We start from the raw sequence: 53,941 nt of genomic DNA, 5'->3' as shown, positions 1-53,941 counted from the left end.
GCAGCGTTATGATCGAACTTTTCGGCCCAGAGCGACGTCATCAGCCCGACCAGCGCCAGCATGATCGAACCCATCAGGCCAAACCACGCCACCGCCCAAGGGTGCGCCATCGTCAGGTGCACATCCGGCCACAGCAGCATTGCACCATACAGCGCGAGGCCCACCAGCACCGCGCGCGTGACCGCTGCGCCGGTCATTGCCAGCATCAGTTCGCCCTCGGACAGCGGCGGCATCAGGTAATCGATGATCGTGCCCTGGATCTTGCCCGCCAGAAAACTGAAGCTGGCATTGGCAAAGGCATTCTGCATCATCCCCATCACGATCAGCCCCGGCGCGACGAACGTGGCGAAGTTCACACCCAGCACCATCCGCCCTTCACGTCCCAGCGCGACCGTGAAGATCACCAGAAACAGCAGGGTGGTAACGGCCGGTGCCCAGATCGTCTGGGTCTGCACCTTGAAAAATCGGCGCACTTCCTTCATATAGAGGGTCCAGAGCCCCAACCGGTTGATCCGGTGGATCACGGGCACTCCCTGCGCCGGAAAGTTGCGTTGTCCCACACCCGGTTCGGGAAGATGGGCAGACGAAGCTGCGGGTGCAGGAACAGGTTGATCGGCCATGCTGTGGCGACTATCGCCTTGCCTTCAATGTGGCAAGCGGGACACACGGTATCGGCCCCGCAAGGAAGTGGACAGGGAATGAGCTGGACCGACGAACGGATCGAAAAGCTGACCAAGATGTGGGAAGGCGGCTCCACCGCCAGCCAGATCGCGGAGGAGCTTGGCGGCGTCAGCCGCAATGCCGTGATCGGCAAGGCGCATCGTCTGGGGCTGAAAGCGCGCCCCTCGCCCGTAAAGGCGAATGAAAAGCCCGGCGACAAGTCGGCCGCCACCCCGGCCCCGGCCAAAGCCGTAAAACCTGCGGCGGAACCGGTTGCGCCGCGCGTTGCAGCCGCGCCGCCGCGCGCTGCTGCACCATCTCCGGCAGTGTTCCCGGCGGCGGCAGCCCCGCGTGCGGCCGCAGCCCCCGCTGCTGCTGCCGCTGCGGCCCCCGCAGCGGGCGACGCCCCGCCCGCCGCGCCGCAGCCGCGCATCGTTTCGGTCGGCCCCGGCGGCTTTCTGCGCCAGGGCCCTGGCGATCAGCAGGCCCCGATCCCGCCCGCCCCGCCGCGCCGCCTGGTCCCGGCCAAGCCCAGCCCGGAAATCGCCGACAAGACCGGCCTGCTCGACCTGAACGACCGGATCTGCCGCTGGCCGATGGGCCATCCGGGTGAAGCGGACTTTCACTTTTGCGGCGAAAAGGTGAACCCCGGCTTCCCCTATTGCGTCGAACACTGCGGCCGCGCGTTCCAGGCCCAGTTGCCGCGCGGACATCGCCGCCCGCCGCCGCCGCTGCCGTTTGGCGGTCCGCGCGTCCGCTAAGCCGGCCCGATCAGCGGTCTTTCGGCCTTGCCGGGCTTAAAAATCCCGGCAAGCCGCCGTTAACCAAGGCATGACCGCCCATGATCCATCACTCCACCGCCCCGTCAGCGATCTTCTCAGCTGGCTGGGCCTTGGCCATCGCCCCGAACCCGCGACCCCGCTGGTCGATGTCCCCGCCGGGCAAGACCGCCGGGAGCGCCGCGATGCCCAGCGCCAGCGCATGCTGGATGAGATTGGCTCGTTCCTGTCCTATCACCACCTCGAAGTCACCGCGCAGACGCTGACCATCGCCTTCAACTATCTGTCCGGTGCCGATCCGCAGCTGGCCCGATCGATCGACCGGCAGATGCAGGCGCGCCAGCCGGTAACGCTCGACTGGATCGAGGATGTCCTCTCGCGCAGCGAACGCAGCGATGAACTGGCCGTTCTGACCCAGCTGATGCGGCGGCTGGAAGTCAGCATCGAGGATTTCAGCAAGACCAGCCACGACGCCCAGCAGACCACCAACGATTACAACACCGCGCTGGAAGAGCACGTGACCGAGCTGGAACAGGTTACCGCTGCCGGAGCGGTGATTTCAGAGCTGGCGACAATCGCCAAGGTCATGCTGAAACGCACCCGCGACATTGAACGGCAGATGGTCCGCAGCAAAGCGCAGACTCGCGTTCTCAAGCGGCGGCTGGCCGAAACCCGCCGCAAGTGCGAGGAAGACCACCTGACCGGCTTGCCCAACCGCCGCGCGTTCGAAACACGATTTGACGAAGAATACCGTCAGGCCCTCGCTGCCGCCGAACCGCTCTGCGTAGCCTTTTTCGACATCGACAATTTCAAGCGGATCAACGATTCGCACGGTCACGATGCGGGCGACTTCGTGCTGCAACTGGTGGCCGAAAGCCTCAGCCGGATTTCCGATGAACGCTGCCATGTGGCCCGTCACGGGGGCGAGGAATTCGTCGTGCTGTTCCGCGATACTCCGCTGGCCGATGCCTTTGCCAAGCTGGATGCCCTGCGCGTACAACTGGCCGAACGGCGGCTGGTCAACCGGGCAACGGACGTGCCGTTCGGCCAGATCACCTTTTCAGCCGGGATTGCGGACGTGTTCGCCTTTCCCGATCGCCGCGCGGCGCTCAAAGCGGCCGATGCCGCGCTCTACCGGGCCAAGCAGTCCGGCCGCAACCGGATCGAGGTCGCGCAGCCCGATGACGTCAATCCGCCGGGTTGACCAGAAACACGACATAGCCCCGAAAGCCCGGATCGCTGCGCAGCGCCGCCGGTTCCTGCCATTCCCCGCCCTGCACCAGCGCGACCTTGTGCGGGATTGGCACGCGCGCCAGCCGGTTCAGGTAAGCCGCATAGCCGGGGATCGTGCTGCGCCCCTGATAGGATTGCACCACCACTTCATCGACGATCCCCGCCAGCCGGGCGAGCGCGGCGGGATCGCCATGCGCGCTCCAGTCCATCAGCCCGGTGACCGACAGCTTGTAGCGTGCGGGCAGGCGCTGGCGCAGCGCCGTCAGGAAATCGGCATAGCCATCCAGTCCGCGCGTCGCCGCATCGAAATCAACCTGTAGTCCTGCCACCGCATTGCCCGCGCCGTCCCAGCGCGCCAGATCGGTCAGCAGCGCGCGGTGCACCCCCTCGCCCCAGTCGAGCCGCGCCGCGCGGACCACCAGCCAGACCTGCTTGCCGGGCAGCCGCGGCACCCCGGCGCGCATCGGCACGAAGCGATCAGGATCATCCGCCTTCACCTCGCCGTTCAGGATATAGATTTCCGCCGCGCGGGCCAGCTCCGGCGGCGGCTTTACCCCGGCCCACAGGAAGAACGACGTGTAGTCCGCCGGATCGACCCGGCGCTCTGCCCCCGGCGCACCGGACCGGTCCCCGCACCCCGCCAGCAGCGCCAGCGCCGCCAGCAAGGCGATGTTCCAGCGCCCGCTTACCAATAGACGCGCAGCTTCTTGGCCCACGGACTGGACGGGTATTCCCGCTTCAGCTGGGTGAACCACGCCTTGCGCTGGCTGACTTCCGCGTCCGTGCCGCCACAGCCGTTATAGCCCGACGGGGCATAGCAATTGACCATCCGGTAGAGCGCATAGGCGCGGTCGTTCGCGGGCGCGGCGCGGTTGGCGATGATGCCCGAATAGATCGCCTCACGCGTCAGCGGCTTACCCGCAAAATCGCGCGCCGCCCCGCCCAGTTCATCCTTGTCCGGGCTGTCGTCGAGCTCGTTCCAGCCGTCGAACGCGTTAAGCCGCAGGAAATCACCCAGGCACAGCTGCGCGGCGGTGTCCTGCGAGTTCTCCGCCAGCTTCTGCGCGGTGACGGTGATCGACTGGCAGGGATAGCCGTCAGACCAGCGGCCCTTGGCAAACAGGCCGACGGGGATCGTTTCCTGCTCGGTAAAGTTCCACAGTCCGGCGTCCTTGCTGGCGCTTACCGGAACCAGCGGGCGATTGGCGACAAACCCGGCGTAATCGCCGCGCGTCAGCTGCTTATACAGCAGCGTGAACAGCGCCGCATCGCGTTCCGCCTGCGGGTGCGCGCCATCTTGCGCAGCGCTGCGCAGCACGGCGGGACCGGCGGAATGGGTCAGCAGGATCTTGCGGATCGTGGTGTCCTGCACCGGCGAATCCTTGGCAAAGACCTGCGCGATCTGTCCGCCGCGTTCCATGTGCAGCGCCAGCCCCAGTTCCACCGTCGGCCGCTGCCACAACGCATTCGCGCCGCCCAGCAACTCGCGCCAGAACCCGCCGGTGTTGCGATCACCCAGCGCCGAAAGCGCCATCCCGCGCAGCACCTGGCGGCTGAACGCAACCGGCGCATAGTCGCTGCGCCGCGCATCGTCCGGGATCAGGGTCAGCACCTTGCGATAGTCCTTCTGGACATAAAACGCGTGGCTGGCCTGGACGAAGCCGTACAGTTCCGGCTCTCCGGCAAAGGCGGGGGCCTGCGCGGCGAGGTCCGCCTCGGTCAACCCGCCGGGTGCCGCCGCACCCTCTTCCGTCACCGGATCACGCATCTGCACCAGATCGAGCGCGGCCAGCAGCAACGGCCCGCTGGCCGCAGCCGGGCGGTCCCCCGCAAACAGCAGCTTGTTGTCAATTTCCTCGACCAACCGGGCCGCTTCCGCGCTCCCCGCCGGAACGCTGCCCAACAGGCGGGCATATTCCGCCGCCAGCCCCGTGGTGTTCCCTTCCAGCCACAGCGCACGGCGCTGCAAGCCGGTGGCCGAGACGGCATAGCGGCCGTTCGGCCACGCCTTGAGATAGGCCGCCAGCTGCGCCTTGGCGCGCGTCACAGCGGTCTGTTCGATGGTTTTGAGGCCTTCATACCAGCCGTATTCGTCAAACGACTTGGCCTGCGCGGCGTTCAGGTTGACCCGACCGAGCATATAGGCAGCGGTTTCTCGCACCCACGGATCGGGTGCCTGCGCCAGCGCGGCAAAGCCCTGCTCCGCCTCAGCCCACCGCTCCGCATAGAACGCGTCGGAGGCCTGAAGGTACCCAAGGAACGCCTTGGCGGCGGGGCTGGACAGGTCGGCGGGCCAGGTGGCCCCGGCCGTGTCATCGCTGCGGCAGGTCTGCTCCAGCCGTTGACGGGCCGTGCCCAGCGCGCTGCGTTCTCTGGCCGCCAGCGCCGGGTTGGCGTTCAGCGCGGAAAGGAACGCGGGCGTCCCGGTGTTCAGACTGATGCAGCGCGAACCGGCGAAGTCGGAGCCCTCATCATCCTCGGCGCGGGGCGGTTTGGGATAGAGGCTTTCGTTCAGCAGCTGCCAGTCGACAAAGTTGCGGCCATACCCGCCGGATTCGTATTCCAGCGCCGGATATTTGGCCGCATCGACGCCCAGACCAGCCTTGCCGCGCAGCAGGAACAGCAGGTTGACGCGGCTGTCGTTGCCGGGGGACAGCACCGCATTGCTGGCGCAATCATGGCTGGTCGAACCCAGTTTCCAGCTGGGCGAGCAGCTGAAATCCGCGCAGGCCCATGCCACGCCCGAAGCTGCCAGCAACCCTGCCCCGGCTGCCGACCACATGACTTTCCGCTTCATTCGAATACTCCGGAACCAGACGCGCGCGAACTGCGGCCAGTTTCCAGAGCGCGGCGGCAAAGCGCAAGCAAAAAGGGGGCCGCAGCGCGACCCCCTTCCTGTTTTTCAACCGGTTAGACTGAAGCTCAGTCGTCCGACTTGAGGAACGCCGGAATGTGATCCGGGTTGCCGCCCTCTTCACGACGCGGGCCACCGTCACGGCGCGGACCACGGTCCCCACCGCGACCGCCACGGTCGCCGTCACGGCGCGGACGGCGATCACCGCCCCGATCGCCGCGATCACCACGATCACCGCGCGGTTCACGCGGTTCGCGGGCCGGACGGGTGTCTTCCAGTTCAGCGCCGGTTTCCTGATCGACAACGCGCATCGACAGGCGAACCTTGCCGCGCGGATCGATTTCGAGAACCTTGACCTTCACGGCCTGGCCTTCGGACACGACGTCGGTCGGCTTTTCAACACGTTCGTTGCGCATTTCAGAGACGTGGACGAGGCCGTCCTTGCCGCCCATGAAGTTCACGAACGCACCGAAATCGACGATGGTCACGACCTTGCCGTCATAGACCTTGCCCACTTCGGCTTCCTCGACAATGCCGAGGATCCACTGACGCGCCGCTTCGATCTGGGTCAGGTCGGACGAGCTGATCTTGATCAGACCTTCATCGTCGATATCGACCTTCGCGCCGGTGGTGGCCACGATTTCGCGGATCACCTTGCCGCCGGTGCCGATGATGTCACGGATCTTCGACTTGTCGATCTGCAACGTCTCGATGCGCGGAGCATGAGCCGACAGTTCGGTGCGGGCCGAACCCAGCGCCTTGGTCATTTCACCCAGGATGTGCGCGCGGCCTTCCTTGGCCTGATTGAGCGCGGCCGAGAAGATTTCCTTGGTGATCCCGGCAACCTTAATGTCCATCTGCATCGTGGTGATGCCTTCGGACGTGCCGGCGACCTTGAAGTCCATGTCGCCCAGGTGGTCTTCGTCACCCAGAATGTCGGACAGCACGGTGAACTTGTCACCTTCCAGGATCAGGCCCATCGCGATGCCCGAAACCGGACGCGCCAGCGGCACACCGGCGTCCATCATCGACAGCGCGCCGCCGCAGACGGTCGCCATCGAGGACGAACCGTTGGACTCGGTAATGTCAGAAACAACGCGGATCGTATAAGGGAACTCTTCCTTGCTGGGCAGCACCGCCTGCAGCGCGCGCCATGCCAGCTTGCCGTGACCGGTGTCGCGGCGGCTGGGAGCGCCGAACCGGCCAACTTCACCAACCGAGTACGGCGGGAAGTTATAGTGCAGCATGAAGTTCGAATACGACAGACCTTCCAACCCGTCGATCATCTGTTCACTGTCCTTGGTGCCCAGCGTGGTGGTGCAGATCGCCTGCGTTTCACCGCGGGTGAACAGCGACGAACCGTGGGTCCGCGGCAGCAGACCGACCATCGCTTCGATCGGGCGGACCTGGTTGACCTTGCGCCCGTCGATGCGGGTGCCGTCCTTCAGGATCGCGCCGCGCACGATGTCGCCTTCGACCTTCTTGACCGACTTCATCGCGACCATCTGGGTCTGGGCGTCTTCGCTGGCGAAGGCTTCCTTGGCCTTGGCGCGGGCAGCGTTGAGCGCGTTCGAACGTTCGGACTTGTCGGTCAGCTTGTAAGCGGCGGCAATATCCTTGCCGATCAGCTTCTTGAGCTTGTCCTTGATCGCGGTGTTGTCCGAAATGGCAACGTCCCACGGTTCCTTCGCAGCCTTTTCGGCCAGGTCGATGATCAGGTTCACGACCTTGCGGCATTCGTCATGCGCGAACATCACGGCGCCGAGCATGATTTCTTCCGACAGTTCGCGGGCCTGCGATTCCACCATCATCACGGCATTACCGGTGGCGGCAACGACCAGATCGAGCGCGCCGGCGGCGGCGACGTCCTGACGCGGGTTGAGGGTGTATTCGCCATCGACATAGCCGACGCGGCAACCGCCGATCGGGCCCATGAACGGAACGCCCGAAATGGTCAGCGCAGCCGATGCGGCGATCATCGCCAGCACGTCGGGCTCGATTTCACCGTCATAGCTCAGAACCTGGGCGATAACGTTGATTTCGTTGTAGAAACCTTCGGGGAACAGCGGGCGGACCGGACGGTCGATCAGGCGGGAAACCAGCGTTTCCTTTTCCGTCGCGCCGCGTTCACGCTTGAAGAAGCCGCCCGGGATACGCCCGGCGGCGAAGAACTTTTCCTGGTAGTGAACGGTGAGCGGGAAGAAATCCTGCCCTTCCTTCACCGACTTGGCGGCTGTGACAGCGCACAGCACGACAGTTTCGCCATACGTGGCGAGGACCGCGCCGTCAGCCTGACGGGCAATGCGGCCGGTTTCCAGCGTGAGGGTCTTTCCGCCCCACTCCATGGATACGGTTTTGACGTCGAACATTTCGTTTCCTTCAGCCCATGCGCCCTATTGCGCGCGGGTTTTGCTGCCGGGGTAAATCCGTCCCGGTCCGGTATGAGGCACTTTTGGCCCCGCTTGGGCCCCCGCCGAATTGCGAGGTACCCAAATGCAAGAAGCGGCCCACTTGGGGCCGCTTCCGCTTTACCTTACTTGCGCAGGCCGAGCTTTGCGATGAGCGCATTATAGCGATCGACATCCTTGCGCTTCAGGTAATCGAGCAGCGAACGGCGCTTGTTGACCATCATCAACAGGCCGCGGCGCGAATGGTTGTCCTTGTGGTGAGCCTTGAAGTGCTCCGTCAGCGTCAGGATGCGGCTGGTCAGGATGGCTACCTGAACTTCCGGCGACCCCGTATCACCCGATGCACGGGCGTTGCTGCTGATGACTTCCTGCTTCTTTTCTGCCGAGATCGACATATCACTTACTCCGCGACATCCAAAAGATTGAACCCCCGCAGCACCCGGACGTTTCCGCCGGAAAGCTCAACCAGTGCGAGCGGAGCAATCTCCGTTCGCGCCCAGTAGACGCCGTCGCCTTGGGGCAACCCGGTCAGAACACGGCCCTGTCGGACCGCCCTTGCCTGTTCCGGGTCGAGGTCAAGAGCCGGGATGTCGACCAGCCCTGCCTCCAGCGGCAAGAGTACGTTCTCAAGCCCTGCGCCCTTACCCACTTCGTTCAACTTGTCCAGCGAAATCGCCCGGTCCAGCGCGAACGGCCCGGCCTTCAGCCGCCGCAACATGGTGACATGGCCGACTGTCCCCAGCGCCCGCGCGATGTCACGCGCCATGCTGCGGATATAGGTGCCCTTGGACACGTGGGCGATCAGGGTAACTTCTGCCTCCCCGGCACGGGGAGGATTTCCAGCGCATAGACCGTAACGCTGCGGCTTTTCAGTTCCACCGCCTCGCCCTTGCGCGCGAGGTCATAGGCGCGCTGGCCGTCGATCATCAGCGCGGAATAGGCCGGCGGGACTTGCTCGATCGGGCCGGTGAAGCGCGGCAGCACCGCCTCCAGCTGCGCGCGCGTGGGCCGCACGGCGCTTTCCGCAATGACCTTGCCTTCCAGATCGAGCGTATCCGTCTCGCGCCCGAACGCGACGGTGAAGGCATATTCCTTGCTTGCATCCAGCATTCGCCCGCACAGCTTGGTCGCCTCGCCCACAGCGATCGGCAGCACCCCGGTCGCCAGCGGATCAAGCGTGCCGCCGTGCCCGACCTTGACCTTGCCAAAGCCGCCTGCCCGCAAGTTGCGCTTCACCGCTGCCACCGCCTGGGTCGAACCCAGCTCCAGCGGCTTGTCGAGCACGATCCACCCGTTCACCCGCGCCGGATCAGGCACCCGCCACCGCCTTCACCACGGCCAGATACTGATCCATCGCCCAATCCACCGGCGGCAGCAGGAACCGGCGCACCAGATCGAGCTCCGGCGCAATCGTCGGCAGCACCACCAACAGGCCGATCATCAGGAAAAACGCATAAGGCCGCGTCGCCGCATAAGCCGCCGCCGCGCCGCGCGGGAGCAGGCCCTCGACCACGTGCGAGCCATCGAACGGCGGGATCGGCAGCAGATTGAACAGCGCCAGGAACACGTTGATCGCCAGGAAGTTGAACAGGTTCAGGATCAGGAACGCCGTCACCCCGGTCGGCTCGGCATCGCGGTAGGGCGCGACCAGCAGGCCCAGCACCACCGCGCCCGCCAGTGCCATCAGCAGGTTCATTCCCGGCCCCGCGACGGCAACCAGCATCATGCCGACGCGCGGATTACGCAGCCGTTCCGCCACCACCGGCACCGGTTTGGCCCAGCCGAACACCGGCAGGCCCGCCAGCTTGAGCATCCCCGGCACCAGGATCGTGCCCACCGGATCGACATGGCGCAACGGGTTGAGGCTGAGCCGGTTGAGTTCCGCCGCCGTCGGATCGCCCAGCGCCCGCGCGGTCCAGCCGTGCGCGACTTCGTGGAACACGATCGCCAGCACCAGCGGGATGATCAGCGCGGCGGCCTGATAAATGGTATCAATCATCGGCCCAGCGCCTCGGTAAAATGCCTGCGGCACAAGGCCACGTATCGGTCGTTCCCGCCAATTTCGGTCTGCGCGCCCTGCTTGACGGCGGCGCCGCTGGCATCGACCCGCAGGTTCATCGTCGACTTGCGGCCGCAGTGGCATACCGCCTTCAGTTCGACCAGCGAATCCGCGATCCCCAGCAGCACTTTCGCGCCGGGGAACAGTTCCCCCTGAAAATCGGTGCGCAGGCCATAACACAGCACCGGAATGCCGCCTTCATCGGCGACCCGCGCCAGTTGCCAGACCTGCTGTTCGGTGAGGAACTGCGCTTCGTCCACCAGCACGCAGGCCAGCGGTTCCACCCGGTGCGCGCCGGTCACCCGCGCCCACATATCGGTGTCGGCCCTGAACCGGTGCGCTTCGGCGTGCAGCCCGATCCGGCTGTCGATTCCCCGGCCTCCGCCGCGATCGTCGAGATTGGCGGTCCACAGCATCGTCTGCATCCCCCGCTCGCGATAGTTGAAATCAGCCTGCAACAGCGTGGTCGATTTGCCTGCGTTCATGCTGGCGTAGTAGAAATAGAGCTTGGCCATGGTGGACAGCATCTACCTGTGATGGCAGGCTTAGGACAACTCGCCATACAGCGGGATTTGGGGAAAGAACGGGCGATGAGCGAATTGACCGCATCGAAGCAGACCGGCGTGCTGGCGTGGATCGAGCGGACGGGCAATCGCCTGCCTGATCCGGTGTTTCTGTTCCTGGGGCTGATTGCCGGATTGATCGTGATCTCGCTGATCGCGGCGGCAGCTGGCTGGTCCGCCCTGCACCCGACCGAGATCGACGAGGCGACCGGGCAGGCCAAGGTGATCGCGGCGACCAGTCTGCTGTCGGCCGACAATATCCGCACGCTGTGGGTCGATATGCCCAAGACGTTCACGCACTTTCATCCGCTTGGCTATGTGCTGGTGGTGATGCTGGGTGCGGGCGTGGCCGAACGGTCCGGCCTGTTCGGAACCGCGATGCGCGCAAGCGTCAGCAATGCACCGACTTTCCTGCTGACCCCGATTGTCGCGTTCGTGGCGATGATGGGCAACCTGGCAGCGGACGCGGCCTATGTCGTGCTGATCCCGCTGGCGGGCATCATCTTCCACGCCGCCGGACGCCACCCCATCGCCGGCATCGCAGCGGCTTTTGCCGGGGTTTCGGGGGGGTTCTCCGCCAACCTGCTGCCGGGCCAGCTCGACGCGCTGCTGTTCGGGATTACCGAGGCAGCGGTCGAAACCGTGTTCAGTGACTTTACCGCCAATATCGCGGGCAACTGGTATTTCATCGCAATCATGCTGGTCATCTTCATGCCGGTGATCTGGTATGTCACCGATCGTGTGATCGAACCGCGGCTGGGCCAGTGGGATCCGGCGCGGGCCGGATCGGTCGGTGCAACCGAGCAGGAATCGCGCAATCTGAACGCTGCCGAGCGCAAGGGCCTGCGCCATGCCGGGCTGGCCACGCTGTTCGTCGTCGGCCTTTGGCTGCTGTTCACATTCGGCCCCGGCACCCCGCTGATCAACGAAGAAGCCAGCGCCGAAGCGCGCCTGACCCCGCTGTATCAAAGCCTGGTGGGCGGGTTCTTCCTGTTGTTCCTGCTGGCGGGCTGGGCCTATGGCAAGGCCGCCGGAACCGTCAGCGACCATCGCAGTCTGGTCAAGATGATGAGCGATTCGATGGCCGACATGGCCTACTATCTGGTGCTGGCGTTCGTGGCCGCCCACTTCGTGGCGATGTTCGCATGGTCCAACCTGGGGTTGATTCTGGCGGTTGAAGGGGCGGAACTGCTCAAGGCGTCGGGCCTGCCGGCCTGGGCGCTGCTGATGCTGATCGTGGCATTTACAGCCCTGCTCAACCTGTTCATCGGCTCGGCCAGCGCCAAGTGGGCATTGCTGGCCCCGGTGCTGGTGCCGATGCTGATGCTGCTGGGGATCACCCCGGAAATGACCACCGCCGCTTACCGCGTTGGCGATGGCGCGACCAACATCATCACCCCGCTGATGGTCTATTTCCCGCTGATCCTGATCTTCTGCCAGCGCTGGCAAAAGGATTTCGGGCTGGGCAGCCTGGCCGCAACGATGCTGCCGTTCTCGATCGGGCTGCTGCTGTCGGGCATGGTGCTGGTCGGTGCGTGGGTGATGCTGGATCTGCCGCTGGGACCGGGCGCCAGCGTATTCGCCCCGCCGCCTGCCGCCAGCGTGGCGGGAGCGACCGCCCCGTGAAGGCAAGCCTCAGTCCGTTTGAGGCCGTCCGTGTGAGGCCAGTCCGTTTCGCAATGGCGGCCGCAGTGTTGCTGCTGCTGACCGCCGCCGCGACGCCGACTTATCGCTATCAGATCGACGCACCGCGCAGTTCGGTGGATGCCAAAGTCGCGTTTATGGGGCTGGCCAGCAAATCCGCCCGGTTTCCGCAGATGAGCGGCGGCATCCACCTGACGCCCGACCGGCTGGATACGATTGACCTCGACGTCACGCTGAATGCCCGCGCGCTGACCGCGGGAGACAAAACCACGCTGGAACGACTGCGGGGCAAGGACTTCTTCGATGTGGAGCGCTATCCCGCAATCCGTTTCAGCGGCAATCGCATGATGATGACCGGGCAGTCCACGGCCCGCGTCGATGGCCAGATCACAGCGCGCGGAATTACCCGACCGGCCACGCTGGCAGTCACTTTCGCCCAGCCCCCGGTGGGCGCCACCGGCAAGGAACCGATCCAGCTGAGCGCCCGGACGACCATCAACCGCCATGATTTCGGGATGACCGCCTATAGCGTGGTGGTGGGCCGGAAAGTGACGATCACGATCAACGCCCGGATGGTGCCGGGCTGAGGCACCATCTGCACTGGAATCGTGCCGGGTCAGGCGGCGGGCTTACGCCTCGTCCGGTTCGCTTTCCAGGTCGCGGCGGACTTGCGGGCTGGATAGCAGCGCCTCGATCCGGCTCGCCTCGTCAAAGCTTTCATCCGCCAGGAACTTGATTTTTGCGGCATATTTCCGGCGCAGCTTGCCGGCCACTTCCTTCTGGAAATAGGCGGTGTGGGTGCGCAGCGCTTTCAGCACGACGTCCTCATCCGCGCCCAGCAGCGGCTTTACGAACACGGTCGCGTGGCGCAGGTCGGGTGACATCCGCACTTCGGTGATGCTGATCGTGCGCGCGGTGAGCACTTCATCATGCACCATCTGCCGGGTCAGCAGTTCACTGATCAGGTGGCGCACCTGTTCACCCACCTTGAGCAGGCGGACCGAGCGGGTTTCCGGGGTTGCATTGGGCTTAACCATGCCGCTATCTACTCTCAATCCTGCTGGGTTGCATCAAGCTTGGCGACGATCCGGGCCAGCGACCGCATGTTTCGGGCGGTGCCCCGGCATTGCAGCCGCCGCTCGATAAACGGCATCGTCAACCGGCTGTTTCCGGCTCCGCCTGCGTAATCGACATACAGCGCGCGCGGCCCGATGGCGAGCCGTTCCGGCCCCCGTCCCGCGTGATCGGCCACCAGCACCGCGAACTGATCCGGATCGGGATCGCCATCCAGAAACAGCGTGTGGACCAGATTGGCCGCGCCATCGGCGGCAAACGGGTTGTCCGCAATCGCGGCGGCCAGCTCGTCACGGCTGCGCACGGCAGCGATGCTGCGCATGCCAAAACGCTGGCGCATCATCCGTTCCAGCTTTTCTTCAAGGCCCACGGTCGGGCGGTCATCATGATCGAACAGCACGTTGCCGCTGGCGACCACGGTTTCGACATTGGTCAGCCCCTCCACCTCGAACGCGGCGCGCAGTTCCGCCATCGTCAGGCGATTGCCGCCCACGTTGATGCTGCCGAACAGGGCGACATAGCGGGCCATGTCAGCGCCGCGTTCCCATGCTCATGCCGAGGGCTTGGGCGTGGGAATCGCGGTGGAGGTAGCGCGCGCCAGGGATTTTCCATCCATGCTGAACAGTTCCGCTTCCAGGAAAATCACGCGCCGCCCGCGCCGCACGACCCGGCCCGTGCCCATCAGCGGACCGGGCGGGATCAGGTTGAGCAGCGTCATGCTGATTTCCAGATTCAGCGGGGCTTCCGCGCCGTTGGTGGCGTGCACATGCGCCCAGCCCATCGCCTCGTCCAGGAAACCCGCCACCAGCCCGCCCTGCACCCCGCCGCGCGGCGTAATGAAACTGTCCGGCGCGTGGAAGTGCATGGTGATCGTCTCGGTGACCGGGTCGAAGTCCACGAACTTCGCCCCCATCAACTCCACATGCGCGCCCTGGGTGGTCGTGATCCCGCTCACAGGGTGCGTTCGCGTTCCTCGACCTCAAACACTTCGAGCATGTCGCCCGGTTTGATGTCGTTGGTGTCCTGCAACACCACGCCGCATTCCAGGCCGGTGCGGACTTCGGCCACATCGTCCTTGAAGCGCCGCAGCGACGCGATGACCGTCTTCGAAACGATGACATCGTTGCGGGTAAGGCGCGCGAAGATACCCTTCTTGATATAGCCTTCCAGCACCAGCAGACCGGCTGCCTTGTCCTTCTTGCCGGCCGGGAACACTTCCTTGACCTCGGCGCGGCCGACGACGTGCTCGATGATTTCCGGACCCCACTGACCGGCCATCTCCTTGGCGACATCCTCGGTCAGGTGATAGATCACATCGAAGTACTTCAGGCGGACCTTCTGGCGCTCGATCAGCTCGCGCGCCTTGGCGTTGGGGCGCACATTGAAGCCGATGATCGGCGCACCCGATGCCTGCGCCAGGCTGACGTCGCTTTCGGTAATCGCACCGACGCCCGATTGCAGGATGCGGACCTTGATCTCGTCGTTCGAAATGCGGTTGAGCGCATTGACGATGGCCTCGGTCGAACCCTGCACGTCGGCCTTGATGACCACCGGGTATTCGATGACCGACTGCTTGGCCGACAGCGCCGAGAACATGTTTTCCAGGCTGGTCGGGGCAGTCGTGGTGCGCTTCGCCGTCGCCCGCTCGGCGCGGAATGCGGCCACTTCGCGGGCGCGGGCTTCGCTTTCGACCACGGTCAGCGTATCGCCGGCCATCGGAACGCCGCCGATCCCCAGCACTTCGACCGGCAGCGACGGCGGGGCGGCCTTGATCTGACGGCCCTTGTCATCGAGCATCGCGCGGACGCGGCCCGAATGGGTGCCGACCACCAGAATATCGCCCACTTTCAGCGTTCCGCGCGTAATCAGCACAGTCGCCAGCGGCCCCTTGCCCTTGTCGAGCTTGGCCTCGATCACGGTCGCTTCCGCGGCGCGATCGGGGTTGGCCGTCAGTTCCAGCAGTTCGGCCTGGAGCAGGATCTTCTCGATCAGCTGATCAAGGCCCGCCCCGGTATGGGCTGAAACTTCGACGTCCTGGACATCGCCCGACATCGCTTCGACCACGACTTCGTGTTCCAGCAGGCGTTCGCGGATTTTCTTGGGATTGGCTTCATGCTTGTCCGACTTGGTGATCGCCACGATCATCGGCACGCCAGCCGCCTTGGTGTGATTGATCGCCTCGATCGTCTGCGGCATGATCCCGTCATCGGCGGCAACCACCAGAATGACGATATCCGTCACGTTTGCGCCGCGCATCCGCATTTCGGTGAACGCTTCGTGGCCCGGCGTATCAAGGAAGGTGACCAGATCGCCGCCCTTGGTCTTGATCTGATACGCGCCGATATGCTGCGTGATCCCGCCCGCTTCGCCGCGCACCACATCGGTGCCGCGCAGCGCGTCCAGCAGGCTGGTCTTGCCGTGATCGACGTGGCCCATGATCGTCACGACCGGCGGGCGCGCCTTCAGCGTTTCGTCCGAATCGACGTCGGCGGCGGTGTCGATATCGACATCATCTTCCGACACGCGCTGGATGTTGTGGCCAAACTCGGTGACCAGCAATTCGGCAGTATCCTGGTCGATCGTCTGGTTGACGGTCACCATCATGCCCATCTTGAACAGCGCCTTGACCAGGTCCGCGCCCTTTTCGGCCATGCGGTTGCCCAGTTCCTGCACCGTGATCGCTTCGGGCACGATCACATCGCGGACCTGCTTTTCACGCTGCTGATGCTGGCCGCCGAAATGCGCGCGGCGTTCCTTTTCGCGGGCGCGCTTCAGCGCGGCCAGGCTGCGGGCACGGGCGCCTTCGTCCTCGTTCAGCGCCTTGGTCACGGTCAGCTTGCCGGCCTGACGACGGTTGTCGCCAGCCTTGTCGCGCGGGTTGTTGGTCGGCTTCTTGGCAGCCGGTTCGGGGCGCTTGACCGAGGCAACCGGGGTAAACCGGCGCGGCGCGGGCGCGGCGGCGGGCTTGGCTTCCGGTTCGGCAGGCGCAGCGGGTGCGGCCTCGACGACCGGTTCCGGCGCGGCTGGCGCGGGCGCGGCGGCCACGGGGGCTTCGGGTTCCGGCGGCGGCGCGGCGACTTCGGGCGCAGCGGCCGCTTCAACCTTGCGGCTTTCCTCGGCCCGGCGGCGTTCTTCCTCGATCGCGCGCTGGCGGGATTCGGTCTCGCGGCGGGCCTGCTCCTGCAGCACTGCCTGGCGCGCTTCCTCGGCCTCACGCTGGAGGCGGGCGACACGCTCCTGCGGGGTCTCGTTCGAGGCAGCCGGGCGCGGCGCGGGCGGCGGCGCGGCCACGACCGGTGCAGGCGCGGGCGCGGGGGCCGGTTCGGGCGCGGCCGGAGCGGCAACCGGGGCTTCGCCGGGCTTGCCGATCAGCTTGCGGCGCTTCACCTCGACCACCACCTTGTTGGTGCGGCCGTGGCTGAAGGTCTGCTTGACCTCGCCCGCTTCGACCGAGCGCTTAAGCCCAAGCGGCTTGCGGCCCAGAGTCGGTTTATCGTTGCTGTCGGTCATGCTCAAATAGGCCCTTCACGTCTCAATTCGTCGTCACGATGCGCGGTGCGGCAGGATCTGCCACATGCACACCTTCATTCTGTTCGGTCTCACCAAGCGGTGCCGGTGCCTGTCCCATGAAGCGCAGCAAGCGCTGCAACGGGACGGCCAGCCGTTTGGCCGCTGCCGGATCGGTCAGCGCCAGATGGACAACGTTATCGCGGCCCAATGCCACAGACAGCGTTGCCCGGTCCAGTGGCAAGGTGATCCCCTGCCGGCCCGAACCTTCTTCGTCTTGCCCCACGCGCCACGCCTGGTCGAGCTTGCGCGAGCCATCGGTACCAGCATCGGCGGCATGGGCCAGCCAGCGGACTTTGCCCATCCGCGCGTTTTCCGCGATCCGGTCGGACCCGACCAGCAGCTTGCCGCTTTTCATTTCGAGCCCCAGCCGGTCGGTAAAGGCGCGCGTCAGCGCGGCTGCGATCCGTTCGGGCAGGTCAGCAGGAATGGTCAGCGCAGCGCCCTTGTAGGCCCGCGCCAGAGCGCCTTTCAGCCTGCCCTTGGTGAGTGCTGTTTCCAGTTCGCCGCGCGACACGCCGATCCACGCCCCGCGCCCCGGCGCACGCGCCAGCGCATCGGGCAGCACATCGCCATCAGGCGAAATGGCAAGACGGATCAGCTCATCCCGGGAACCATGGTTCCCGGTGAGGATGCAGCGCCGCTCGGGCGCTTCCAGGCTGTCGAAACCTAGCGCGTCATTGTGAGGAATCCGCATCGGCGGCCTCCTCAGTAGCCGGTTCGTCATCGAACCAGTGGGCGCGCGCGGCCATGATGATCTCGTTGCCCTGCTCTTCGTTCAGGCCATATTCGCCCAGCACGCCGCCCTTGTCCTCAGCGCGTTCGCTGCGGCGTGGCGCGGCAGTCGGTGCCTTGGGCGAATTGTCGCGGCGGCGCTGTTCGATGCGCTTCTTGGCAATCAGTTCGTCGGTGGCGAGATCGGCCAGATCGTCCAGCGTCTTGATCCCGGCCTTGCCCAGCGTGACCAGCATCGCTTCGGTCAGGTGCGGGATTTCGGCCAGCGCATCTTCGACGCCCAGACCGCGGCGTTCCTCACGGCTGGCTTCCTCGCGGCGCTCCAGCGCTTCGGTGGCACGGCTTTGCAGTTCTTCGGCCAGTTCCTCGTCGAAGCCTTCGATCGTAGCGAGTTCAGCCAGTTCGATATAGGCGACTTCTTCCAGCTCGCTGAAGCCTTCGGCGACCAGCAGCTGCGACAGGGTTTCGTCGACGTCGAGTTCTTCCTCGAACATCTTCGAACGCTCGGCGAATTCCTTCTGGCGCTTTTCCGAAGCTTCCGCCTCGGTCATGATGTCGATCTGCGAGCCGGTCAGCTGGCTGGCCAACCGCACGTTCTGGCCGCGGCGACCGATGGCGAGGCTCAGCTGGTCATCGGGGACGACCACTTCGATCCGGCTTTCTTCCTCGTCGATCACCACGCGGCTGACGGTCGCCGGCTGGAGCGCGTTGACCACGAACGTTGCGGTGTCTTCGCTCCACGGGATGATGTCGATCTTTTCGCCCTGCAGTTCCTGCACGACGGCCTGCACGCGGCTGCCCTTCATGCCGACGCAGGCGCCGACCGGATCAATGCTCGAATCGCGGCTGATCACGCCGATCTTGGCGCGGCTGCCCGGATCGCGGGCGGCGGCCTTGATCTCGATGATGTTGTCGTAGATTTCGGGCACTTCCTGCGCGAACAGCTTCTTCATGAATTCCGGGTGCGCCCGGCTCAGGAAGATCTGCGGACCGCGGTTCTGGCGCTCCACCTTCAGGATCAGCGCACGGACGCGTTCGCCGACGCGGGCGACTTCGCGCGGGATCTGCTGGTCGCGGCGGATCACGCCTTCGGCGCGGCCCAGGTTCACGATCACGTGGCCGAATTCGACCGACTTGATCACGCCGGTGACGACTTCGCCGGCGCGGTCCTTGAATTCGTCAAACTGGCGGTCACGCTCGGCATCGCGGACCTTCTGGAAGATCACCTGCTTGGCCGACTGTGCGTCGATCCGGCCCAGATCGACCGGCGGCAGCGGATCGACGATGAAGTCACCCAGCGCGGCATTCGGGTCGAGCTTCTGCGCGGCCTTCAGGTCAACCTGCTTGAAGTAATCCTCAACCTCTTCGACCACTTCGACCACGCGCCACAGGCGCAGATCGCCGGTGCGCGGGTCCAGCTTGGCGCGAATATCGTTTTCCGCGCCATACCGGTTGCGCGCGGACTTCTGGATCGCTTCTTCCATCGCTTCGATCACGATCGACTTGTCGATCATCTTCTCCGTCGCGACGGAGGTCGCGATGGCAAGCAGTTCGGCACGGTTGGCAGAAATCGGACTGGCCATAATCAGTCTTCCTGTTCTTCAAGCAATTCGTCGGCCCCGCCAAACTCTTCTACTTCAACTCCTGAAGTATCAAGCGGACGGGTCGCGGCAATCAACCGGTCGGTCAGGACCAGCTTGGCGGAGTGAATGTCGGACAGCGGGAACGTGACGCGGCCGGACTTCTTGTCCTCCAGCGTCACGATATCGCCGTCGATGCCGATCAGGTCACCCTGCACGGCCTTGCGGTTTGCCCCAGATTCAACGGCGACCGGAGCCTTGAGCGCAACCCGCGCTTCATGCCCGGCCCAGTTGGCGAAATCCTGCGGACGGGTCAGCGGGCGGTCGATCCCCGGCGAGCTGACTTCGAGACGATACGCCTCCTCGATCAGCACTTCCCCGGCTTCTTCCAGCGCGTCCATCGCATCGGACACCCGGCGCGACAGTTCGGCGCAATCCTCGATCACCAGCTGGCCGGTGTCGGGGCGTTCGGCCATGATCTGCAGGGTGACTTCCTCGTCCCCCACTTCGCTTTTGCCGAACACGATCACGCGCACGAGATCGAAGCCGAGCGCTTGCGCCTCTGGCTCAACAACCTCAATAATCCGCGCGATATCCGCCATGCCGTCTCCGTCTTGCCCGAACCGCAAAAAGCCGTTTTGCGCCGGCCCCTTTCGGCGCCAGCCCTGACCTTGCTTCACAATGTCGGGATGAGCGGTCCGTTAGGCCCATTTCCGGCGAAACGCAAGCGGAGTCTGCGGCGGTTATCCCCGTTCCATCAGGCCCGATCCATCAGCTCCGATCCATCAGGCCATGCTTCTTCATCGCATGGCGCAGCTGGTCATAGCTGACGCCCAGCGCCCTGGCCGTCTGACGCTGATTATAGCGGTTGCGGCCCAGCGCCTGTTCCAGGATCGCCTTTTCGTGGGCATCCACTGCCGCGCGCAGGTCTGAAACCGAATCCAGGTCCTGCGCCGGTTTTGACGTCGGTTCGGGCGCGGGATGAAAAGTAGGCCGATCCTCGCTGCGCACCACTGCGAACGACTCCGGTTTCCACGGGCTTTCGAACGGGTTGAACTGGATATGCGCGATCGGCGTTTCCGCATCGCCCCAGCGATAGACCGCGCGTTCCACCACGTTGCGCAGTTCGCGCACGTTGCCCGGCCACTGATAATCCTCCAGCGCGTGCAAGGCATGGTCGGAAAAGCCGGGCCAGCGTTCCCAGTCCAGCTCGGTTGCCATGCGGCGGCCAAAGTACTCGGCCAGCACGTGAATATCCCCTTCGCGCACCCGCAGCGGCGGCAGCGTGATGACCTCGAAACTCAGCCGGTCGAGCAGGTCGGCGCGGAACCGGCCCTGATCGGCCATGCGGGGCAGGTCTTCGTTGGTGGCAGCCACGATCCGCACGTCAACCCGGATCGCGCGCGACGATCCGATCCGCGTTACTTCGCCATATTCGACCGCGCGCAGCAGGCGTTCCTGCGCGCCCATCGACAGCGTCGCCAGTTCGTCGAGGAACAACGTGCCTTTGTCGGCTTCCTCGAACCGCCCGGCCCGTGCTCTGGTAGCGCCGGTAAAGGCCCCTTGCTCATGACCGAACAGCTCCGCCTCGATCAGCGTTTCCGGCAGCGCCGCGCAATTCAGCGTGACGAGCGGCTCGCCCCAGCGCGGCGACAGGCGGTGCAGGCGTTCGGCGATCAGTTCCTTGCCGGTTCCACGCTCCCCGATCACCAGCACCGGGCGGCGCATCGGCGCAGCGCGGCTGGCCCGCTCCACCGCATCGAGGAAGGCCGTGGACTGGCCAATGAACTGAACATCACGCTCCATTCCCAAAATATAGCGAAATACCCCAACATTGGGAACAGGGGCCAACACGTCGTTCGTCGATTTTTGCCGAAACCCCCGGAAAATTGGCCCGGCCGCAATTTGGCACGCCCTTTGCGAAGTACCGGACAAACGCAATCCAACGAGGAACGCCATGTTCACCAAGCCTCTCTCCGCCGCTTCGAAGCTCGACAAGGCGATCATGCTGTCGGTCACCGCGATGCTGGCGATGAACGTCCTCGTGCTGGCCAACCAGCTGGACGCCGCCCCGACGGTCGCCCAGTCGCAGCAGGTCGCTGCGGCGCAGCAGGCCTGATGGGCGCGGTTATGGTCAACGACCCCTTCAACCCCCTTGGGCCGGAACGCGACGAGCCCCCCGCTGGCGGGACCCAGTCCCCCCGCCACAGCGACGTTCCGGCCCAGACCCTTTCGAGCGGGAGCACCGGCTCCGCGCGCAAGGCTTCCCGCTTCGACGACGAAGTGGAACGCCTGCGCAAGTCGCCCACCCCCGCCGCCTCTTCGCTTTCCAGTATCGGAGTACCCTTGATGGGCATTTTCAGCCGCACCCGTGACATTATCGCCGCCAACTTCAACGAGTTGCTCGACAAGGCGGACGACCCGTCGAAGATGATCCGCATGATCATCCTGGAGATGGAGGAAACGCTGGTCGAAGTGCGTGCCAGCGCGGCCCGCACCATCGCCGACCAGAAGGAAATGCACCGCCACACCGTGAAGCTGGACCGGCTGCAGGCCGACTGGGCGGAAAAGGCCCAGCTGGCGCTGAGCAAGGACCGCGAAGACCTGGCCCGCGCGGCGCTGGTCGAAAAGAAGAAGGCCGCCGACATGGCCGACCAGTTGAAGGCGGAAATCGCCGTGCTGGACGATGCCCTGCGCGCCTATGAACTGGACATCGACAAGCTCCAGACCCGCCTGCGCGAAGCCCGCAGCCGCCAGACCGCGATTGCCGCCCGCCTGGAAAGCGCCGAAAACCGCGTCAAGCTGCGCACGCTGCTGGCCAGCGAGCGGGTGGACGAGGCGATGGCCCGATTCGACCAGCTGGAACGCCGCGTCGATTACGCCGAAGGCCGCGCCGACGCGCTGAGCCTGGCGGACGGCACCAGCCAGCCCAGTCTGGCCGACCAGATCTCCGCGCTCGCCGGGCAGGACAAGATCGACGAAGAACTCGAAGCCATGAAGCGCGCCCTGTCGGGCGCCGCCGACACCACCAAGGAGGGCTGAGCCAATGGAAGAAGTTGCCCTGTTCGGAACGCTGTTTATCGGCCTTCCGTGGATCATCCTGCACTATGTGACCAAGTGGAAGACCGCCGCGACGCTGACGGTGGGTGATGAAGCGATGCTGGAAGAACTCTACCAGCTGGCCCGCCGCCTGGATGACCGGATGGACACGGTGGAGCGCCTGGTCGCCGCCGACAACCCGGATTTCAGCCCGACCCGCCTGGTCCATGACCGCGAAGTCGACAACCAGCCGCTGCGGGAACTGGACCGCATGATTGCTCGCAAAGGGGGGAAGTAAGATGAACGGTCCGCGCACCAGCTTTTACCGCGACAAGCAGAACGCCAAGCTGATGGGGATCTGCTCCGGCATTGCCGACTATACCGGGGTCAACGCGATCTGGGTCCGGCTGGGCTTTGTCGGCCTGGTCTTCATGACCGGCGGCGGGATCATCCCGTTCTATTTCATCGCCGGGTTCCTGGCCAACAAGAAGCCCGCGCACCTGTATGTCGACAGCCAGGAGCAGAAGTTCTGGCAACGCGTGCGCCAGTCACCGGCCCGCACCGCCCGCGACGTCCGCGCCAGCTTCCGTGATATCGACCGCCGCCTGGCCGACGTCGAACACTATTACGTCAGCGCGAACCCGCGCCTGTCCGAAGAAATCGAGCGCCTGCGCTAAGCGCGGCGCAAGAGGGGGAATACCACGATGGACCCGATTCTGATCCCGATCCTGGCGCTGTCGATCCCGATCATCGCGATCTGGACCAAGCACCGCCAGAAGATCGCCGAACTGGAAGTGCAGGCTGCCGCCGAAAAGGCCGCGCAATACGCCGTCCAGAACACCGAACTGGAAGAGCGCGTGCGCGTGCTGGAGCGCATCGTCACCGACCGCGGCTATGATGTCGCCACCCAGATCGAGGCGCTGCGCGATGCCCGCAAGGTCGAAGCGCTGCTCGATGCCCGCGAGCCGGAGGTGCGGCCGTGAGCCCCGAAGTCCTCGAAGCCCTCGCCCCCGCCGCGGCAATCTTTGGCGTGGTCGGCATGATCGGCTGGGTCATCACCACCTGGCTGCGCGTCAAGCACGGCTATCCGCTGGAAAGTTCGTGGGGCAAGGCAATCTATCCCAGGACGAGTTCCGAGGAATTGGAACGGATCAAGCTGCTCAGCCAGGAAAATGCCCAGCTGCGCGCCGAAATCGGTTCGATCAAGGACCGGCTGGGCAATGTCGAACGAATTGTCACAGACAGCGGCTATGGCCTGACCAGCCAGATCGAAGCCCTGCGCCAATTGCCGCGCAACTGACCGGGCTGAGGGAGGGGAACATGAATTCTTGGACTGCATTGGTCATCATCGTCGCGATTATCGCCTTCGCCAGCATCCGGATGTCCAGGCATCGCCAGCGGGACAACGGCGCGGAACCGCCGAATCAACCGGTGACGCCAGCACGGGAACTGGAACTGGAGCGCGAACTGCACGAGTTGCGCGAACGGCTGAAAGTGCTGGAACGCATTGCCACCGATGATCGCCAGTCCCGCTCTATCGCCGCCGAAATCGAAAGCCTGCGCGACAAATAAATCGCAGGCTCCCCAGCAACGGGAGTAACCGCCATGATCAGCGAATACCTCGTCATCTCCGCCGCAACCCTTGCCGCGATTGCCATCGTCGCCGCTGCCATGCTGAAAGGCTGGCAGGGGTGGCTGACCCTGAAAGTGCGCGAACTCGATATCCGGCGCCCCGAACCCGAATCCGGGTCGGGCATGGCCCGGATCGAGATCGCGGACCTGAAAGAACGCATCCGCAAGCTCGAAGCGATTGCGGCCGGAGTGGACCTTTAGCGCCGCGCGCGCTAACGGCCCAGCCATGCGCAGCCTGACCGAGATTCACGAAGAATACGATTTCCTCGACAGCGATGAACGCTATCGCCTGCTGATCGAGCTGGGGCGCGAGCTGGAGCCGATGCCCGATCCGCTGAAGACCGACGCCACGCTGGTGCGCGGCTGTTCGGCCAGCGTCTGGGTCTATCCGATGCGCCGCGACGATGGATCGCTGCACTTCCTGGCCGACAGCAACGCCGCGATCACCAAGGGGATCGTCGCGCTGGTGGTGTCCGCCGTGCAGGATCAGCCCGCCGCGAGCGTGGCCGATACCGACATTGCCGCCCTGCTCACCCCGTTCGACCTCAAGAACCAGCTGTCCTCCAACCGCACCCAGGGCGTGCCGAACATGATCGCGCTGATCCGCGAAACGGCTGCCCGCTATGCCGCTGGCTAAGCCGCTCTGGCTGGGCGCGGGGCTGACCGCGCTGGGGCTGGCTGTGGTCGGCGCGTTCCTGCCGATCCTGCCAACCGTGCCGTTCCTGCTGCTGGCCGCGTTCTGCTTTGCTCGGGGCAAACCGGAATGGGCGCAGCGGCTGTATGATCACCCGCAATACGGCCCGGCGATGATCGAATGGCGGGATCGCCGCGCGATCCCGCGCCGCGCCAAAGTGTCCGCCGTGCTGGCGATGAGCGCGGGCGTGGGCTTTACGTGGTTCACGGTCGGCTGGCCGTGGGTGCTGATCTCGGTGGCCGTGCTGGTTACCGTCGGCCCATGGATCTGGACCCGCGCCGAGTAACGCGATCAGTCCTCAATCGCTTCGCGCAGCACCGCAATCCCTGCGGCACGCTGGGCTTTCAGATCCTGCTTGAGCGCCGCCGGATCGCGCGCGAACACAAAGCCAAAGCTGACCCCGCCTTCTTTGCCGATGGTCGCATGGTGCAGCTTGTGCGCCTGAACCAGGCGCTTGGCGTAGCCGCGCTTGGGCACCCAGCGGAACCAGCGCTGATGGACCAGCCCGTCATGCACCAGCGTATAGATGATCCCGTAGAACAGGATGCCAAGGCCGATCCACGTGCCCGGCGCCCATGCCGCGTCACCCCGGATCATCGGGCTGCCGATCGCGAACATCGTGACGCTCAGCGCCGCACCGACGATGGCGTATTGGTCGTTCTTTTCGAAGAAATTGTCGTGCGGTTCGTGATGGTCGCGGTGCCAGCCCCAGCCCCAGCCGTGCATGATGTACTTGTGGCTGGCCCAGGCCACCCATTCCATCGCCAGCACCGTGGCGATCACGATTGCAGAGGCGGCCAGCACCGACATCTGCTCAGCCCTCTGCCGCCGGGGTGCGCGGGAAGAAGAACGCGGCCACATCCGCGCCGATCCGGGCGGGGCGCAGCGTGGCGGTATCGATGCAGCACCAGCTGGATTTCACTTCGGCCAGCACTTCCTCGCCGCGCTTGACGATGGTCTGATAGAACGCGCGCGCGCCGTGGATGCTTTCCAGCACGACTTGCGCGATCACTTCATCCTCGATGAAAGCGGGCTTGCGATAGGTAATCTCATGCTTCAGCGCGACCCACGCCCGCTCCGCCACCGCGTCGGCGGGGGCCAGCTTGTGCCAGTGCGACAGCACCGCGTCCTGGACCCAGCCCAGATAGCGGGCATTGTTCACATGCCCCATGAAATCAATGTCGCCGGGAAGGATCTTGATCGGGAAATAATACGTCGGTGCAGTCATGCCCCATCCATAGCCGGTTCATTGTGACATTGCTATTAACAACAGTGCAAGCAAGGGCGGAAATCGGCCAGTGACTTGCCAATTGCGCAGCGCTGTGGCTATCGGCGCTCATGGCACACACTTTACGCACGCTCTATGACAAGATCTGGGACGCCCATGTGGTGGAACGCCGCGACGATGGCACCTGCCTGATCTATATCGACCGCCACCTCGTCCATGAAGTTACCAGCCCGCAGGCGTTCGAATCGCTCCGCGCGGCAGGGCGCAAGGTGCGCCGCCCGGACCTGACGCTGGCCGTGCCCGATCACAACCTGCCCACCACCGCGCGCCGCGACGCCGCCGGGCAGCGCATCCCGATTGCCGATCCGGAAAGCGCGCAGCAGCTCGCCGCACTGGAACGCAACGCGCCCGAATTCGGCATCCGCCTGATCGGCGACGCTGATGCGGAACAGGGTATTGTCCACGTAGTCGGCCCGGAACAGGGCTTCTCCCTGCCCGGCGCGACCATCGTCTGCGGCGATAGCCACACCGCCTGCCACGGCGGGCTGGGCGCGCTGGCGTTCGGTATCGGCACCAGCGAGGTGGAGCACGTGCTCGCCACGCAGACCCTGCTGCTCAAGCAGTCAAAGAACATGGAAGTCCGGGTCGAAGGCGAACTGGGCGCGGGCGTGACCGCGAAGGACGTTGTCCTGCACATCTGCGGCGTGCTGGGCGCATCGGGCGGCACTGGCTATGTCATCGAATACACCGGCTCCGCCATCCGCAGCCTGTCGCTGGAGGGACGCCTGACCGTGTCCAACATGGCGATCGAGCACGGCGCCCGCGCTGGCCTGATCGCACCGGACGATACCACTTTCGCCTACCTGAAAGGCCGACCGTTCGCGCCGAAGGGCGTAGACTGGGACAAGGCGGTTGCCTGGTGGCGCAGCCTCGCCACCGATGCGGGCGCAAAGTTCGACAAGGTCGTGGTGATCGACGCCGCCGACATTGTCCCCAGCGTCACCTGGGGCACATCGCCCGAAGACGTGGTGCCGATTACCGGTGTCGTCCCTGCCCCCGCCAGCTTCACCGATCCGTCCAAGCAGGAAGCCGCGCAGAAGTCGCTCGACTACATGGGGCTGACGCCGGGCCAGCGGATGGAAGATGTCGAGGTGCAGAACGTGTTCATCGGCTCATGCACCAACAGCCGGATCGAGGATATCCGCGCCGCCGCTGCCGTGGTGAAGGGCCGCAAGAAGGCCGCGGGCGTCCGCTGGGCGATCGTCGTGCCCGGTTCCGGCCTCGTCAAACGCCAGGCCGAGGCCGAAGGGCTGGACCGCATCTTCATCGACGCGGGGATCGAATGGCGCGAGCCGGGCTGCTCGGCCTGCCTGGCGATGAACCCCGACAAGGTCCCCGCCGGGGAACGCTGCGCTTCCACCAGCAACCGCAACTTCGTCGGTCGGCAGGGTCCGGGCGCGCGCACCCACCTCGTCTCGCCCGCGATGGCGGCGGCGGCGGCGGTGACGGGTAAACTGACCGACGTGCGGAAACTGACCAGCGCCTGACGACCGTCCGAACGCGACGAAATTACCGGCTGATGCTTGAACGCCGCGCCGGCGGTTACCATAGGATAAGTCATGACCGACAATTCTGAAAAGTCCGACAAGCCCGGCTGGACCGGAAAAGCCGCCCTCGCCGGGGCTGCGATTGGTTCCGCCGCCCTCGCCGCCGCACTGCTCTATGCTTCGCGCCGCCGGGAACGCGCTGACAAGCCCGCGTCAAAGCCGATCCACGAAGACCTGCCGGAGACCGATTGATGGAGTCGGTTCAGCAAGTATCGGGACGCGCGATCCCGTTTGGCCGCAAGAACGTCGATACCGATGTGATCATTCCGGCGCACTGGCTCAAAACCATCACCCGTGATGGGCTGGGGCGCGGCGCGTTTGAGACGATCCGTCAGGATCCGGCCAACCTGTTCGATTCGGCAGAATTCAAAGGCTCCCCGATCCTGATCGCGGGCGACAACTTCGGCTGCGGTTCCAGCCGCGAACACGCCGCCTGGGCATTGCTCGATCTGGGCATCACCGCCGTGATTGCGCCCAGCTTTTCCGATATCTTTTCGGGCAATGCCTTCAAGAACGGCATCCTGACCGTCGCCCTGCCGCAGGAGGCGATCGACCGGCTGATGGAAGTGGCGCAGACCGATCCGGTCACCATTGATCTGGACAGCCAGACCGTGACCACCCCGTTTCAGGACCGCTTCACCTTCGAAATCGACGCGTTCCGCAAACACTGCCTGCTCAATGGCCTCGACGAGGTCGGCCTGACACTGGCGCGCGGCGATCAGATCGCCCAGTATGAAAACAAGAGCGCAGGGGAAACACCCTGGCTGGCAACGGGAGTAGCTGCATGAAGGCCCTGAGGACACACGCGGTCGGTGGACCGGACACGCTGGTTCTGGACACGCTGGACAGCCCCGTCCCCGGTGCCGGTCAGGTGCGGATCAAGGTCAAAGCCTGTTCGATCAACTACCCCGACGTGCTGATGATTCAGGACCTCTATCAGTTCAAACCGCAGCGTCCATATTCGCCCGGCGGCGAAGTGGCGGGGATCGTCGATGCCGTCGGCGAAGGCGTGACCCAGTGGAAAGCGGGCGACCGCGTAATCGCGATGATGGGCAATGGCGGTCTGGCCGAACAAGTGCTGGCCGATGCCGCGCGGATGTGGCCCCTGCCCGATGACGCCAGCTTTGAAACCGGCGCATCGCTGCTGATGACTTATGGCACCAACATGCACGGGCTGCTCGATCGCGGGCACCTCAAAGCGGGCGAAACCCTGCTGGTGCTGGGTGCTGCGGGCGGTGTGGGTCTGGCTGCGGTTGAGCTGGGCAAGGCGTATGGCGCGAAGGTTGTCGCCGCCGTTTCCAGCGAGGAAAAGGCCGCTGTCGTGCGCGAACACGGGGCCGACGAAGTGGTGGTCTATCCCCGCGCCCCGCTCGACAAGGACCAGTCGAAGGCACTGGCCGAAGCGTTCAAGGCCGCGTGCGGCCCCAACGGGGCGGACGTTATCTATGACATCATCGGCGGCGACTATTCCGAACCGGCGGTGCGCTCCATCGCATGGGAAGGCCGCTTCTGCGTGGTCGGCTTCACCGCCGGGATCGCCAAGTTGCCGCTCAACCTGACCCTGCTGAAAAGCTGCGACGTGTGCGGCGTGTTCTGGGGCGCGTTCGCCGCGCGCGATCCGCAGGCCAATGCCGCGCACATCGCGACTTTGTTCGACCTGCTGAAGACCGGCAAGATCAAGCCCAAGGTATCGGCCACCTTCCCGCTGGAGCGCGGCGGAGAGGCGATCCAGTTGCTGGCCGACCGCAAGGCCATCGGCAAAGTCGTGGTGACGATGAACTGAACCGTCGGACAAGTCAGTTGACCTTGGCCACAGCCAATGACGCTTGCCTCTGTATCGGCGGCGTGTAAGGCGGGCCTCGATTTCGATCAGGTGCCAATCCCTGCGCCTTGCGCCGGGCAAGCGCCGCCCAGATTTGCGAGCAGGAGCCAGCATGACCAATTTCAACGACCGTGAACGCGCTGAAGAAGCCAAGTTTGCCCACGACGGCGAAATGCATTTCCGCATCACCGCCCGCCGCAACCGTCTGCTCGGCCAGTGGGCTGCCGAAAAGATGGGCCTCTCCGCCGTCGAAACCGAAGGCTATGCCAAGGCCGTCGTTCAGGCTGATTTTGAGGAATCGGGCGATGAAGACGTAATCCGCAAGCTGCTGGGCGATCTGGTTTCGGCCGGGGTCGACATCAGCGATGCCGATGTCCGCGCCGCGCTGGAAGCCAAAACCGTGGAAGCCAAACGCGCGCTGATGGGCGAGGCCTGAGCCATGGCCATGGCCGCCGCGCAGATCGAGGCGCTGATCAAGGCGGCGCTGCCCGATGCGGACGTCACAATCACCGACTTGCGCGGCGATGGCGATCATTATGCCGCCCATGTCGTGTCCGCCGCTTTCACCGGCAAACCGCGCATTGCCCAGCACAAACTGGTCTATGCCGCGCTCGGCGGGCGCATGGGCGGTGAACTGCACGCCTTGCAACTGACCACCGCCGTTCCCAATTGAGCGGCGAAGGAGCTTACCCCATGTCCGATTCCAACCAGCGCATCGCCGATATCGTGGGCACCAACGATGTGGTGCTGTTCATGAAGGGAACCCCGCTGTTCCCGCAGTGCGGTTTTTCCAGCAAGGCAATCGCGATCCTCGATCACCTTGGCGTCAGCTATGAAAGCGTGGACGTGTTGCAGGACATGGAAATCCGTCAGGGCATCAAGTCATTCTCCGACTGGCCGACCATCCCCCAGCTTTACGTGAAGGGTGAGTTCGTGGGCGGCAGCGACATCATGATGGAAATGTTCGAAGCGGGCGAATTGCAGCAGCTGGTCACTGACGCGGGCGTGGCTTCCGCCAACTGATCCGGCCCCGCCGACCCGACAACAAGGCCTCCCGCCGCGCGGGGGGCCTTTTTCGTATGCGCTGACATGAATCGGCCACGCGGCTGACACGAATGGCTGCGTTGAGGCGGCTGCTTTGAGGGCGGCTGCGTTCCAGCTTGCGGATGTGGGGAACCAAAGTTCTCGGGGAGGCGGGGCTGCGGAGACCAGAAGCGGCCCCGCCTCAGTCGAGACTGCTTGGGTGCAAACTTATATGCATTGACCGTGCCAAATCCATCAGCCGCTTATTTTTCAGCACTTTGGCCAAGGCAGCCCGGATACCGCAATCGGCGATTGTAAAACTGGCCGACAGGCAATGCGATAAAATGATGGGAAAGCCCCTTGGCAAAGCCGCTTCCCCCCTGCACGGTGCGGCGCAAGATGGACATTGCAGATATTTTCGACACGAGCGGCGAACCGCCGCCAGCCACCCCGGCCGCCACGCTGGTCATTTTCCGCAACGCGCCCGATGGCGGTCCGCCTGAACTCCTGATGGTCCAGCGCTCGAAGCAGATGCGCTTTGCCGGCGGCGCGGCAGTGTTCCCCGGCGGGCGCGTGGACGATGCCGACTTTGCGCTGGCGGATGCCCTTGGCGCGGCGGGTGACGATTCCCGCGATGAACTCGCCGCGCGGATTGCCGCCGTGCGCGAAACGCTGGAGGAAACCGGCCTGGCCGTCGGCGTTCACCAACGCCCCAGTCTGGAAGACGCCCTGCGCGCCCGCGCGCTGCTGCTCGAACAGGGCGAACTCGCCCCGGTGCTGGACGCGATGGGCTGGACCCTGGATCTTGAGCGGTTGGTGCCGTTTGCCCGCTGGCGCCCCAAGCACCGCGAAGTGCGCGTATTCGACACCCGCTTCTATCTGGCCGATCTGGGCACCGGGGCGGTCGAACTGCTGGTCGACGATACCGAAAACACGCACTTGTTCTGGGCCAGTGCAGCCGGGGCGCTGGATCTGGCTGAACAGGGCCAGATCAAGGTGATCTTCCCCACCCGCCGCAATCTGGAACGGCTGGCGCTGTTCGGCACTTTCGATGACGCGGTGACACATGTGGCCGATCATCCGGTGCGGATGATTACCCCGTTCATGGAACTGGAAAACGGCGAGCCGTGGCTCAAGATCGACGCCGATGCAGGCTATCCAATCACCGGCGAAAAGCTGGAAACAGCCGCACGGGGCTGAAAAAGGAACCCCCGCGCAAGATTTGCACGGGGGTCAGGTGCCGATGGACAGAAGAACCATCGGTCGGGTCGCATTGATTAAATAACGGTCAATCGAAGACAGCGCCGTGACGGCCATCACGCCGCCGACGATTCCGGATAATTACCCGGCCGGATCAATCGTCCAGAGCGCTGTAGCGGAAGTCACGGAACGTCGCTTGGCCGGGTCCGGCGGCGTATAGCCCCGGTCGCAGCGCCAGGAACCCGCCGCGCACGTTGTGGTGATAACCGGATACTTCCATCCCCCGGTCGAATCGCTGCCACGTCAAGCCGCCATCACCGCTGGTATGGATCGCCACGATATGCCGCCGGTTGGTGATGCGCAGCTTCATCCGCCGCCCGTGCGGATTGACCGGACGCGCCCGCTCAATCCCGTATTGATGCGTGACGAAGCGCTGTTCATCAAACCCCAGCCCGGCGTAAAGCTTGTCGTCGTAAAACAGCACCAGCCCCGCTGTTCCGCCCGGTGCCAGTTCGATATCGCATTCAAACCGGTAAGAAGTATCACCCGCTGTGAGCAGCAAGGGCGATCCGCTCGACGGGGCCAGCCCCTTGCCCGCAAGGTGCAGCGCGCCGCCTTCCACCCGCACCCGCCGGGTCTCATCCGCAGCAGGCCGGAAAAAGCACCACTTGCTGCCGAGGCGCAGCGGCGCTGAAAAATCATCCGACAGCGCCATTCCGTGCGCCAACGCCTGTCCGCCGCGCGGCTTGCGCAAGGGCCGCGACAGATCGCCGCCCTTCATCCGGAACCAGCCGTCGGCGGTCCATTCCACCGGATCAAGCAGGCACTGCCGCCCCAGCGTCCAGAACCCCGCCTCATAGCCGTGATAGAGCGACCACCAGCTGCCATCCGGTGCTTCAACCAGCGACGCGTGCCCGCGTGACCACCACGCCTCGCCCGCCGATTGCGTCCGCACCAGCGGGTTGCCGGGATGTTGCTGCCACGGCCCGTGGATGGAGCGGGAGCGCGCCGCGATCACCATATGCCCGGTCGGCGGTCCCGCCGTGCCGCCAACGGCTGTGACCAGATAGAACCAGCCGCCCCGGCGATGGATCTTCGGCCCCTCCGGCGCGAACCCTTCGACATCCCACGTGTCGGGATAACGCCATGGATCATAGACATGCTCGACCGGCCCTGCGAGGCTCAGGCCATCAACTGCCAGCCGCACCCGATCTCCGCCCGACAGGAACAGCCAGCGCGAGCCATCCTCACCCACGGCATGGCACGGATCGATATGGCGCGGCAGGCCCAGCGGCACCGGATCGCTCCACGGCCCGTCGATCTGATCGGCCCAGATCACGAAGGTATCGTTGCGTTCCGCCTTGACCGGAATGTAGAGGAAGTAGCGCCCGCGATGCTTTTCCAGGCTGACCGCCCAGACCGAGCCGATGTTGCGGGTCAGCGCCGGCCCGCGCGGCTGCCAGTTCACCAGATCGCGCGAATGCCAGATCGTCAGCCCCGGATAGGCATCGAAGCTGGAAAAGGTCAGGTAATAGTTGTCCCCGTCCTTCAGGATCGCCGGATCGGGCCGGTCGCCGGACAGCACGGGGTTGAGGAACGTGCCATTGCCAAGGTCCGGCTGGCGTTGCCGCTCGGTCCCGCGTGCGGCGCGAGACGCTGGGTGGGTCAATGCGGGAGCGGTCCCCAGCACCACCGGAGCGGCCCCCGCCAGCTTCAGCAGGTCGCGCCGCTCCATCAGCCCAGCCCCACGGTCCGCGCCCAGCCGCGCCACAAGTCCGGCCAGACTTCCACCGGCTTGCCCGTTGCCTTGCGCAGGCCAAAGCCGTGGCCGCCGTTCGCGAACAGATGCAGTTCGACCGGCACCTTTTGCGCCCGTAGCGCGGTGTGGAGCCGCAGGGCGTTGTCGACCGGGACCACATCGTCATCCTCGGCATGCAGCAGGAAATGCGGCGGGGCATCGGCGGGCACGGTGCGATCCGGGGAGTTGGCTGCCTCTGCGGCCGGGGTGGGCGCGGTGCCCAGCAGCTTTTCACGCGATCCCATGTGCGCGATGGCCGGGTCCATGCTGACCACCGGATAGATCGGCGCGGCGCAGAGCGGGCGCGCCGACAGCCGGTCCGCCGCATCGACCGGATCGTAAACCCGCGCCGCGAACCGCGTCGACAGGCTGGCGCAGACATGCCCCCCGGCGGAAAAGCCCATCGCCGCGACGCGCTCGGGATCAATCCGGTATTCGCCCGCGCGGTGGCGGATCAGCCGCATCGCGCGCTGCGCATCGACCAGCGGCGTATCCGGGCCAGACGCCCAGCCCTCACCCGGCAGGCGATAGAACAGGACAAAGGCCGTGAACCCGCGCGCTGCCAGCCAGCGGCCCAGTTCATAGCCCTCCTTGTCCACCACCACCCATTTGTAGCCGCCGCCCGGCGTCAGCAGCACCGCCGCGCCATTGGGCCGGTCAGGCCGGAACACGGCCATGCGCGGGCGGGTTATCCCCCACACCGCCCGGTCGCTGACCAGACCGTCGGTCGAGCGTTCCTGCACGATTTCGGAGAGCCCCGCCGGAACGCCGGGTGCCCCATTGGGCCACAGATCGACCGTTTCGGCTGGTTGCGGCAGGCCCGGCGGCCCACCACGCGATTGGCCTTGAACCACAACGGGCGGAGGCGTTTGTGCCCCCGCCCGCCCGGTGCGACCCGCTGCCAGTCCGGTGAGCGATGCCGCGACAATCAACGACCTGCGGTCCATCTTCATGGCGTCCGGCTCCCGTTCTGGCAGGTATGGGCAGGTTACAGCTTCAGACGCGCACCGAACATGATGGTGCGGCCAAAGTGGTTGTTTTCATAGTTCCGGTCCGTATCGAAATCGGTGAAGCGATAGCGATAGGTATCCAGCAGGTTGGTGCCTTCGACCGACAGTTCGATCCAGTCGGTCAGCTTGTAGCGCAGCGAGGCATCGAGATTGGTGGTTGCGCCATACCCTTCCAGCAGGTTGCCGGTGCCGCTTGCCCCTTCGTGATAACGCCCGCGATAGCTGACCATCGCGCGCGCGCTCAGTTTGCCGTCGTCATAGTAAAGGGTGCCGTTCCATGCCCGCTTCGACACGTTGCTGAGGGTGTTGGTCAGCGTCGCCGGCTGGAGCGCGCCGCCCGGCGCAATCGCCGGCCCCTGCAGGTTGAAGGTCGCATCCGAGCTGATGAACGTGGCGTTGGCGATGATCCCGAAGTTGCCCAGGAACCCTTCGGTAAAGGCCTTGAACGGCACCTGCGCGGCCAGTTCGATACCAGACAGCGTCGCACCCGAACCATTCACCGTCGTGGACAGCGTCCAGATCGGCTGTGACTGCTGCGCCGGGTTGAGCGCGGCAGGCGAGCTGGGGTTGAGCACCGAGGCGGGCAGGCCCGTCTGGGTAAAGGTCGCCCCGGTGATCGAGGCCGACTGGGTAAAGCTGCTGACGTCCTTCTTGAACCACGCGGCGGACAGCACCGCCTGCGGAGCGAAATACCATTCGACCGCCAGGTCATAGTTGGTCGCGCGGAACGGCTTGAGGAACGGGTTGCCGCTGGTGACGCGGTAGTTGAACCCGTCGGCCGAGCCGCCCGGCGTCAGCGAGCCGAGCGAGGGGCGGTTCATCACCTTCGCCACCGCCGCGCGCAGGATCACGCTCTCGACCGGATAGATCGCCAGGTTGGCCGACGGCAGCCAATCGTCATAGCTGCGCGTCACGGTCGCCTGGGTGCCGCTGACCAGCCCGTAAGAGCTTTGCTCGGTCTTGGCATAGCGCACGCCCGCGTTCAGCGCGAACCCGACGCTGCCCAGATCGCCCTTGAGGTCGGCCTGCACATAGCCGCCCTTGGTGGTTTCCTGGACCCCGCGAATGTTGCCCGCATCAATCGCCGCCGTGCGGCTGTAAAGCTTGGTGAAGGCCGTCGTCGCGGCCAGGTCGGGCACCAGCCAGGTGTTGGTGTTGCCAGCCGGCTGACCGGCGTTGCCCATCGTGAAGCTTTGCGCCAGCGCGGCGGTCACCGGGAAGCCATACACCGCCGTCGGCCCGAACAAGCTGCTGGGTGAGCAGGTCAGCGTGCCGAGCACGCGGTCCACCCCGCCGTTGCCGCACACCGCCGTATCGCGGGTGTAGGCGACGGCATCGAAGCTGAACCGGCGCCAGACCGCGCCCGCCTTCAGCGTCAGGTTCTCGGTCGCGTCCCATTCGGTCCGGAATTGCACGGTCTTGAAGCGGTTGGTGACGTTGGACGGACGGTCGCGGATTTCGGCCAGCTGGAAGTTGGCCGGATCGGTCACGCTGGTGCCGAACGTCAGCTTGGGGTGCTTCATGTCGGTGTAGTCGTAGGAATAGCCCTGCGCGTCGCGGTCATCGAAAATGATCGTGGTCTCAACCGGGATATCCGCGTTCGATTTCGATACGCCGCCCATCAGGGTGAACCGCAGGGTATCGGTCACATCCTGATCCCAGTTCGCTCCGATCTGGTAAAACTCGGTGCTGCTTTCGCGGCGATAGGCCTCGGTGCGCACCCACGCATCGTTCAGCGTGGCGGAAATCATGTTGTTGTTGGCGTCATAGACCGGGCTGACGACGTTGATCGACCGTTCGTTCGAGCGCAGCAGGACTTCGCCCCACTTTTCGGCGCGCACCGCGTCAAACTTGGAATAGAGCCCGTCGAGCGAGATCCTGGTGGCATCCGTGGGCGAGAACTGGACCGATCCGGTCAGGCCCAGGCGTTCACGCTCATGCGCGACTTCGCCGTAACGCGGAATGCGCGGGTGAAATGCCAGCGCGGCCTTGTCGCACGCGGCGCTGGCGACATAGGATCCGCCAGCATTCGGCGTGGTGTAGCAGTTGGTGCCATCCACCCCGTCAAACCGGGCCTGCGCCCAGCGCACGGTGTTGTTGCCCAGTTCCAGCGTCCTGGTCTTCGAGTAGGCCGCCGAAACCGCCACGCCGAACGTTCCGGCATCGTTGCGCCAGCTGAGCAGGCCAGCGGCACGCGGGCCAAGATCCTTCGACAGGTCGTTATACGAACCGATCAGCGACAGCGCGCCCGACAGGCCCGCCTTGCCCGCCAGCGGATTGCCGGTGTTGAGATCGACCACGGCACCCAGCGACCCTTCGTCCAGCGATGCCTCGGCGGTCTTGTGGACCACCAGGCTGCTGAACAGTTCGGACGCGAACACGTTGAAATCGAACGCGCGATCACGGTTCGCGCTGGCCCCGTCAGTCGATGTGGCGACCGTTTCCATGCCGTTCACCCGCACGCGGGTGAACTGGCTGGACAGCCCGCGCACGGTGATCGAGCGGCCCTCGCCCGCATCGCGTGAAATCGAGATGCCGGGAATGCGCTGGAGCGATTCGGCCAGGTTCTGATCAGGGAACTTGGCGATGTCTTCGGCGACGATTGCATCGACCGCGCCAACCGAGTTCTTCTTGACGTTGAGCGCCGCCTGGAGCGACTGGCGAAAGCCCGTGACGATGATTTCATCGGCCGGAGCATTAGCTGCGGCAGCGGCATCGGCATTCTGCGCCCAGGCACCAGCAGGGGCGACCAGCGCGCTCCCGGCAATCAGTGCGATCTTGAGCAGCGTCCGGCTGGAATTGATCTTGCGCATCTCTACTCCCTCGACGCCCCGTGGCGCCCCCAAATGATACCGGTGTCAAAGGAAGTTGCGCGGGCTGCGCGCATGACCTCTGGCACCTCTGCTCCCATTGCGCCGCGTTGGACGCTGCGACTTTCGCCGCGCTTGTCCCGGTATGGTAACCGGTGTCATTTTTTATTGCCCTGTCCTGCCCGCCATGTCAAGAAGCTGCGCAAGGGAGAAGAACTGATGCGTGCATGGCAGCATTTAACGGCAGCTTTCCTGCTGATCCTGCAAACTTTTGCAGTCCCCGCAGCGGCATCGACCGCGCCAGTGGAGCCGACCAGCGGCGGTGCGGGCGGGCGAATCATCCGCGTCACCACACTGGCAAAGGACGGTCCCGGATCGCTGCAAGCTGCGCTCAACGCACAAGGTCCGCGCATTGTCGTGTTCGAAGTTGGCGGGGTGATCGATCTGGAACGCGCCTCACTCACCATCACCGAACCGTTCCTGACCGTCGCGGGACAAACCGCGCCATCCCCCGGCATAACAATCATTCGCGGCGGGATCGACCTCAAGGCGCATGATGTCATCCTCAGCCACTTGCGGGTGATGACCGGGCGCGATGGGCAAGCGGCGTGGTCCGGCTGGGAAGCCGATGCGCTGTCCACCGTCGCCGCGCACAACGTAATCGTCGAAAACTGCAGCTTCCTGTGGGGAATCGACGAGAACATGTCCGCGTCCGGCCCGCGCTTTACCGGCAGGACAGTGGCCGAATGGCGCAAGGGCACCAGCCACAACATCCTGTTCCGGGGCAACCTGGCCGCGGAAGGTCTGGCGTTTGCCAGCCACCCCAAGGGCGAACATTCCAAGGGCTCGCTGGTGCATGACAACGCCACGGGCATCGTGTTCTACCGCAATATCTGGGCGCACAACGTCGAACGGTCACCGCTGGTCAAGGGCGGCGCGCAAGTGCTGATGATCAACAACCTGATCTACAACCCCGGCCACCGCGCGGTGCATTACAACCTGATGAATCTGGAATGGCTGGGCCAGCCCTATGTCACCGGAGAAATCACGGCGGTCGGCAACGTGATGCGCGGCGGGAACGATACCAACCCCGACCTGCCGTTCCTGATGCTGGGCGGCGATGGTGACCTGGCCTATTACGGGCGGGACAACCGCACGGTCGATCGGCATGGTCGGCCGCTTCCGGAATTTGGCCGCTATGGCGAAACCCGTGCCAAGCTGATCCGTGCCAAAAGGCCGCTGGCGAGCATCACGGGCTATGACATCCTGCCCGCCGGTGAAGTGGAAACGAGCCTGCTGCGCACCGGCGGCGCGCGCCCGTGGGACCGTGCGCCGGACGATATTCGCGTGCTGTTCTTCGTTGCCGAAGGACGCGGTGACATCATCGACGACGAACACGAAGTCGGCACTGGCTACCCCCGCCCCGCCCCCACGCGCGCCGCGTTTGTGGCAGCAGACTGGAACCTTGATACCCTGACGCCCAAATCCGGACTCTATCCCGGCCAGAAGCCCGGCGCGCAAGAGCACCTGTCACCCCGCGACACCCAGATGCGCGGCCAATGAGCATCGCCGCCGCCCTGCTGCTGCTCTCTGCCGCGCCGCCGATGGCCGTCATCGATGAGCGCGACACGATGCGGCGGGAAGCCCCGCCCCACGGCGCCATCGGCATGTCCACCGCGTTCCGGATATCCGATGCCGTCCCCCAGCCCCGCGCGATGGAGTTCCGCCGCCGCGTGCTGCACAAGGGCGCGGCGATTGGCGAACACCCGATTGCGCATGACGAGGTCTATTACGTGCTGTCCGGTACCGGTGAAGTGATCTCCGACGGGCAGCGGGCGGTGCTGAAACCCGGCATGGCGGCCTACCTCTACAAGGGTGCGGTCGTGGGCATCCGGCAGCTGCGCAACAAGCCGCTGTCGTTGATCATCAGCTATCCCAACCCCTGACATCCTGTGGTCATCCCGGGCTGGTCCCGGACTGACGAAGGGGAAGCACCCGCGCCTCAGCTGCCCGGCTGGATATAGGGCACCGGCGCGAACAGCTCGCGCTCCCACTGGCGCGGATCGCTGACCACGCGCGATGCGCGGTCAAACACCATCGTCTTGCGCGCCTTGAGGTCATACGCTGGCCAACCCGGATTGCCGGTGCGGGCGAACCGGACGAAGGCGTCCATCACCCGCGCGCTCATCGCGGCCTGGGCCGGCGTCGGGCTGGGCGCGGTCCCGAATGCCAGGGCGATATCGTCGGTATGTGCCGCATCTTCGAAATCGAGCTGATAGACGTGGGCCGCAGCCCCGGCCCGCGCGCGCAATTCCGCCTCGATCACTTGCCCGCGCCAGCTGCGCGCGGCGGTGACGATGCGGTGGAACAGCTGCTCTGCCGTATCCGCCGGATAGCGCGCGCGAAACTGCGCCGCGACCCATTCCGGGTGGGCATCAATCCGCATTTCCGGCGCAATCCGCGCCGCCAGATTGCCAAAGTCCAACCCGCCCAGCACCCGGCCATCCGCCGGATAGAACGCGCGGGTTTCAGCGACGGTGTTGCCCAGCAACAGGGGAATCGCGTTCCCCTGCGGCGCAGCATCGGGCCAGAACGGGTGGCGGTGAAGGTGGCGCATATCCAGCACCGGCCCCATGTAAACGCCCCCGCCCAGCACCGGGTCGGTGGCAGACAGCGCCGCGAGCAGCTGCCCGACCGGCACCGCCGCCGGATCCGCCCCGCCCAGCCTGGCCAGCACCGCTGCTGCGCGCCGGGTGGCGTTGAGCGGCCCGCTGGCGGTAACCTGCTGGCCGCTCATCGTGATCGCCTTGTGGAACAGGCCTTTGGCGGCGGGCATCGCCATCAGCGTCGCGATTTTCGCGCCGCCGCCAGACTGGCCGAACACCGTGACGTTATCCGGATCGCCGCCGAACGCCGCGATATTGCGGCGAATCCATTCCAGCGCGCAGATCAGGTCGAGCTGGCCCGCATTGCCGCTATCGGGAAAGCGCGGGTCCAGCCGCGCAAGATAAAGGTATCCCAGCGCGTTCAGCCGGTGGTTGACCGTCACCACGACCACATCCCCGCGCGCGGCCAGCGCCGCGCCATCGTTCAGCGGATCGCTGACCGAACCAGTCGAATAGGCCCCGCCATGGAAATAGACCATCACCGGGCGGCGCGGATGCGCATTGCCGGGCTTCCAGACGTTGAGGAACAGGCAGTCCTCCGACTGCTCGCCATAACGATCCCCCGGCTGCGGGCTGACCGGGAACCAGCGGCCGACCTGCTGCGCGCTCCGCACCGGCTGCGGCGCGCAGAACCGATCGGCGCGGGCATAGCGGATACCCGGATAGGACCAGACCGGGCGTCCACCCATCGGTTCGCAGCGGTCCGGCTGAAAGTGCCCGTCGGGTGCGCGGACCGGTCCGACGCATTGCACGGCCAGCGGCGATTCGGCTCCGGCCCGGCCGGATAACGTCAGCAGCGCTCCCGCCAGCCCGCCCGCCAGCACAGCGCGGCGGCCAAAGCCCTCAGCGGCGGACATCGCCGCCGTGGGCCGAAAAGCCATCGAGCGCCGCGCGGCCGATCAGGCACATGTCGCCGGGGATGGTGTGCTTGAGCGCGGTCAGCGCCAGCCCGGTTTCGGCCATCGTCCGCACGTCGCCGCCGTTCAGCCAGCCGTGCAGCACCCCGGCGGCAAAGGCATCGCCGGTGCCGATCCGCTCGACAATCCCGGTCACGTCGATCTCATCGGTCTGGTAAGCGCCGTCCCGGGCATCGACCCGCGCCGTGATCCGGTGGTGATCGCTGGTAACCAGATGCCGCGCGGTCGAGGCGATCAGACGCAGGTTCGGGAATGCCGCAAAGGCCGCTTCCGCCGCCTCACGCCGCCGGTCCGGTCCGTCGCCCGAAAAGGTCCGGCCCAGCAGCAGCGAAATATCGCGGTGATTGCCGATCAGGATTGTCGCCCCGCTGACCAGTTCGTGCAGGATGGTGCGCGGATCACTGGCCCAGCTGTCCCACAATTGCGCGCGGTAGTTGCCGTCGAAACACACCGGCACGCCCGCCGCCGCCGCTGCGGCCTGCGCGGCGCGGGCCAGAATGACACCATTCGGCCCCAGCGCCGGGGTAATCCCGCCAGTGTGCAGCAGGCTGGTCCCGCTGAGCGCCCCGGTAAAGTCGATCGCGGCCGGATCGCTCAGCGCAAAGGCGCTGCCCGCGCGGTCATAGGTGATCGCGGACGGGCGCGGTCCCGCCCCTGCTTCCATGAAATACAGCCCCATCCGCCCGGCCGCGCGGGCCAGATGGCGGGTGTCCACCCCGGCCGACCGCAGCGCGGCAACTGCGCGGTCGCCCAGCGGGTTGTCGGTGACCAGCCCGGCGAAGCGCACGTCATGCCCCAGCGCTGCCAGCGCGGCGGCGACGTTGGCCTCTGCCCCGCCGACCACCATGTCAAGGCTGCCGGCCTGCACCATCAGCTGCGATCCGGGCGGGGTCAGGCGCAGCAGCAGTTCGCCAAAGCAGGTAACGGTCATGGCCTGACGTTACCGCGCCAGCCAGCCGCCGTCGACCGCCAGAACGTGGCCGGTGACATAGTCCGCTGCCGCAGAGGCGAGGAACACGGCTGCCCCCGCGATGTCATCCGGGCTGCCCCAGCGACCGGTCGGGATGCGCTCCACGATCTGGCGATTGCGGGTTTCGTCCGCTTGCAGCGCGGCGGTGTTGTTGGTGGCGATATAGCCCGGCGCGATGGCGTTGACCTGCACGCCCCGCGCCGCGAGTTCGTTCGCCATCGCCTTGGTCACGCCTGCAACGCCCGATTTGGCGGCGGCATAGCTGGGGACGCGGATGCCGCCCTGGAAGCTGAGCAGCGAGGCGATGTTGATGATCTTGCCGCTGCCTTGCGCGGCCATCGGACGGGCTGCGGCCTGACTGAGGAAGAACAGCGATTTGAGATTGGTGTCGATCACCGCATCCCAGTCTTCCTCGGTAAATTCGGCAAGGTCGTTGCGGCGGATGATACCGGCGTTGTTGACCAGAATGTCGATCCGGCCCAGCCCGGAAACGACTTCAGCGACGATTCGCCCGACCGGTTCGATCGAGGAAAGATCAGCCCTGATATTCAATGCTTTACGGCCAGTTCCTGCAATCAGATCGAGTGTTTCCGCTGGCTCTGACCGGCCAGCCAGCGCGACATCTGCCCCGGCCCCGGCGAGCGCGACCGCAATTGCCTGCCCGATGCCGGTGTTGGCCCCGGTGACCAGCGCCACCTTGCCCGTCAGATCAAACGAGATTGCCATGGCCGCTTACTTCAGCTGGCAGATGTCGAGGACGTTCATGTCGGTGTAGTCGAGGTTTTCCCCGCCCATCGCCCAGATGAACGCATACTTCCTGGTGCCCGAACCCATGTGGATCGACCACGGCGGGCTGATCACGGCTTCCTCGTTCCCGATTACCAGGTGCCGCATCGAATCCGGTTCGCCCATGTAATGGAACACCCGGTCGGTCGGTTCGGCCATGTCGAAGTAGAGGTAGATCTCGCTGCGGCGGTCATGCAGGTGCGGCGGCATCGTGTTCCACACGCTGCCTTCTTCCAGCACGGTCAACCCCAGCAGCAGTTGCGCGCTTTCGCACACGCCGGGGATGACCAGCTGATAGATCGTGCGCTGGTTCGAATTGGCCAGATCGCCGCGCGCCAGCGGGTTCGCCTGCGCCAGCGTGATATGCCTGACCGGGCACGCCTTGTGCGCCGGAACCGAGGCGAGGTAGAACCGCGCGCCGGCCCCTTCGAAGGTCACGTCCTGCGATCCCATCGGGATATAGAGGCATTCCTTGTTGCCCATTTCGAAGCGCTGACCATCGACCGTGATCGCGCCCGCCGTGCCGATATTCACCGCCGCCAGTTCGCGGCGTTCCAGGAAGGTGTGGCCCGCCGCGCTGGCCGGTGCGGTCTGGAGCGGCAGCTTCAGCGGCTCGGTCCCCGGGACCGCGCCGCCGATCACGAAGCGTTCGTTGTGGCTGTAGTTCAGCGTCACCTGGCCCGGCTGGAACATGTCTGTGACCAGATAGCGGTCGCGCAGTTCATCGTTCGAAACACAGTCCATCATGTCCGGATGGGTGGCATGGTAGGTCTTGGCAAACACGCTGGTCTCTCCCCGTTTGGGCGTTCGTTTGAGCCAGTCTTACCTTGCCATGGTAACCGGTGTCAATGACTGGCCCGACGCGGCTCCCGCAAACTCCCGCAAAGGGGATTCAGGCTGGCGGAGGCGCGGCGGAAGCGCGCGGGATCAGGTCGGACAGGAACAGCGAGGGCTGATCGTCCGCCGCCGCAGGATCGACCAGCTTCAGCGCGGCGGACCGCGCCATGCTGGCAATCGGCCAGCGCACTGTGCTCAGCGGCGGCCAGATATGGGCCGCGATCGAGGTATCGTCGAACCCGACGATCGACAGTTCATCCGGCACGGTGATCCCGCGTTCACGCGCGGCGTGCAGCACCCCGGCGGCCATTTCATCGTTGCTGGCGAAAATCGCGGTCGGGCGCGGGCTGTTGTCCAGCAACCGGACGGCGGCGGCATGGCCGGATTCGAACGTGTAGTTGCCCGCCGATTTCAGCCCGGCCGAGCCATCCAGCCCCAGCCGGGCCATCGCCTCGTCAAACCCGGCCTCACGCTCGCTGGCCGAACGGAACCCTGCCGGACCGGCCACGAACCCGATCCGGCGATGGCCCATGTCCGCCAGATAGTCGATTGCCAGGCCCACCGCCTGCCGATCGTTGGATTCGACCAGATGCGCCGCGTCGTCCAGCCGGGCGGACCCCATCCGGACATAGTTGCAGCCCAGTTCACGGCACAAATCGGCAATCGCATCGTTTTCCGACACCGGCGGCAGGATCAGCACGCCGTAGGGCCGCTGCACTTCGATGAAGGCGCGGATATCGTCCAGCAGGCGCGGCGATTTTCGGTCCACCGGGCGCACGACCAGCGCGAATTCGGTGTCTTTGATCGCGTCCAGCACGCCTTCCTGAAAGTTCAGCACCATCTGGGCGTTCGGGTTGTCGTGGATCAGCCCCAGCAGGAAATTGCGCCGCAGCGCCAGCGCACGGGCCTGCGGATTGGGGACGTAACCCAGATCGGCAATCACCGCTTCAACCTTTTCACGGGTCATCTGGTTGAGCAGGGGCGAACGGTTGATCACGCGGCTGACCGTTTTTTTGGATACGCCCGACAGCCGCGCGACATCGTTGATCGTCGGCTTTGCGTCGCGTTTTGCCTTACCGGCCATGCCCGTCCCTTAAATCGGCTGATGCAATGTGCTCCAGCACTTCAGCCCAACGCATCAGCTTTGCCTTCTTGCGCCCATGAAGGCAATTGCTGACACCGGTTACCGATAGACGGCCCGGCGATGCACGGCAAGCGTCCGCCAACTTTGCGCCTTGATCCGAGCGATACAGTGGTGGCGGCGCTGCGTCCGCTGGCCAAAAAGGAAACGGCGTGCTGCTCGCAGGACAAATCGCGCAGGCTAAATCGCGCACGACAAATCGCGCAGGATTGCCAATGACACCGGTTTCCTCTAGTCACCGCACAAACAGGAATCAGATGGCGACGATGGGAATGGATTTGACCGAACAGGCCATGGCAGTGGCAACCGCATTCGTGGCCGCCCGGCGCGGCGCGCGGGTGCTGGACAGCTATCCGGGGGATCGGCCCGCCGATCTGGCGCAGGCCTATCGCATCCAGGACCGCGCAATTGTGCTTGATGGCCGCGCGGTGGCCGGGTGGAAAGTCGGCCGGATCAACCCGCCGGACGATGCGCGGCTGGGGGCCGACCGGCTGGCCGGGCCGATCTTTGCGGACAGCGTCGTCCGCGCGGCCGCCGGTGACGTTCCCGCCATGCCGGTCTTCGCGGGCGGGTTTGCCGCTGCCGAAGCCGAATTGCTGCTGCACCTTGCCCCGGGCTGGGATGGCACCCTGCCCACAGGTGACGCCGCCACCCGCGCGCTGATCGACGACGTGCGGCTGGGGATCGAGATCGCCAGTTCCCCCTATGGCGGCATCAACGCCGATGGCCCGACCGTGACCGCATCCGATTTCGGCAACAACGCCGGGCTGGTGATCGGCGGGGAACTGCCAAACTGGGCCGATCTGGACCTCTGCACGATTGTCGTGCGGACCGAGGTTGACGGCCAGCTGGCGGGCGAAGCCACCGCGGCAACCATGCTCGACGGGCCGTATGGCGCGGTGCGGTTCCTGCTGGCCAACCTGACCGCGCGCGGGTTTGACCTATCCGCCGGGCTGTGGGTCTCCACCGGGGCCATCACCGGCGTCCATCAGGTGACCACTGGCCAGCACGTTGCCGCCACGTTCGGCCCGCACGGCGCGGTCCATTGCACCATCGGCGTCGCCCGCGGCGTCTGACCACCATCCAGTTTCGGCGGACCGGCACAACCGGGCGCCCAGGGAGAGCGATATGACCGAACCGACTGCTGCCCCCCCCGCCCCGTCCACACCAGTCATACCAGCCACACCGGTCATGCCATCCGGCCGCTACCGCTGGGCGATCATCGCGCTGCTGTTCTTCGCCACCACGGTCAATTACATCGACCGGACCATGCTGGGCCTGCTCGCCCCGTCGCTGGGCAAGGAACTGGGTTGGACCGAGGACGATTACGGCAACATCGTCACGGCATTTCAGGCGGCTTATGCGCTGGGGTTCCTGCTGATGGGCTGGCTGATCGACCGGTTCGGGCCGAAAGTCGGCTATGCCATCGCGATCACGATCTGGACCATCGGCCACGTCGCCCACGGGTTCGCCTCGTCGGTCGCCTCGTTCATGGCCGCGCGGGTGGTGCTGGGGGTGGGCGAGGCCGGGCATTTCCCCGCAGTCGTGCGCGCCAGCAGCGAATGGTTCCCGCAAAAGGAACGCGCGCTGGCGATCGGCTGGGTCAATTCCGGCACCACCATCGGCGTGATCCTGACCGCGCCGACGCTGGCGCTGTTCCTCAACACGCTGGGGCTGGGCTGGCGTGAGACGTTTATCTGGTCGGGCCTGTTCGGGGTCGTGCTGCTGGGCCTGTGGTGGTGGTTCTATTCCAACCCGCGCCAGAGCGGCAACGTCAGCGAGGCCGAGCTTGCCTGGATCGAGCATGATCCGCCCGAAAAGATCCAGCAGATCGGCTGGAGCCGGATCGTCACCAAGCGCGAGGCCTGGGCCTTTGCGACGGCCAAGTTCCTGACCGATCCGGTCTGGTTCCTGATGCTGTTCTGGCTGCCGAAGTATTTCGCCGCGACCTACAACGTCGATCTCAAGATCGTGCTGCTGCCGATGATCATCATGTATCTGCTGTCGGACGTCGGCAGCATCGCGGGCGGGTGGCTGTCGTCCAAGCTGATCCAGCGCGGGCGCACCGCCAATTACGCGCGCAAGGTGGCGCTGCTGGTGTCGGGCTTCTGCGTGCTGCCGCTGCTGTTTGTATCGGGGCTGGAAAACATGTGGCTGGCAGTGGTGCTGATCGGGATCGCGCTGGCCGGGCACCAGTCGTTCTCATCCAACCTGCTGTCGATCCCGCCCGACATGTTTCCCAAGCGCGCGGTCGGATCGGTGATCGGCCTGGGCGGCTTTGCGGGCGGTATCGGCGGCATGATCATGGCCAAGTCGACCGGGCTGGTGCTGGATGCGACCGGCGGCAACTACACCGTGATCTTCATGGCCTGCACCACGGTCTATTTCATCGCGGTGCTGGCGATCCACCTGCTGTCGCCAAGGCTGACGAAAGTGGAACAGGTCTGAGGGCAACAAAACTTTGGCGCGCCCGGCAGGGGTCGAACCTGCGGCCTCAAGATTAGAAGTCTCGCGCTCTATCCAGCTGAGCTACGGGCGCGCGCCGGGGGTGCTCATAGTCGGGCTTTGCGCGCCGTGCAAACGGCGCTAGCGTTCGCACGATGAGCACCCAGCTTTCCCGCATCGACGGCACCACCGGCGCACGCCGCCATTTCCGCTATTTCGACTATCTGATGGCGGCGTTCGTCGCGATCCTGCTGCTGTCGAACCTGATCGGGGCGAGCAAGCTGGCCACGATCGAGGGCTTCACCTTTGGCGCGGGCATCCTGTTCTTCCCGCTGTCCTATGTGCTGGGCGACGTGCTGACCGAGGTTTACGGCTATGCCAACGCCCGGCGCTGCGTGTGGATGGGTTTTGCCGCGATGATCTTCATGGCGCTGATGAGCTATGTCGTCGTGGCGATGCCGCCTGCCGCCGACTGGGGCGGGCAAGCGGCCTATGAAAGCGTGTTCGGCAGCACCTGGCGGATCGTCGCCGCATCGATCCTGGCGTTCTGGGCGGGGGAATTCGTCAACAGCTTTGTCATGGCCAAGATGAAGATCTGGACCGGCGGCAGCAAGCTGTGGGCGCGGACCATCGGGTCCACCTTTTTCGGGCAGGCGGTGGACAGCCTGATCTTCTATCCGGTCGCGTTCCTGGGCATCTGGTCGACCGAGCAGGTGCTGATGGTGATGGTCACCAACTGGCTGCTGAAAGTGCTGTGGGAAGCGCTGCTGACGCCGGTGACGTACGCCGTGGTCGGCTGGTTCAAGGCGCGCGAGGGCGTGGACGTGTTCGACGAAGGGATTGATTTCTCGCCCTTCGCGAAAACTGATTCGGTTTGATTTTGCGCGCTTTCGGCCCCGTCCGGGTGGACGGGGCCGCGTGGCGCTTCATCAATCTGCGATCAGGCCGATCGCGAGGTAGATCAGCAGCAGCGAGCCGAAGCCGACCAGCGTGCCGACCACCCAGGCCAGCCGAACCAGCGTCACGTCGACGCCGAAGTAATCGGCAATCCCGGCGCTCACGCCCATGAACTTGGCATTGGTCTTGTTGAGGCGGAACGACTTGGCGGCAGAGGCGGAGCGTGAATGGTCAAGCTGGGTCATGCGATAACACTCACATAAGCCGAAGCGCCGTGCGCCTGGGCGGTGGACGGGACGGAGACGGTGCCGCTGATCAGCACCAGCGAAAGCGTCAGGGCGGAGGCAGCTGCGGCGATCCGGCTGCCGATCTGGGTCAAGGTGGTCATAAGTATTTCCCTCTGTCTGAACTGTTTGGCGGCGTGTGCCGCGATGCCAGAGTTATTGCAGGGCCCGTGCCAAACTGAGGAAATGGCGGAAATCTGCCATTCCTGCATCAGACGTTGGACAATCGCGCATCCACCATTCTAAACAGTTGGCGAAATTTCCCAACTTTCAGGAACCGGCTTTTGCGTGACAGCGCAGGGGACGGCAGACTATCGCGCGGACATGGCGCTGGCCCGCATCACCCTGACCGATTTTCGCAACCACCGCGCCACGCGGCTGGACGGGGCTGCGCAGTTCAACCTGCTGGTCGGCGATAACGGCGCGGGCAAGACCAACGTGCTGGAGGCACTCTCGCTGCTCGCCCCCGGCCGGGGCCTGCGCCGTGCCGCGCTGGTCGACATTCCGGCCAATCACGGGGCGGGCGGGTTCGCGGTGGGTGCCGAACTGACCGGCGGCGTGCAGATCGGCACTGGCGCGCGGGCGGACAAGCCAGCGCGGCGCGTGGTCCAGGTCAACGGCGCGGAAGCCCCGGCGGTGCGGCTGGGCGAATGGCTCAGCATCGGCTGGCTGACCCCGGCGATGGACCGCCTGTTCGCCGAAGGCGCGGGCGCGCGGCGGCGGTTCCTTGACCGGCTGGTGCTGGCGCTGGAACCCGGCCACGCACGGAACGCCGCCAAGCTGGAAGGCGCTTTACGCGAACGCAACCGGCTGCTGGGCGAGCAGCAAGAACCCGACCCGCAGTGGCTGGACGCGCTGGAACTGCAACTGGCCGAGGCCGGAGCCGCCGTCGCGCAGGCCCGCGTGCGGCTGGTCGCGCGGCTGGCCGATGCGCTGGACGCCCTGCCCGAAGCCCCGTTCGCGCGCCCCGTGCTGCAGTATCAGTCGGGCGGGCCGCTGGAGGCAGGCGAACTTGCCGCCGAGCTGTCCCTCACCCGCCGCCGCGACCGCGCCGCCCAGCGCACCCTGACCGGCCCGCACCGCGATGAGTTGGGGGTGATGATGGCGGGCAAGGATCAACCGGCGGCGGAATGCTCAACCGGTGAGCAAAAGGCGATGCTGATCGCGATCACGCTGGCCCACGCTGGCCTGCTCAGCCCGGATCGCCCCGGCCTGCTGCTGCTGGATGAAGTCGCCGCGCACCTCGATCCGTTGCGCCGTGCCGCACTGTTCGAGCGCCTGCATCAGGGCAGCGCCCAAGTCTGGCTGACCGGCACCGAGCTGCCCCCGTTCGCAGCGATTGCCGGTGAGGCTGCGATCTGGCGTGTCAGTGATGGACTGGCAGAGCGGGTTTAAGGGCGTTCACACCCAACCTCCGCTCGTGTCGAGCGAAGTCGAGACACTGGGCGCGAACGTGTCTCGACTTCGCTCGAAACGAACGGTGAGGGAGGGATGAGGTTCCCCTACCCCTTCGGTTTCGGCACCGCCCCGGCCACCTGCTCCACGGTCGACCCAACCAGCAGGTCGATCCCCGGCAGCGTCGGATGGATCCGGTCCGCCTGGATCAGATCGGGCTTGTCCATCAGCGGTTGCAGGAAGAACGGGACGAGTGTGGCCCCATGCTTCTTCGCCAGCGCCGGATAGATCGCGTCGAATTCCTTGCGGTAATCCGTCCCCAGATTGGGCGGGGACAGCATCCCCAGCAGCACGACCTTGACCTTGCGCTGCCCCAGTGTGGTCAGGATCGCGTCAAGGTTCTGACGGGTCTGCTCGGGCGGCAGCGCGCGCAGCATATCGTTGCCGCCCAGACTGATGATCGCCAGCGCGGGCGGGGTCTTCATCGAAGAGAGCGTGAAGTCCAGCCGCTGCAATCCGCCCGCGGTGGTATCGCCCGAAACCCCGGCATTCATGATCTGCGCATTGATTCCGCGCGCGCGCAAGGCCGCTTCCAGCCGGGCGGGATAGCTTTCCCCCGGCTCCAGCCCATAGCCCGCGAACAGGCTGTCACCCAGCGCCAGCACCTGCACTTGCGGCCCCATCACCGGCAGTTCCGGCAGGGCTTTGGCAGCGGCGAATTCAGTCGGCGCCGGGGCGGGAGCGCCCTGCCCGCAGGCCCCCAATACAAAGGCCAGCGCCACGGGGGTTGCAACTTGGGCCAGCCAATTCCATTTCATGCGGGTAATCCTTGATATTTCCCCCTCTAGCTATGGCTTCCTGACCCTGTGACAAGCCCCCAGACGGCAATCCGCGCCGCCAATCTCAAACTTGCGCTCGGCCAGGGCGACAGCGCGGTCGAAATCCTGCGCGGAATCGACCTGTCGGTGCCGCTGGGCCAGACGCTCGCGCTGCTCGGCCCATCGGGTTCGGGCAAAAGCTCGCTGATGGCGGTGCTGTCCGGGCTGGAGCGGGCCTCGTCCGGCGCGCTGGAAGTGGCCAGCGCGGATTTCGCCGCGCTGGACGAGGACGCACTCGCCGCAGCGCGGCGCGGGCGGATCGGGATCGTGCTCCAGGCGTTTCACCTGCTGCCGACCATGACCGCGCTGGAAAACGTGATGACCCCGCTGGAGCTGGCCGGGATGGACGACGCGCGCGAACGCGCGCAGCAGGAACTGGTCGCCGTCGGGCTGGGCCACCGGCTGAACCATTACCCGGCGCAGCTGTCGGGCGGTGAACAGCAGCGCGTGGCGATTGCCCGTGCGCTCGCCCCGCGTCCGCCGCTGGTCTTTGCCGATGAGCCGACCGGCAACCTCGACGCCGCGACCGGCGCGGCGATCATGGACCTGCTGTTCGCCCGCCGCGCCGAAACCGGCGCGACGCTGGTGATCATCACCCATGACGCGGCGCTGGCGCAACGCTGCGAACGGGTCATCACGCTGGCCGACGGGCGCATCGCCAGCGATACGGCAGCATGACCACCCTGCCCTGGCGCACAGCGTGGGCGATTGCCCGGCGCGATCTGTCCGCCCGATTCCGGGGGCTGCGGCTGCTGCTGGTCTGCCTGTTTCTGGGGGTCGGCGCGCTCGCCGCGATCGGCACTCTGACCGGGGCGATTGAAAGCGAACTCAAATCGCGCGGCAAATCGATCCTTGGCGGCGATTTGCAGGTTGAGGTGTGGCAGCGCACCGTCACGCCGCAGGAACGCGCCGCGCTCGATGCGCTGGGCCGGGTTTCGGGCGGGCTGCGCTTGCAGGCGATGGCGACCAATGGCTCACTCGCCTCGCCGGTGGAATTGAAAGCGGTCGATACCGCCTGGCCGCTGGTCGGACGACTGAAGCTGGCCGACGGCCGCCAGACCGGCGCGCCGCCTGCGGGTTCAGCCTATGTCTCCCCGGATGCCGCCGCGCGGCTGGGGGTGAAGGCTGGCGAGAGCTTCGTGATCGGCGGCCAGCGGCTGACCGTGGGCGGGGTGATCGCGGATGAGCCGGACCGGCTGAGCGAAGGCTTTACCCTTGGCCCGGCGGTGATCGTCGCCGAAGGTTTCCCGGCCAGCGCGGGCCTGACCACGCCGGGGTCGATGTTCCGCGCGCGCTATCGCATCCTGCTGGCGGACGGGGCGGAGCCGGTGCCGGTGGTTGACGCTCTCAAGGCGAAATACCCCGCCGCCGGGTTCACTTATCGCACGCGAGACAAGGCCGCGCCGGGGGCGGAGCGGTTTGTCGGGCGGATGGGTGAGTTTCTGGTGCTGGTCGGTCTGGCCGCACTGGTGATCGCGGGAATCGGCATTGGCGGCGGGGTGTCATCTTATCTTGAGGCGCGGCGCGGCTCGATCGCCACGCTCAAAGTGCTGGGCGCAACCAGCGGCGACATCGCGCGGATTTACCTGCTGCAAGTCGGCACGGCGGCGCTGATCGGCAGCCTGATCGGGCTTGCGGCGGGCGTGCTGGTGACGCCCTTGTTCACGCAGGCGCTGGGCAAGCTGCTGCCCGTCGCGCCCGGCTTCGTGCTCGATCCGTTCGCGCTGCTGCGCGCGGTGACTTATGGCCTGCTGGTGGTGCTGGTGTTCGCCGCGCCGCCGCTGCTGGCCGCGCGGCGCTTCCCTGCGATGGCGCTGATGCGCGCGCGGGTCTCCCCCCTGCCCTCCGTCCGGCGGGAGGCATTCCTGCCGGTCGCGCTGGGCATGGCGGCGATTGCCGCGCTGGCGATGCTGACCGCCGCGCAGCCGCTGGTGACGGCCACGTTCCTTGCGGGCGCAGTGGCCGTGCTGGGCCTGCTCGCACTGCTCGGCTGGACGATCCGCACCCTCGCCGCCCGCGCGCCGCGCCCGAAGCGTCCGTTGCTGCGCCTTGCCCTCGCCAACCTGCACCGCCCCTCCGCCCAGACCGGCGCGCTGGTGACGGCACTGGGGTTCGGCCTCTCCGCCTTCGTGCTGCTGGCGGCGGTGGAAACCAGCCTCGATGCCAACATCGCCGCGCGGGTGCCTCAGCGCGCGCCGGATTACTTCGTGCTCGACGTGCCCAAGGACCGTGCCGACGCGTTCCGCCAGACGGTGGAGGCCGCCGATCCGGGATCGAAGCTGACGCTGGTCCCCTCGATGCGCGGCTCGATCCTCGCCTATGGCCCGGAAGGGCGGATGACGCGGGTGGCCGACCTCAAGCAGATTCCTGACGATGCCTGGCCCCTGCGCGGCGAACGCGGGCTGACTTATGCCGACAGCCTGCCCGATGGCAGCACGCTGACCGCGGGCAAGTGGTGGCCCAAAGGGTACACCGGTGAACCGCTGGTCTCGGTGGACGAGGAGCTAGCCGCCGCGATCGACCTGAAGCTGGGCGACCAGATCACCATCGCCCTGCTGGGGGTGGAGCGCACCGCACGGATCGCCTCGTTCCGGCGGGTCGATTGGGACACGATGGGCTTCAACTATGTGCTGGTGTTCAGCCCCAACGCGATTGCCGACGCGCCGCACAATCTGGCCGCAACCATCGACCTGCCCCCCGGCGCGCCCAAGGACGGCCTGCTGCAAGCGCTGATCCGCCAGTTCCCGTCCAGTTCGGTGATCGAGGTCGGCAACGTGCTGCGTCAGGCGCGCGAACTGCTGACGCAAGTGTCCACCGCGATCCTCGCCGCCGCATCGGTGGCGGTGCTGGCGGGTGTGGCGGTGCTGCTGGGCGCCATCGCGGCGGCGCGCTCCAGCCGGCTCTATGACAACGTGATCCTGCGGGTGCTGGGCGCCAGCCGCCGCCAGCTGCTGTTGCTGCAACTGGCCGAATACGGGCTGCTGGCGGCGCTGCTGGCAGGCGTGGCGCTGGTGCTGGGCAGTTCGATGGCGTGGCTGGTGATCGTCCAGCTGTTCGAATTCGACTGGTTGCCGAACTGGGGCCAGGTCCTCGGCGTGCTGGGCGCGGGGCTGGGTCTGGTGATCCTGTTCGCGCTGGGCGGCTCCATCCCGCTGCTGCGCGCGAAACCGGCACAGGCGCTGCGGGAGTTGTAGGGTGTTTAGCTGGCCGGGGTTAGCGGCGGTCTGTTGGGGAAACGATCAGGTTTGATCACACTTCGTTTCTCGCGCGAGGAGAATGTCGCTCGGAATGTCGCGCATGACTGCGGCAAGCGCCGCTCCAAGCGTAAGTCCAAGAACCACCCACCGGTCCGGGACTTGCGCCCTCCCCTGATACATTGCGAAAGCGCCGGTGGCGGCAAATACGCCAACAGCCATAAAGAACATTTGCCGGACAAACATGTGAATGCGGGGCGGCAGGCGATTTAGCATATCAAACCCTTTCTTTCCCGACACTAAGCAATGAAAGCCATGTTTGCAATGTTGTCGTGTCCGGAAGGGCGGCTGCTGGCAGGGCAGCGTGCAAACTAGGCGGCGTGGACAAATTTGAGCCAGTATCTGGCGGTGGCGATATGGACCATTCCGAGGAAGCTGTTGGCCAGTTGATCGTATCGGGTGGCGATGGCGCGGTTGATCTTGAGCTGCCCAAACATGCGCTCGATGCGATT

At 65.6% G+C, this 53,941-nt stretch carries 59 protein-coding genes, 1 tRNA gene and 1 pseudogene (1 of these 61 cut by a window edge); 30 read left to right on the top strand and 31 right to left on the bottom strand.

The window, feature by feature from the left end:
• Window positions 1–620, bottom strand: partial view of an ABC transporter permease gene (locus Q8Q53_RS12420; protein ID WP_305702088.1) — the 5' portion only. The gene continues 271 nt to the left of window position 1, outside the view; 620 of the gene's 891 nt are visible here — the first part of the coding sequence; it begins with the start codon at window positions 618–620; its stop codon lies off the left edge, out of view.
• Window positions 621–698: 78 nt separating this feature from the next.
• On the opposite strand from Q8Q53_RS12420, the gene Q8Q53_RS12415 reads away from it, so the two are divergent.
• Window positions 699–1,421, top strand: a complete 723-nt coding sequence (locus Q8Q53_RS12415) for a GcrA family cell cycle regulator (RefSeq protein WP_305702087.1) — start codon at window positions 699–701, stop codon at window positions 1,419–1,421.
• Window positions 1,422–1,491: 70 nt separating this feature from the next.
• On the top strand, window positions 1,492–2,643 hold the full coding sequence (locus tag Q8Q53_RS12410) for a diguanylate cyclase (RefSeq protein WP_305702086.1): 1,152 nt from the start codon (window positions 1,492–1,494) through the stop codon (window positions 2,641–2,643).
• Here Q8Q53_RS12410 and Q8Q53_RS12405 read toward each other — a convergent pair.
• The 7 genes and pseudogenes from Q8Q53_RS12405 to Q8Q53_RS12375 all read right to left on the bottom strand — a co-directional run bounded on the left by Q8Q53_RS12405 (window position 2,627) and on the right by Q8Q53_RS12375 (window position 10,508).
• Window positions 2,627–3,364, bottom strand: a complete 738-nt coding sequence (locus Q8Q53_RS12405) for a DUF3142 domain-containing protein (RefSeq protein ID WP_305702085.1) — start codon at window positions 3,362–3,364, stop codon at window positions 2,627–2,629. The two genes, Q8Q53_RS12410 and Q8Q53_RS12405, sit on opposite strands and share 17 nt — an antisense overlap.
• Window positions 3,358–5,469, bottom strand: coding sequence for a hypothetical protein (locus Q8Q53_RS12400; RefSeq protein ID WP_305702084.1), 2,112 nt, complete (start codon window positions 5,467–5,469; stop codon window positions 3,358–3,360). The genes Q8Q53_RS12405 and Q8Q53_RS12400 overlap by 7 nt, the downstream gene beginning before the upstream one ends.
• Window positions 5,470–5,594: 125 nt before the next feature.
• Window positions 5,595–7,895 (bottom strand): polyribonucleotide nucleotidyltransferase, encoded by a 2,301-nt coding sequence (gene pnp / locus Q8Q53_RS12395; protein ID WP_305702083.1) that lies wholly within the window; start codon window positions 7,893–7,895, stop codon window positions 5,595–5,597.
• 164 nt (window positions 7,896–8,059) lie between these two features.
• Window positions 8,060–8,329, bottom strand: a complete 270-nt coding sequence (gene rpsO / locus Q8Q53_RS12390; RefSeq protein WP_305702082.1) for a 30S ribosomal protein S15 — start codon at window positions 8,327–8,329, stop codon at window positions 8,060–8,062.
• Window positions 8,330–8,334: 5 nt separating this feature from the next.
• Window positions 8,335–9,233 (bottom strand): annotated as a pseudogene (gene truB, locus Q8Q53_RS12385) (tRNA pseudouridine(55) synthase TruB).
• A gap of 10 nt (window positions 9,234–9,243) precedes the next feature.
• A complete protein-coding gene (locus Q8Q53_RS12380) occupies window positions 9,244–9,933 on the bottom strand; it encodes a site-2 protease family protein (protein WP_305702081.1) in 690 nt (229 codons plus the stop codon).
• Window positions 9,930–10,508, bottom strand: coding sequence for a thymidine kinase (locus Q8Q53_RS12375; RefSeq protein ID WP_305702080.1), 579 nt, complete (start codon window positions 10,506–10,508; stop codon window positions 9,930–9,932). Before Q8Q53_RS12375 ends, Q8Q53_RS12380 begins: the two co-directional genes overlap by 4 nt.
• Before the next feature lie 75 nt (window positions 10,509–10,583).
• Between Q8Q53_RS12375 and Q8Q53_RS12370 the strand changes: the two genes are divergently transcribed.
• Complete coding sequence (locus Q8Q53_RS12370; RefSeq protein WP_305702079.1) at window positions 10,584–12,182, top strand: AbgT family transporter; 1,599 nt, start codon at window positions 10,584–10,586, stop codon at window positions 12,180–12,182.
• Between the two features lie 53 nt (window positions 12,183–12,235).
• Window positions 12,236–12,787: a YceI family protein gene (locus tag Q8Q53_RS12365; protein WP_305702078.1), complete on the top strand. Its 552-nt coding sequence runs from the start codon at window positions 12,236–12,238 to the stop codon at window positions 12,785–12,787.
• Window positions 12,788–12,829: 42 nt separating this feature from the next.
• On the opposite strand, the gene rbfA is transcribed toward Q8Q53_RS12365, so the two are convergent.
• The 8 genes from rbfA to pspF all read right to left on the bottom strand — a co-directional run bounded on the left by rbfA (window position 12,830) and on the right by pspF (window position 20,962).
• Window positions 12,830–13,237 carry a 30S ribosome-binding factor RbfA gene (rbfA, locus tag Q8Q53_RS12360; protein WP_305702077.1) on the bottom strand — a complete coding sequence of 136 codons (408 nt, stop codon included), beginning with the start codon at window positions 13,235–13,237 and terminating at the stop codon, window positions 12,830–12,832.
• A gap of 14 nt (window positions 13,238–13,251) precedes the next feature.
• Window positions 13,252–13,803 carry a DUF1697 domain-containing protein gene (locus tag Q8Q53_RS12355; protein WP_305702076.1) on the bottom strand — a complete coding sequence of 184 codons (552 nt, stop codon included), beginning with the start codon at window positions 13,801–13,803 and terminating at the stop codon, window positions 13,252–13,254.
• Window positions 13,804–13,824: 21 nt separating this feature from the next.
• Complete coding sequence (locus tag Q8Q53_RS12350; RefSeq protein ID WP_305702075.1) at window positions 13,825–14,229, bottom strand: PaaI family thioesterase; 405 nt, start codon at window positions 14,227–14,229, stop codon at window positions 13,825–13,827.
• Window positions 14,226–16,784, bottom strand: a complete 2,559-nt coding sequence (gene infB, locus Q8Q53_RS12345) for a translation initiation factor IF-2 (protein ID WP_305702074.1) — start codon at window positions 16,782–16,784, stop codon at window positions 14,226–14,228. Before infB ends, Q8Q53_RS12350 begins: the two co-directional genes overlap by 4 nt.
• Window positions 16,785–16,806: 22 nt before the next feature.
• Entirely contained in the window at window positions 16,807–17,538 is a 732-nt protein-coding gene (locus Q8Q53_RS12340; protein ID WP_305702073.1) for a DUF448 domain-containing protein, read from the bottom strand.
• The gene (gene nusA / locus Q8Q53_RS12335; protein WP_305702072.1) at window positions 17,519–19,159 is read right to left on the bottom strand and encodes a transcription termination factor NusA; all 1,641 of its coding nucleotides are present in this window, start codon (window positions 19,157–19,159) and stop codon (window positions 17,519–17,521) included. The genes Q8Q53_RS12340 and nusA overlap by 20 nt, the downstream gene beginning before the upstream one ends.
• A gap of 2 nt (window positions 19,160–19,161) precedes the next feature.
• Window positions 19,162–19,758 carry a ribosome maturation protein RimP gene (gene rimP, locus Q8Q53_RS12330; protein ID WP_305702071.1) on the bottom strand — a complete coding sequence of 199 codons (597 nt, stop codon included), beginning with the start codon at window positions 19,756–19,758 and terminating at the stop codon, window positions 19,162–19,164.
• 169 nt (window positions 19,759–19,927) lie between these two features.
• Window positions 19,928–20,962, bottom strand: coding sequence for a phage shock protein operon transcriptional activator (gene pspF / locus Q8Q53_RS12325; protein ID WP_305702070.1), 1,035 nt, complete (start codon window positions 20,960–20,962; stop codon window positions 19,928–19,930).
• Window positions 20,963–21,113: 151 nt separating this feature from the next.
• Here pspF and Q8Q53_RS12320 point away from each other — a divergent pair, with 151 nt between their 5' ends.
• From Q8Q53_RS12320 to Q8Q53_RS12275, 10 genes are read left to right on the top strand one after another with little or no spacing between them, the layout of a single operon-like run.
• Window positions 21,114–21,275 (top strand): hypothetical protein, encoded by a 162-nt coding sequence (locus Q8Q53_RS12320; protein WP_305702069.1) that lies wholly within the window; start codon window positions 21,114–21,116, stop codon window positions 21,273–21,275.
• Window positions 21,276–21,286: 11 nt separating this feature from the next.
• Complete coding sequence (pspA, locus tag Q8Q53_RS12315; protein ID WP_305702068.1) at window positions 21,287–22,198, top strand: phage shock protein PspA; 912 nt, start codon at window positions 21,287–21,289, stop codon at window positions 22,196–22,198.
• A 4-nt stretch (window positions 22,199–22,202) separates the two neighbouring features.
• Window positions 22,203–22,493 (top strand): envelope stress response membrane protein PspB, encoded by a 291-nt coding sequence (pspB, locus tag Q8Q53_RS12310; protein ID WP_305702067.1) that lies wholly within the window; start codon window positions 22,203–22,205, stop codon window positions 22,491–22,493.
• A gap of 1 nt (window position 22,494) precedes the next feature.
• Window positions 22,495–22,872: an envelope stress response membrane protein PspC gene (pspC, locus tag Q8Q53_RS12305; RefSeq protein WP_305702066.1), complete on the top strand. Its 378-nt coding sequence runs from the start codon at window positions 22,495–22,497 to the stop codon at window positions 22,870–22,872.
• Between the two features lie 27 nt (window positions 22,873–22,899).
• Window positions 22,900–23,178 (top strand): hypothetical protein, encoded by a 279-nt coding sequence (locus tag Q8Q53_RS12300; protein ID WP_305702065.1) that lies wholly within the window; start codon window positions 22,900–22,902, stop codon window positions 23,176–23,178.
• Window positions 23,179–23,234: 56 nt separating this feature from the next.
• Window positions 23,235–23,495, top strand: coding sequence for a hypothetical protein (locus Q8Q53_RS12295; protein ID WP_305702138.1), 261 nt, complete (start codon window positions 23,235–23,237; stop codon window positions 23,493–23,495).
• A gap of 20 nt (window positions 23,496–23,515) precedes the next feature.
• Entirely contained in the window at window positions 23,516–23,767 is a 252-nt protein-coding gene (locus Q8Q53_RS12290; protein ID WP_305702064.1) for a hypothetical protein, read from the top strand.
• Between the two features lie 33 nt (window positions 23,768–23,800).
• Window positions 23,801–24,028: a hypothetical protein gene (locus Q8Q53_RS12285; protein WP_305702063.1), complete on the top strand. Its 228-nt coding sequence runs from the start codon at window positions 23,801–23,803 to the stop codon at window positions 24,026–24,028.
• A gap of 25 nt (window positions 24,029–24,053) precedes the next feature.
• Window positions 24,054–24,464, top strand: a complete 411-nt coding sequence (locus Q8Q53_RS12280) for a SufE family protein (RefSeq protein WP_305702062.1) — start codon at window positions 24,054–24,056, stop codon at window positions 24,462–24,464.
• The gene (locus Q8Q53_RS12275) at window positions 24,451–24,807 is read left to right on the top strand and encodes a YbaN family protein (RefSeq protein WP_305702061.1); all 357 of its coding nucleotides are present in this window, start codon (window positions 24,451–24,453) and stop codon (window positions 24,805–24,807) included. Before Q8Q53_RS12280 ends, Q8Q53_RS12275 begins: the two co-directional genes overlap by 14 nt.
• A 5-nt stretch (window positions 24,808–24,812) precedes the next feature.
• Here Q8Q53_RS12275 and Q8Q53_RS12270 read toward each other — a convergent pair whose 3' ends face one another.
• On the bottom strand, window positions 24,813–25,331 hold the full coding sequence (locus tag Q8Q53_RS12270) for a sterol desaturase family protein (RefSeq protein ID WP_305702060.1): 519 nt from the start codon (window positions 25,329–25,331) through the stop codon (window positions 24,813–24,815).
• A gap of 4 nt (window positions 25,332–25,335) precedes the next feature.
• Window positions 25,336–25,749: a thioesterase family protein gene (locus Q8Q53_RS12265; protein WP_305702059.1), complete on the bottom strand. Its 414-nt coding sequence runs from the start codon at window positions 25,747–25,749 to the stop codon at window positions 25,336–25,338.
• Window positions 25,750–25,859: 110 nt separating this feature from the next.
• Here Q8Q53_RS12265 and leuC point away from each other — a divergent pair, with 110 nt between their 5' ends.
• The 8 genes from leuC (at window position 25,860) to Q8Q53_RS12225 (ending at window position 31,401) form a co-directional block, all read left to right on the top strand.
• Window positions 25,860–27,296 (top strand): 3-isopropylmalate dehydratase large subunit, encoded by a 1,437-nt coding sequence (gene leuC / locus Q8Q53_RS12260; RefSeq protein ID WP_305702058.1) that lies wholly within the window; start codon window positions 25,860–25,862, stop codon window positions 27,294–27,296.
• A 72-nt stretch (window positions 27,297–27,368) separates the two neighbouring features.
• A complete protein-coding gene (locus Q8Q53_RS12255; RefSeq protein WP_305702057.1) occupies window positions 27,369–27,548 on the top strand; it encodes a hypothetical protein in 180 nt (59 codons plus the stop codon).
• Complete coding sequence (leuD, locus tag Q8Q53_RS12250) at window positions 27,548–28,144, top strand: 3-isopropylmalate dehydratase small subunit (protein ID WP_305702056.1); 597 nt, start codon at window positions 27,548–27,550, stop codon at window positions 28,142–28,144. Before Q8Q53_RS12255 ends, leuD begins: the two co-directional genes overlap by 1 nt.
• Window positions 28,141–29,139: an NADPH:quinone oxidoreductase family protein gene (locus Q8Q53_RS12245; protein ID WP_305702055.1), complete on the top strand. Its 999-nt coding sequence runs from the start codon at window positions 28,141–28,143 to the stop codon at window positions 29,137–29,139. Before leuD ends, Q8Q53_RS12245 begins: the two co-directional genes overlap by 4 nt.
• Before the next feature lie 151 nt (window positions 29,140–29,290).
• Complete coding sequence (locus Q8Q53_RS12240; protein ID WP_305702054.1) at window positions 29,291–29,614, top strand: DUF1476 domain-containing protein; 324 nt, start codon at window positions 29,291–29,293, stop codon at window positions 29,612–29,614.
• Between the two features lie 3 nt (window positions 29,615–29,617).
• Entirely contained in the window at window positions 29,618–29,851 is a 234-nt protein-coding gene (locus Q8Q53_RS12235) for a BolA family protein (protein WP_305702053.1), read from the top strand.
• Between the two features lie 20 nt (window positions 29,852–29,871).
• On the top strand, window positions 29,872–30,201 hold the full coding sequence (gene grxD, locus Q8Q53_RS12230) for a Grx4 family monothiol glutaredoxin (RefSeq protein ID WP_305702052.1): 330 nt from the start codon (window positions 29,872–29,874) through the stop codon (window positions 30,199–30,201).
• A 399-nt stretch (window positions 30,202–30,600) separates the two neighbouring features.
• Entirely contained in the window at window positions 30,601–31,401 is an 801-nt protein-coding gene (locus tag Q8Q53_RS12225) for an NUDIX domain-containing protein (RefSeq protein ID WP_305702051.1), read from the top strand.
• Window positions 31,402–31,555: 154 nt separating this feature from the next.
• Here the strand turns inward: Q8Q53_RS12225 and Q8Q53_RS12220 are convergent, their stop codons facing one another.
• Genes Q8Q53_RS12220 through Q8Q53_RS12210 form a run of 3 tightly spaced genes read right to left on the bottom strand, consistent with a single transcriptional unit; the run spans window position 31,556 to window position 37,022 of the window.
• Complete coding sequence (locus Q8Q53_RS12220; RefSeq protein ID WP_305702050.1) at window positions 31,556–33,136, bottom strand: family 43 glycosylhydrolase; 1,581 nt, start codon at window positions 33,134–33,136, stop codon at window positions 31,556–31,558.
• Entirely contained in the window at window positions 33,136–34,152 is a 1,017-nt protein-coding gene (locus tag Q8Q53_RS12215; protein WP_305702049.1) for an alpha/beta hydrolase, read from the bottom strand. Before Q8Q53_RS12215 ends, Q8Q53_RS12220 begins: the two co-directional genes overlap by 1 nt.
• Window positions 34,153–34,187: 35 nt before the next feature.
• Entirely contained in the window at window positions 34,188–37,022 is a 2,835-nt protein-coding gene (locus Q8Q53_RS12210; protein WP_305702048.1) for a TonB-dependent receptor, read from the bottom strand.
• A 216-nt stretch (window positions 37,023–37,238) separates the two neighbouring features.
• Between Q8Q53_RS12210 and Q8Q53_RS12205 the strand changes: the two genes are divergently transcribed.
• On the top strand, window positions 37,239–38,582 hold the full coding sequence (locus Q8Q53_RS12205; protein WP_305702047.1) for a polysaccharide lyase family 1 protein: 1,344 nt from the start codon (window positions 37,239–37,241) through the stop codon (window positions 38,580–38,582).
• Complete coding sequence (locus Q8Q53_RS12200; protein ID WP_305702046.1) at window positions 38,579–38,965, top strand: cupin domain-containing protein; 387 nt, start codon at window positions 38,579–38,581, stop codon at window positions 38,963–38,965. Before Q8Q53_RS12205 ends, Q8Q53_RS12200 begins: the two co-directional genes overlap by 4 nt.
• A 56-nt stretch (window positions 38,966–39,021) precedes the next feature.
• Here Q8Q53_RS12200 and Q8Q53_RS12195 read toward each other — a convergent pair whose 3' ends face one another.
• The 5 genes from Q8Q53_RS12195 to Q8Q53_RS12175 form a co-directional block, all read right to left on the bottom strand.
• Complete coding sequence (locus tag Q8Q53_RS12195; protein ID WP_371136555.1) at window positions 39,022–40,542, bottom strand: carboxylesterase/lipase family protein; 1,521 nt, start codon at window positions 40,540–40,542, stop codon at window positions 39,022–39,024.
• The gene (locus tag Q8Q53_RS12190) at window positions 40,529–41,533 is read right to left on the bottom strand and encodes a sugar kinase (protein ID WP_305702044.1); all 1,005 of its coding nucleotides are present in this window, start codon (window positions 41,531–41,533) and stop codon (window positions 40,529–40,531) included. Before Q8Q53_RS12190 ends, Q8Q53_RS12195 begins: the two co-directional genes overlap by 14 nt.
• Window positions 41,534–41,542: 9 nt before the next feature.
• Window positions 41,543–42,298 carry a 2-dehydro-3-deoxy-D-gluconate 5-dehydrogenase KduD gene (gene kduD, locus Q8Q53_RS12185; protein ID WP_305702043.1) on the bottom strand — a complete coding sequence of 252 codons (756 nt, stop codon included), beginning with the start codon at window positions 42,296–42,298 and terminating at the stop codon, window positions 41,543–41,545.
• Between the two features lie 6 nt (window positions 42,299–42,304).
• Window positions 42,305–43,141 carry a 5-dehydro-4-deoxy-D-glucuronate isomerase gene (gene kduI / locus Q8Q53_RS12180; RefSeq protein WP_305702042.1) on the bottom strand — a complete coding sequence of 279 codons (837 nt, stop codon included), beginning with the start codon at window positions 43,139–43,141 and terminating at the stop codon, window positions 42,305–42,307.
• Between the two features lie 109 nt (window positions 43,142–43,250).
• The gene (locus tag Q8Q53_RS12175) at window positions 43,251–44,279 is read right to left on the bottom strand and encodes a LacI family DNA-binding transcriptional regulator (RefSeq protein WP_305702041.1); all 1,029 of its coding nucleotides are present in this window, start codon (window positions 44,277–44,279) and stop codon (window positions 43,251–43,253) included.
• A 350-nt stretch (window positions 44,280–44,629) separates the two neighbouring features.
• Here Q8Q53_RS12175 and Q8Q53_RS12170 point away from each other — a divergent pair, with 350 nt between their 5' ends.
• Both Q8Q53_RS12170 and Q8Q53_RS12165 read left to right on the top strand, forming a co-directional pair.
• Window positions 44,630–45,412, top strand: a complete 783-nt coding sequence (locus tag Q8Q53_RS12170; protein ID WP_305702040.1) for a 2-keto-4-pentenoate hydratase — start codon at window positions 44,630–44,632, stop codon at window positions 45,410–45,412.
• A gap of 52 nt (window positions 45,413–45,464) precedes the next feature.
• Window positions 45,465–46,784: an MFS transporter gene (locus Q8Q53_RS12165; protein WP_371136552.1), complete on the top strand. Its 1,320-nt coding sequence runs from the start codon at window positions 45,465–45,467 to the stop codon at window positions 46,782–46,784.
• Window positions 46,785–46,798: 14 nt separating this feature from the next.
• Here Q8Q53_RS12165 and Q8Q53_RS12160 read toward each other — a convergent pair.
• Window positions 46,799–46,875, bottom strand: a tRNA-Arg gene (locus Q8Q53_RS12160).
• A gap of 61 nt (window positions 46,876–46,936) precedes the next feature.
• Here Q8Q53_RS12160 and Q8Q53_RS12155 point away from each other — a divergent pair.
• Window positions 46,937–47,659, top strand: coding sequence for a queuosine precursor transporter (locus Q8Q53_RS12155; protein WP_305702039.1), 723 nt, complete (start codon window positions 46,937–46,939; stop codon window positions 47,657–47,659).
• A gap of 51 nt (window positions 47,660–47,710) precedes the next feature.
• Here Q8Q53_RS12155 and Q8Q53_RS12150 read toward each other — a convergent pair whose 3' ends face one another.
• A complete protein-coding gene (locus Q8Q53_RS12150; RefSeq protein ID WP_305702038.1) occupies window positions 47,711–47,923 on the bottom strand; it encodes a PspC domain-containing protein in 213 nt (70 codons plus the stop codon).
• The gene (locus Q8Q53_RS12145) at window positions 47,920–48,066 is read right to left on the bottom strand and encodes a hypothetical protein (RefSeq protein ID WP_305702037.1); all 147 of its coding nucleotides are present in this window, start codon (window positions 48,064–48,066) and stop codon (window positions 47,920–47,922) included. Before Q8Q53_RS12145 ends, Q8Q53_RS12150 begins: the two co-directional genes overlap by 4 nt.
• A 220-nt stretch (window positions 48,067–48,286) precedes the next feature.
• Between Q8Q53_RS12145 and recF the strand changes: the two genes are divergently transcribed.
• A complete protein-coding gene (recF, locus tag Q8Q53_RS12140; RefSeq protein ID WP_305702136.1) occupies window positions 48,287–49,357 on the top strand; it encodes a DNA replication/repair protein RecF in 1,071 nt (356 codons plus the stop codon).
• Between the two features lie 107 nt (window positions 49,358–49,464).
• On the opposite strand, the gene Q8Q53_RS12135 is transcribed toward recF, so the two are convergent.
• Window positions 49,465–50,175, bottom strand: a complete 711-nt coding sequence (locus Q8Q53_RS12135) for an arylesterase (protein ID WP_305702036.1) — start codon at window positions 50,173–50,175, stop codon at window positions 49,465–49,467.
• A 48-nt stretch (window positions 50,176–50,223) separates the two neighbouring features.
• On the opposite strand from Q8Q53_RS12135, the gene Q8Q53_RS12130 reads away from it, so the two are divergent.
• Together Q8Q53_RS12130 and Q8Q53_RS12125 are read left to right on the top strand one after the other, a co-directional pair.
• Complete coding sequence (locus Q8Q53_RS12130) at window positions 50,224–50,913, top strand: ABC transporter ATP-binding protein (protein ID WP_305702035.1); 690 nt, start codon at window positions 50,224–50,226, stop codon at window positions 50,911–50,913.
• On the top strand, window positions 50,910–53,429 hold the full coding sequence (locus tag Q8Q53_RS12125) for an ABC transporter permease (RefSeq protein WP_305702034.1): 2,520 nt from the start codon (window positions 50,910–50,912) through the stop codon (window positions 53,427–53,429). The genes Q8Q53_RS12130 and Q8Q53_RS12125 overlap by 4 nt, the downstream gene beginning before the upstream one ends.
• Window positions 53,430–53,800: 371 nt before the next feature.
• Here the strand turns inward: Q8Q53_RS12125 and Q8Q53_RS12120 are convergent, their stop codons facing one another.
• On the bottom strand, window positions 53,801–53,935 hold the full coding sequence (locus Q8Q53_RS12120; protein WP_371136554.1) for a transposase: 135 nt from the start codon (window positions 53,933–53,935) through the stop codon (window positions 53,801–53,803).
• Window positions 53,936–53,941 lie beyond the last annotated feature (6 nt).

The sequence above is a fragment of the Novosphingobium sp. genome (assembly GCF_030699305.1).
In the GTDB taxonomy this organism is placed as follows: Bacteria; Pseudomonadota; Alphaproteobacteria; order Sphingomonadales; family Sphingomonadaceae; genus Novosphingobium.
Note: the sequence above shows the minus strand (reverse complement) of the source record. Positions and strands in the feature narration are given on the sequence as shown.

Excerpts from the sequence above, each read along its gene's own strand:
- Q8Q53_RS12415 (WP_305702087.1), top strand. The coding sequence starts at position 699 with ATGAGCTGGACCGACGAACGGATCGAAAAGCTGACCAAGATGTGGGAA.
- Q8Q53_RS12410 (WP_305702086.1), top strand. The coding sequence starts at position 1,492 with ATGACCGCCCATGATCCATCACTCCACCGCCCCGTCAGCGATCTTCTC.
- Q8Q53_RS12400 (WP_305702084.1), bottom strand. The coding sequence starts at position 5,469 with ATGAAGCGGAAAGTCATGTGGTCGGCAGCCGGGGCAGGGTTGCTGGCA.
- pnp (WP_305702083.1), bottom strand. The coding sequence starts at position 7,895 with ATGTTCGACGTCAAAACCGTATCCATGGAGTGGGGCGGAAAGACCCTC.
- rpsO (WP_305702082.1), bottom strand. The coding sequence starts at position 8,329 with ATGTCGATCTCGGCAGAAAAGAAGCAGGAAGTCATCAGCAGCAACGCC.
- Q8Q53_RS12380 (WP_305702081.1), bottom strand. The coding sequence starts at position 9,933 with ATGATTGATACCATTTATCAGGCCGCCGCGCTGATCATCCCGCTGGTG.
- Q8Q53_RS12375 (WP_305702080.1), bottom strand. The coding sequence starts at position 10,508 with ATGGCCAAGCTCTATTTCTACTACGCCAGCATGAACGCAGGCAAATCG.
- Q8Q53_RS12370 (WP_305702079.1), top strand. The coding sequence starts at position 10,584 with ATGAGCGAATTGACCGCATCGAAGCAGACCGGCGTGCTGGCGTGGATC.
- Q8Q53_RS12365 (WP_305702078.1), top strand. The coding sequence starts at position 12,236 with ATGGCGGCCGCAGTGTTGCTGCTGCTGACCGCCGCCGCGACGCCGACT.
- rbfA (WP_305702077.1), bottom strand. The coding sequence starts at position 13,237 with ATGGTTAAGCCCAATGCAACCCCGGAAACCCGCTCGGTCCGCCTGCTC.
- Q8Q53_RS12355 (WP_305702076.1), bottom strand. The coding sequence starts at position 13,803 with ATGGCCCGCTATGTCGCCCTGTTCGGCAGCATCAACGTGGGCGGCAAT.
- infB (WP_305702074.1), bottom strand. The coding sequence starts at position 16,784 with ATGACCGACAGCAACGATAAACCGACTCTGGGCCGCAAGCCGCTTGGG.
- Q8Q53_RS12340 (WP_305702073.1), bottom strand. The coding sequence starts at position 17,538 with ATGCGGATTCCTCACAATGACGCGCTAGGTTTCGACAGCCTGGAAGCG.
- nusA (WP_305702072.1), bottom strand. The coding sequence starts at position 19,159 with ATGGCCAGTCCGATTTCTGCCAACCGTGCCGAACTGCTTGCCATCGCG.
- rimP (WP_305702071.1), bottom strand. The coding sequence starts at position 19,758 with ATGGCGGATATCGCGCGGATTATTGAGGTTGTTGAGCCAGAGGCGCAA.
- pspF (WP_305702070.1), bottom strand. The coding sequence starts at position 20,962 with ATGGAGCGTGATGTTCAGTTCATTGGCCAGTCCACGGCCTTCCTCGAT.
- Q8Q53_RS12320 (WP_305702069.1), top strand. The coding sequence starts at position 21,114 with ATGTTCACCAAGCCTCTCTCCGCCGCTTCGAAGCTCGACAAGGCGATC.
- pspA (WP_305702068.1), top strand. The coding sequence starts at position 21,287 with ATGGTCAACGACCCCTTCAACCCCCTTGGGCCGGAACGCGACGAGCCC.
- pspB (WP_305702067.1), top strand. The coding sequence starts at position 22,203 with ATGGAAGAAGTTGCCCTGTTCGGAACGCTGTTTATCGGCCTTCCGTGG.
- pspC (WP_305702066.1), top strand. The coding sequence starts at position 22,495 with ATGAACGGTCCGCGCACCAGCTTTTACCGCGACAAGCAGAACGCCAAG.
- Q8Q53_RS12300 (WP_305702065.1), top strand. The coding sequence starts at position 22,900 with ATGGACCCGATTCTGATCCCGATCCTGGCGCTGTCGATCCCGATCATC.
- Q8Q53_RS12295 (WP_305702138.1), top strand. The coding sequence starts at position 23,235 with ATGATCGGCTGGGTCATCACCACCTGGCTGCGCGTCAAGCACGGCTAT.
- Q8Q53_RS12290 (WP_305702064.1), top strand. The coding sequence starts at position 23,516 with ATGAATTCTTGGACTGCATTGGTCATCATCGTCGCGATTATCGCCTTC.
- Q8Q53_RS12285 (WP_305702063.1), top strand. The coding sequence starts at position 23,801 with ATGATCAGCGAATACCTCGTCATCTCCGCCGCAACCCTTGCCGCGATT.
- Q8Q53_RS12280 (WP_305702062.1), top strand. The coding sequence starts at position 24,054 with ATGCGCAGCCTGACCGAGATTCACGAAGAATACGATTTCCTCGACAGC.
- Q8Q53_RS12275 (WP_305702061.1), top strand. The coding sequence starts at position 24,451 with ATGCCGCTGGCTAAGCCGCTCTGGCTGGGCGCGGGGCTGACCGCGCTG.
- Q8Q53_RS12270 (WP_305702060.1), bottom strand. The coding sequence starts at position 25,331 with ATGTCGGTGCTGGCCGCCTCTGCAATCGTGATCGCCACGGTGCTGGCG.
- Q8Q53_RS12265 (WP_305702059.1), bottom strand. The coding sequence starts at position 25,749 with ATGACTGCACCGACGTATTATTTCCCGATCAAGATCCTTCCCGGCGAC.
- leuC (WP_305702058.1), top strand. The coding sequence starts at position 25,860 with ATGGCACACACTTTACGCACGCTCTATGACAAGATCTGGGACGCCCAT.
- Q8Q53_RS12255 (WP_305702057.1), top strand. The coding sequence starts at position 27,369 with ATGACCGACAATTCTGAAAAGTCCGACAAGCCCGGCTGGACCGGAAAA.
- leuD (WP_305702056.1), top strand. The coding sequence starts at position 27,548 with ATGGAGTCGGTTCAGCAAGTATCGGGACGCGCGATCCCGTTTGGCCGC.
- Q8Q53_RS12245 (WP_305702055.1), top strand. The coding sequence starts at position 28,141 with ATGAAGGCCCTGAGGACACACGCGGTCGGTGGACCGGACACGCTGGTT.
- Q8Q53_RS12240 (WP_305702054.1), top strand. The coding sequence starts at position 29,291 with ATGACCAATTTCAACGACCGTGAACGCGCTGAAGAAGCCAAGTTTGCC.
- Q8Q53_RS12235 (WP_305702053.1), top strand. The coding sequence starts at position 29,618 with ATGGCCATGGCCGCCGCGCAGATCGAGGCGCTGATCAAGGCGGCGCTG.
- grxD (WP_305702052.1), top strand. The coding sequence starts at position 29,872 with ATGTCCGATTCCAACCAGCGCATCGCCGATATCGTGGGCACCAACGAT.
- Q8Q53_RS12225 (WP_305702051.1), top strand. The coding sequence starts at position 30,601 with ATGGACATTGCAGATATTTTCGACACGAGCGGCGAACCGCCGCCAGCC.
- Q8Q53_RS12220 (WP_305702050.1), bottom strand. The coding sequence starts at position 33,136 with ATGGAGCGGCGCGACCTGCTGAAGCTGGCGGGGGCCGCTCCGGTGGTG.
- Q8Q53_RS12215 (WP_305702049.1), bottom strand. The coding sequence starts at position 34,152 with ATGAAGATGGACCGCAGGTCGTTGATTGTCGCGGCATCGCTCACCGGA.
- Q8Q53_RS12210 (WP_305702048.1), bottom strand. The coding sequence starts at position 37,022 with ATGCGCAAGATCAATTCCAGCCGGACGCTGCTCAAGATCGCACTGATT.
- Q8Q53_RS12205 (WP_305702047.1), top strand. The coding sequence starts at position 37,239 with ATGCGTGCATGGCAGCATTTAACGGCAGCTTTCCTGCTGATCCTGCAA.
- Q8Q53_RS12200 (WP_305702046.1), top strand. The coding sequence starts at position 38,579 with ATGAGCATCGCCGCCGCCCTGCTGCTGCTCTCTGCCGCGCCGCCGATG.
- Q8Q53_RS12195 (WP_371136555.1), bottom strand. The coding sequence starts at position 40,542 with ATGTCCGCCGCTGAGGGCTTTGGCCGCCGCGCTGTGCTGGCGGGCGGG.
- Q8Q53_RS12190 (WP_305702044.1), bottom strand. The coding sequence starts at position 41,533 with ATGACCGTTACCTGCTTTGGCGAACTGCTGCTGCGCCTGACCCCGCCC.
- kduD (WP_305702043.1), bottom strand. The coding sequence starts at position 42,298 with ATGGCAATCTCGTTTGATCTGACGGGCAAGGTGGCGCTGGTCACCGGG.
- Q8Q53_RS12175 (WP_305702041.1), bottom strand. The coding sequence starts at position 44,279 with ATGGCCGGTAAGGCAAAACGCGACGCAAAGCCGACGATCAACGATGTC.
- Q8Q53_RS12170 (WP_305702040.1), top strand. The coding sequence starts at position 44,630 with ATGGCAGTGGCAACCGCATTCGTGGCCGCCCGGCGCGGCGCGCGGGTG.
- Q8Q53_RS12165 (WP_371136552.1), top strand. The coding sequence starts at position 45,465 with ATGACCGAACCGACTGCTGCCCCCCCCGCCCCGTCCACACCAGTCATA.
- Q8Q53_RS12155 (WP_305702039.1), top strand. The coding sequence starts at position 46,937 with ATGAGCACCCAGCTTTCCCGCATCGACGGCACCACCGGCGCACGCCGC.
- Q8Q53_RS12150 (WP_305702038.1), bottom strand. The coding sequence starts at position 47,923 with ATGACCCAGCTTGACCATTCACGCTCCGCCTCTGCCGCCAAGTCGTTC.
- Q8Q53_RS12145 (WP_305702037.1), bottom strand. The coding sequence starts at position 48,066 with ATGACCACCTTGACCCAGATCGGCAGCCGGATCGCCGCAGCTGCCTCC.
- recF (WP_305702136.1), top strand. The coding sequence starts at position 48,287 with ATGGCGCTGGCCCGCATCACCCTGACCGATTTTCGCAACCACCGCGCC.
- Q8Q53_RS12135 (WP_305702036.1), bottom strand. The coding sequence starts at position 50,175 with ATGAAATGGAATTGGCTGGCCCAAGTTGCAACCCCCGTGGCGCTGGCC.
- Q8Q53_RS12125 (WP_305702034.1), top strand. The coding sequence starts at position 50,910 with ATGACCACCCTGCCCTGGCGCACAGCGTGGGCGATTGCCCGGCGCGAT.